We start from the raw sequence: 55437 nt of genomic DNA, 5'->3' as shown, positions 1-55437 counted from the left end.
TCATCGCGCTCGTCCTCGCGGCGGCGATCTCGCCGCTCGTGAGCCTGCTGCGGCGCAAGGGCGTGCCGTCGTTCCTCGCGACCGTCATCGCGCTGCTCACGCTCGTAGTCGTGCTCGGGGTGGTCGTGTGGCTCGTCGCGGCGGCCGTCGTCGACCAGTGGCCCGAGCTGCGCGACCAGGCCGTCGAGGGCTTCGACGAGCTCCAGGCGTACGTGCAGAACCTGCCGTTCCAGATCACCGAGGACCAGATCGCCTCCGTGCGCGACTCGCTCGTCGGGCTGCTGCAGTCCGACGCCGTCGGCGCCGGGGCGCTCGCGGGTGCCTCGCAGACGGTCGACTTCGTCGCTGGGTTCTTCGTGATGGTGGTCGTCCTGTTCTTCTTCCTCAAGGACGGGCCGGCGATCTGGGAGTTCCTGCTGCGCCCGTTCGAGGGCGCCCGGTACGCGCGGGGGCAGCGGATCGGCGAGACGACGGTCCGCACGCTCGGCGGCTACGTCCGCGGGACGGCGATCGTCGCGGCCGTCGACGCCGTCGCGATCGGCATCGGTCTCGCGATCGTCGGGGTGCCGCTCGTCATCCCGCTCTCGGTGCTCGTGTTCCTGCTCGCGTTCATCCCGCTCGTCGGGGCGACGCTCGCGGGCATCCTGTGCGCGCTCGTCGCGCTCGTGGCCGTCGGTCCCGTCGAGGCACTCATCGTGGTCGCGATCGTCATCGCCGTGAACCAGCTCGAGGGCGACCTGCTCCAGCCCGTCGTCATGGGTCGCACGCTGCGGCTGCACCCGCTCGTGATCCTCGTCGCGCTGACCGCGGGCACCGTGCTCGCGGGCCTCACCGGCGCCGTGCTCGCCGTCCCGATCGCGGCCTCGATCTGGCGCGCGATCCAGGTGTGGGACGGCCCCGACCTCCCCGCGCGGTTCGCCCGGCAGAAGCGGCACGAGACGGTCGACGGGGCGCCCGCGTCGTCGTAGCCGCGCTACGGCTGCCCCCCGGTCGCCTGCCGTCCCAGCCGTCCGGCGACAGTCGCGCACGCCGCGACGAGCTCGGCCGGACCCGCTGCGAGCACATCCGCGTCGAACGCGGCGACCCGCGCGGCGAGCGCGACCCAGGACCACGAGCCCAGCGCGACCCGGCAGCGGTCGGGGGCCAGCACCTCGACCGTGCCGTCCTCGACGAACGGGACGACCGCCGACGCCGGGGCGGCGAGCTCGACCCACCCGCGGCACGGCCACCCCGCCTCTCCTGCCGTCGGCGCAAACCCAGAGGACGGTGTCGCCCCGGCGAAGCGGGCCGCGACGAACGCGCCCACGTCGCCACCGGGGAGCTCACGGGGCGCGAACCCCGGCCCCGTCGGTACGCGGGGCGTGATGCGGTCGAGGCGGAACGTGCGCCAGTCGTCGCGGTCGAGGTCCCACGCGACGAGGTACCAGCGCCCGTCGCGCACGACGACGTGGTGCGGCTCCACGCGTCGCGGCGCCGTCGCGGCACGGCCCGGGCCGGGGCTCGCGCCGTCCGGGGTCTCGGCACCGGTGGGCGCGACGGGCGCCGCGTAGTCGAGGCGCAGCACCTCGCGCCGTTGCACCGCGGTGCTCACGGCGAGCAGGACGTCCAGGTCGACCGACGGCGCCGGTCGCCCGGGGTGCGCGGGGACCGGGGCCACGTCGACGGCGTCGACACGGTGGCGCAGCCGCGCGGGCAGCACCTGGCGCACGGTCGCGAGCGCCCGCACGGCCGCCTCCTCGATCGCGTCTCCCGGCCCGCTCGCGGCGACGGTGCGCAGCGCGACGGTCAGCGCGACGACCTGCTCGTCGTCGAACAGCAGGGGCGGGAGCTCGGCGCCCGCGTCGAGGCGGTAGCCGCCGTCTCGTCCGCGCGTCGCGACGACGCGGTAGCCGAGGTCGCGCAGGCGCTCGACGTCGCGGCGCACCGTGCGCGGGTCGACGCCGAGCCGCCGGGCGAGCTCGGGGCCGGTGCGGTCGGGGCGTGCCTGGAGGAGCGACAGCAGCAGGAGGGTCCGGCGCGACGTCTCGGTCATGCGCCCATGCTCGCGCACGATGCGGACACTCCTCGCCCTGATGGGCCGAGAAGGTGGTGGCACGAGCCCGGGCGACGTCCGGGAGCGACGGGCGCCGCGGCCGCGGGCCCGACGACCGACCCGGAGGAGACGCCATGCCCGTCCAGACCACCCCCCACCTGAACTTTCGCGGCGACGCCCGCGCCGCGCTCGAGCACTACCACGCGGTGTTCGGCGGCGACCTCGTCCTCACCACGTACGGCGACCTGGGCCAGGCGCCGGACCCGGCCGAGGCCGACCTCGTCGTCTGGGGCCAGGTCAGCGCGCCGAGCGGCTTCCGCGTCATGGCGTACGACGTCCCGGCGGGACGACCCTGGAGCCCCGGCGAGGCGCCGTTCTTCGTCTCGGTGCGCGGTGACGACGTCGAGGAGGTCCGCGGCTACTGGGACGCGCTCGTCGACGGCGCGACCGTCGTCGCGCCGCTCGCGTCGTCCGGCTGGGCTCCCCTGTACGGGATGCTCACCGACCGGTTCGGCGTGACCTGGGTGCTCGACGTCGCGGCGAGCCGCTGACCCGGGGCCGGGCCCACCCCCGTCGCGGGGCGGGCCCGGCCGCGCGCGCCGGCGTGTGGTGCGGTTCTGCGCGCCGTTCCCGTCCGGGTCCACGTTCGCCCCCCTCCCTCCAGGTGCAGGGGACCGAACCGAGGGGGGACCCCATGGCTGGAACCAGGAAGTCGGCACCCAAGAAGCCGAGCCGGCGCGAGGTGCCAGAGACGCCGGACACCGTCGACGCGCTCTACCCGCCGCTGCCCGAGCGGATACCGCTCACGCTCGAGTCCATCGCGGGCGACGAGCCCACCTACGCCGAGATGCTCGAGTCCATCTGCGGCGCCACCGACGACTCCCAGCCCGTCGAGCAGTACGACGGCACGCTGGGCGTCACCCAGGCGTACGTGAACGCCCACCAGAAGCAGGCCGTGCAGGTGCAGTGGAACACCGGGCTCGGCGGCGTCTTCACCAACCCGGGCAACGTCGACGGCGTCCGCTGGGGCAGCGGCACGCTCATCGCCCCGGACCTCGTGCTCACGTGCGGGCACCTGTTCGACCAGAGCGCGGACGGCTGGGTCCTGCCGCGCCAGAACGGCTCGATGCAGGTCGTCACGCCGCAGCAGATCGCGACGAGCATGCACGTCAACGTGCTCTACCAGGTGGACGCGAGCGGCGTGCTGCGGACCGAGGTGAGCTTCCCGATCGTCGCTCTCGTCGAGTACCGCCTCGGCGGGCTGGACATGGCGGTCGTGCGCGTGGGCGGGAACCCGGGGAACACCTACGGGTTCACGGCCGTCGCGACAGCGAACCCCGCCGTGGGGGACATGCTCGCGATCATCGGCCACCCCGCAGGGATGCCGAAGCGGATCGAGGCCGGTCCGGCGACGGTCGTCACGACCGACCAGGTCCGGTACGACGACATCGACACGCTCGGCGGCAACTCCGGGTCGGGGATCCTCGGGCCCGCGGGCGAGCTCGTCGGCGTGCACACCAACGGCGGCTGCAACGCGGCGGGCACCGGGTCCAACTTCGGCACCGCGATCGCGGGCATCCGGGCCGTGTCGCCCACGCTCCAGGCGCTGCCGCACGGCGCGCGCACCGCGACCGCCGACGACGGGTTCACGTCCCTCGCGCAGGACGTCATCGCGACCGTCAAGGCGGCCGACCAGGTCGGCACGCTCCGCGCCGCCGACACCGCACGGGCCGTGGACGTGCTCACGATCCGGCAGGCCGACTCCCACACGGTCGCCGACCAGATCGGGACGTCGTTCCTCCGGGACCAGGGCGGGACCCCGCGGGCGCTGGACTCGATCTTCCAGGCCGACACGCGGTTCGCCGCCGACAACCCGGTCGCGACCGGGTTCGCGGGCGACGTCGGCACCGGACCGGGCGACACGCTCCAGGAGGGGATCCTGGACATCGACGACCTGTTCGACCCGGTGGTGAACCCCGCGATCGGGCGGCTCGTCCAGGCGGGCGCGCTCGCGGGCGCACGGCCCTTCGTCCAGGGCGCCGAGTCCCTCGTGGACGACGAGGTCGAGGGCGAGGCCGTCGACGTCGTCGGCGCGCTGGTCGAGGCCGTCGCCGACGCGCGCGCCACCCTCGAGGCCGTCGAGGCGGCCCTCGTCCAGCTCCAGGCCGGGCAGTGACCCGATGATCGGCATCGTGTCGCACGCGGACGACCTCCACACCACGGAGGTCGTCCGCCACCTGGACGCGCTCGGCGCTCCCCACGTGCTCCTCGACACCGGCCACGCCCCGCGCTCGGTGTCGCTCACCTCGACGCAGGACGCGGCCGGGTGGCGGGCCGACTGGGTCGACACGAGCGCCGCGGGCGTGAGCGCCGTGGACGCCACGCAGCTGCGGGCCGTGTGGTGGCGGCGCCCGCAGCCGTTCTCCCTGCACGACGACGTCCGCTCGCCCCAGGACCGCGGCTTCGCCCACGGGGAGATCGCGGCCGCGGTGTCCGGGCTGTGGTCGTGCCTCGGCGCCACCTGGGTCAACGACCCGGACCGCGACGAGGCCGGCTCGCGCAAGATGTGGCAGCTCCAGGTGGCCGCGCGGCTCGGGCTGCGCGTGCCCCGCACGTGCATGACCAACGACCCCGCACGAGCCCGCGACTTCCTGCGTCGCGAGCCGGGCCCGGTCATCTTCAAGCCCTTCAGCGGCACGCCCGCGACGTGGCGCGAGACCCGCCCGGTGCGCGAGGCGGACCTCGACCTCCTCGAGAGCGTGCGGTACGCGCCGGTCATCTTCCAGGAGGCCGTCGCGGGGTCCGACGTGCGCGTGACGATCGTCGGCACGCAGCTCTTCGCGGCCGAGCTGCGGACCGAGGAGTCCGGGTACGCCTACGACTTCCGGGTCGACACCCACCACTGCCCGACGACGGTCCACGACCTCCCCGAGCACGTCGCCGCCGCGCTCCTGCGGCTCATGGAAGTGCTCGGGCTCTGGTACGGGGCGGTCGACCTGCGTCGCACCCCCGAGGGGGACTACGTGTTCCTCGAGATCAACCCGGCCGGTCAGTGGCTGTTCGTCGAGTACGCGACCGGGCAGCCGATCGCCGGGGCGCTCGCGGGCCTCCTCGCACGGCTCGACCGCGAGGACGGCGTGGGGGCTTCGCGCCGGCGCGCGTGGCGGAACAGCGCCGCGTGACCGGGCTCAGCGCCAGCGGTCGCGCCACCGTTCCCACGGGGGCGCGGCCGACCAGTTGACGCGCAGCGTGCGCCATGCACGGTCGAGACGGCGCCGCCGTTGGCGCCGTCCCCGGAGCGACCGCGCCGAGACGCCGACGCGCCACGACCGGACGAGGGCGGTGCGCCGCCGTGGCCCGAGGCGGAAGGAGAGGTCCAGGTCGTCGTGCACCTCCGGGTCGTCGCGGACGACGTTGTCGCGGACCGCGGTCCAGGCCGTGCGGCGCAGCGCCATGCACGAACCCCAGAGCGCGGTGTGGCCGAGCGCGAGGTGGCACAGGACGTAGTACGCCCCGAGATAGGCGACCGCGACGGCCGTGCGCGCGCCGCGCGGCAGGTCGTCGAATGTCCCGGTGCCGGTCATGGCGTCGAGGAGGGGGTCGTCGGCCATGCGGTCCACGACCCGCTGCACCCACGCTGCGTCCGGGCGGGAGTCGGCGTCGAGGCGGGCGATGACGTCGCCTCGGGCCGCGTCGTACCCGGTGGCGGCCGCCGCGGGGATGCCCACGCGCTCCTCGCGCACCACGACCGCGCCCCAGCGGCTCGCGACGAGCGCCGAGTCGTCGCTCGAGGCGTTGTCGACGACCACGACCTCGAGCGGCGCGATCGTCTGCCGGGCCAGCAGGGCGAGGCACTCGTCGAGGGCCTCGGCGTCGTCGCGGACCGGGACGACGACGGAGACCGTGGGGCGGGTCACGGCGTCGCTCCGCGCCGGAGGGTCCCGGGCAGGAGGAGTCCCACGACGACGGCGCCGAGCAGCCCGGCGGCGAGGTCGGTCACGGTGTCGCCGTAGCCGACGCCGATGCGGTCGTCGAGGTACGTGTACCCGGCCCACTCGCCGAGCTCCCACAGGACCGCGAGCACCGCGCCCAGGCCGGAGACGACGACGAGGGTGCCCGCGCGGGCGCGTCCGGGACGCAGCGTGCCCGGGTCGGCGAGCAGGCCCGTGCGCAGGAGCGCGACGTACGCGACGGCGGCGACGAGGCCCGTGCAGGCGGCGTGGACGGGCAGGTCGAGCCATGGCACGGCGCGGTACCACTCGAGCTGCGCGGCCCAGGCCGACGCGAGGAGCGTGCCCCCGTACGCGACGTCCAGGGGAGCGGCGACTCCGAGCGCACGCGGCACCATCGTGCCGCCCAGGACGAGCAGGAAGAGCGCCACCGCGACGCCGTCGAGCCCCACGGCGACCACGAGGCTCGCCGCGGCCGCGGCGCGCACCACGTCGCCGGGGACGAACGCGGCGTGCGCGGGGACCGCGCTCGTGGGGGCCGCCCCGGGGGCGGAGGTGCCGGGCATCGACGACTCCTCGGAGGGTGGTGCGGGCGGGGTCACAGCCTCTCCCCGGAGCGGGTCGCTCGCACGCCCGCCGACCACCTCAGGGGCGCACCGACACCCAGGTCGGCTCAGTCCCGGAAGCCGACGAGCGCGGCGTCCAGCGCCGCGAGCATCCCGTCGCGCAGGGCCGCGGGGTCGTCGGTCTCCTGGGCGAGGACCTGCCCCGCGGCCCCGACCGCGCCCACCGCGGCGCCGACTATCGGTGCGACGTCGCGCAGCGGGCTCCGCGTCCCGCGCGCGACGCGGTCGGCGAGCCCGGCGACGAGCGTCGCGAGCCGGAGAGAGAGCGAGGCCGGCACGCGACCGCTCCCGCCCAGGGCCGCGCGAGCACGCGCCTGGGCGACCAGGGCGTCGTCCGACGTCGCGGCGTCGACGAGCGCCCGCACCGCGGCGTCGACCCGGGCGCCGGCCGACGGCGCGCGCGACTCCTCCGCGACGCGCCACGCGAGCTCGGTGAACCCGTGCACGTGGTCGAAGAGGAGGTCCTCCTTGGTGGGGAAGTGCAGGTAGAACGTCCGCTCCGAGACGTTCGCGGCGCGTGCGACCTCGGCCACCGTCGTGCCGGCGAACGTCTGCGCCTCGAAGAGGCGTGCGGCGCTCGCCAGGATCGCCTCGTGGGTGCGCCGTCGCCGGGCGTCGTGTCCGTTCTCGCTCGTCACGCGACGAGCCTAGCTGCGTCCAGGCAATTATGCAGATCTGTAGTTTGTGGCAGAGTGGGCGCATGAAGTCCCCGAGCCGACCCCGTCGCTACGTCGTCACCGGAGCGGACTCCGGCCTCGGTCGGGAGGTTGCCCGGCTGCTCGCGCGGACGGCCGACGTCGTCGCGTGCGGGGTGGGCGAGGGCGTCGACGTCCGCGCCGACCTCACGACCCCGGAGGGCCGCGCCGCGCTGGTCGAGCAGGTCCGTGGGCGGACGGACGACCGGCTCGACGCCGTCGTCGCGGTTGCGGGGTCCGGCGCCCCGCGACCGGAGACCGTGGCCCTGAACTACTTCGGCACCGTCGAGGTGCTCGACGGGCTGCGACCCGCGCTCGCGGGCTCCTCCGCGCCGGCGGCCGTCGTCGTCTCGTCGTCCTCGACGCTCCACCGGGGCAGCGGCGCCCTGGTCCGCGCGTGCGCGCGCGGCGACGAGGGGCGGGCGCTCGCGACCGCCCGGCACCTGGTCCGCACCCGGCGCGGGAGCCAGCTCTACCGCTCGAGCAAGATCGCACTGAACCACTGGGTGCGGACGACGGCCGTGCGCGAGGAGTGGGCCGGTGCGGGGATCGTCCTCAACGCCGTCGCGCCCGGCATCGTCGCGACCGAGGCCGTCCTGGCCACGTGGGAGCGGGACCGGGCGCTCCTGGAGACCGCGCTCCCGCAGCCGCTCGGCGCCCCCGGCCCGCTCGCGCCCGTCGCGCACCTGCTCGCCCACCTGGCCTCCGCGGAGAACCGCTCGACCACCGGACAGGTCGTGTACTGCGACGGCGGCACGGACGCGCTGGTCCGCGGTACCCGGCCGCAGCGGACCTACCTGCGCTACCCCGTGCGGGACGTCGTGGCGATGTGGCGCGCCGCGCGGTCGAGCGCGACGTAGCGCGTTCCTGAGGCGGCGTGGGGTCAGGCTCCGGCGCGTCGCTCCTCGGCGAGCAGCGCGTACGTCACGCCGTCGACCCAGCCGAGGTCGCGGTGCAGCGAGTCGCGCACGCCGACGCCCTCGCGCCGCATGCCGACGCGCTCCATGAGCCGCCACGACGGCTCGTTCGCCAGGAACGCGTTCGCGACGACCCGTCGCAGTCCGAGGTCGTCGAAGCACACCGTCAGCAGTGCCCGGACGGCCTCCGTCGCGTATCCCCGCCCCTGGTGCGACGGCGAGAACGCCCAGCCGATCTCCGCCTCGTCCGGGCGGGGGCGGTCGACGACGTCGCGCTGGCCCCAGCCGTCGCGCACCGCGAGGTAGAGGTCTCCGACGACCTCGCCGTCGTGCTCGACCACGAGCGTCGTCGCGAGCCGGTCGGGCTCGCCGTGGTGCTCGCGCCACTCCTCGACGCTCGAGAACCGCTGGGAGAGCCAGTGGTCCACCGCGGGCAGGCTGCGGTAGGAGAAGAGCGCGTCGGCGTCCTCGGGGCGGGCGCGACGCAGCGTGAGGCGCGGGGTCGCGACGGGCCACGCGACGCGGTCGAGGGCGTCCGGTCGGACGTCGGTGGTGTCGGCCATGGGCACCACCCTGGCACGCGTCCCGGACGGGATCGAGCGGATTGCCGATGGGCACGGTCCCGGGAGGTGTCACACGCCGGGCGGTCGCCCGGTCGACAGGGTGACAGGGCGGCACGCGCCGCACGCAGCGACAGGAGGACACCATGAAGATCGTCGTGATCGGCGGAACGGGTCTCATCGGCTCGAAGCTCGTCACCGTGCTCCGGGACCGCGGCCACGAGGCCGTCCCCGCCTCGCCCAACTCGGGCGTCAACACCCTGACCGGGGAGGGCGTCGCGGAGGTGCTGGAGGGCGCGGACGTCGTGGTCGACGTCTCGAACTCGCCCTCGTTCGAGGACCAGGCGGTCCTCGACTTCTTCCGCACCTCGACGGGCACCCTCCTGGCGGCCGAGCAGAAGGCGGGCGTCCGCCACCACGTCGCGCTCTCCGTCGTCGGCACCCAGGGCCTGACCGAGAGCGGGTACTTCCGCGCGAAGATCGCGCAGGAGGAGCTCATCACGGGCTCGCCGGTACCGTACTCGATCGTCCACGCGACGCAGTTCTTCGAGTTCCTCGCGTCGATCACGGACGGCGCCACGCAGGACGGGGTCGTGCACCTCGCCCCGGTCCTGTTCCAGCCGATCGCCGCCTCCGACGTGGCGGTCGCCGTCGCGGACGTGGTCACCGGGGCGCCGGTGCGCGGGATCGTCGAGGTCGCGGGGCCCGAGGTCTTCCGCCTCGACGAGCTCGTGCGGACCACGCTCGCGTCGCTCGACGACCCGCGCGAGGTCGTCGCCGACCCGGAGGCGCGGTACTTCGGCGCACCGCTGTCCGAGGACTCGCTCGTCCCGGGCGAGGGTGCCGTGATCGCGAGCACCCGCCTCGCGGACTGGCGCCAGCAGCAGGCGGTCGCCGCGCGCTAGCACGACCGGACGCGCGCCCGGCGGTCGAACGCCGCGGGGCGCGCATCCCCGCTCCACCCGAGGACTCACCCCGAGACGACGGCGAGGCGCGCATGGACACGGAAGCGCTCGGCCCGACGGTGCGCCGGTTCCGGCTCGCCGCCGACCTCACGCTCGAACGGCTCTCGGAGCTGTCGGGCGTGAGCGACCGCACCCTCAGCGACATCGAGCGGGGCGCCGCCCTCGGCCCCCAGCACCGGACGATGCTCGCGGTCGTCGACGCGCTCGGCCTCGACGAGGAGGACCGGGCGCTCGTCCTGCGCGCGGCGCGCGAGGGACGTCGCCGGTCCCGCCCCGGGCCCGGGTGGCGGCTGCCGCTGCCGCGCGGCGCCGCCGACTTCACCGGGCGCGAGCACGAGCTCGACCGGGTGACGCGCGCGCTGCGGGCGGCCCCGGGGTCGCCCGCGCCCGTCGTGGTGGTCACGGGACCACCGGGATACGGCAAGACGAGCCTCGCGGTCCGCGCCGCGCAGCGACTCCAGGGCGAGTTCGACGACCAGCTCTTCCTCGAGCTCGCGGGCACGTCTCCCGACGCGGTCAGCCCCGGAAGCGTCGTCGCGCGGCTCGTCCAGGCGCTCGTCGGGACGGGCACGCGGGGCAGCTCCGACCCGGCCCGGCTGCGCGCGCTCCTCGACGGCCGGCGTGTCCTCGTCGTGCTCGACGACGCGCACGACGAGGCGCAGGTGCGCGCCGCGCTGCCGTCGGCGGCGCCGGCGGCGGTGCTCGTCACGAGCCGCCGGCACCTCGAAGGGCTCGAGGACGTCGTGCGCGTCGACCTCGAGCGGCTGCGCCCCGACGACTCGCGCGCCCTCCTCGCGCGCCTCGTGCCGCAGCAGCAGGCGTCCGCGGACGACCTCGCGCGCCTCGCCGCCCTGTGCGACGACGTCCCGCTCGCCCTGCGCATCGCGGCGAACCGGCTCGCGAGCCGCGCGACGTGGACGGTCGACGCGCTCGCCGCGCGCCTCGCGGTCGCCGACCGGCGCCTCGACGCGCTGTCCGCCGGCGACCTCTCGGTGCGGGCCGCGATCGACCTCTCGTTCGACCAGCTCGGGCCGGCGGCGCAGCGGCTGTTCCGGCGCCTCGCGCTCGCCGACGGGCGCGACGTCGGCACCGGCCTCGCCGCGACGCTCGCGCAGCAGCCGGTCTGGACGACCGAGGAGCTGCTCGACGAGCTCGTGTCCCTGAGCCTCGTGCGCCCGGCCGAGCACGACCGGTACGCGCTCCACGACCTGCTGCGCCTCTACGCGCACCGGGCGCTCGAGGACGCCGAGCCGGCCGAGGCGCGCGCCGCCGTGCGGCGGCGCGCGGACGCCTGGCTCCTGCGCACCACGGTGCGGGCCGGGCGCTGGTTCGAGCCGGACGTCCTGGGCGAGGGCTCCGCGGACCCCGCGGACGTCGTCGGCCTGGCGTCGAGCGACGACGCCCGGGCCTGGCTCGTCGACGAGGCGACAGCCTGGTTCGCCGCGTTCCAGAGGGCCGCCCGCGGCGGGGACCACGCCGCCGTGGTCGAGGTCGCGGAGGCCTTGCACTGGTTCTCCGACCTGTGGCCCTACTGGGGCCACTGGCACGAGGTCTACGGGGCGTCGGCCGCGGCGGCGGGGGCGCTCGGTGACGACGCGCTGCTCGCGACCCACCAGGGCTATCTCGCCTGGGCGGTGGTGCACTGCCAGGGCGACGTGGTCGCGGGCATGGCGGCTGCCCGGAGTGCGCGGGAGGCGGCCGAGCGCGACGGCGACCCGGGTCTGCGCGCCTGGGCGGCCTACTACGTGGGATGGTGCGCGAGCGCGGCCGGCGACCGTGAGCTGTGCGTGGCGGCGTCGGAGGAGGCCGCCGACCTCTTCCGGCGCGCCGGCGACCGCGAGGGTCTGCCGCAGGCGCTCTTCCAGCGCTCCCAGGGGCTCGCCGGGCTGGGTCGGGAGGAGGAGGCGATCGCCAACCTGCGCGACGTCGTCGCGCTCGTGCGCGACCCCCGCACCGCCCCGCGCGGGCAGGTCGCCGAGTTCACCGCGCTGCACGCGCTCGGCGCGATCGCGCGCATCAGCCTCGACCGGCAGGACTGGGCGACCACGCGCCGCGTCGCCGCCGAGGCGATCACGGGCTTCCTGGCGCAGGGTGCCCGGCCGTCGGCGGCGCACATGCACGTGTACCGCGCCCGCGCCCGACGCGCCGAGGCCGACCACGCGGGCGCGCGTGCCGACCTGGCGCGGGCCGTCGAGCTCTTCGAGGGATCGGGCGACGCCGAGGGCCTCGCCGCGGCGCGCGCGGCAGGAGCCCTCGTCCGGACCGGGGACGACGGCGGCCCCCGTCGCCGGGACGACGGGGGCCGCGCCGGTCGGCGCGTCAGGAGACGGCGGCGACCGCGTCCATGATCGTGGCCGCGACCTCCGCGGGGCGCGACACCGACAGGGCGTGCGACCCGCCGGCGACCGCGGTGGTCCCGCGCGACCCGGCGCGCTCGGCCATGAAGCGCTGGAGCTCGGCCGGGATGTTCCGGTCCTCCTCGCCGTAGACGAACCACGACGGGACGTGCCGCCAGGCCGCGTCCGCACCGGGCAGGCCCTCGCTCAGCGCGAGCTCGGTGACGGGACGCTGCTCGGCGCCCATGACGACCGCGCGCTCGACCGGGACGTCGGCCGCGAACTGCGACGGGAACGCGTCACCGCGGATCCGCAGCTCGTTGCCCCCGCTCGTGAGCGGGTAGCCGATCAGGGTCTCGCCCAGCGTGCTGCCCGGAAACTTGCCCGAGAGCTGGAGGGCGGACTCCCCGGCGTCGGGCGCGAACGCCCCGACGTAGACGAGGGCCTTGACGGCCTCGTTGTCCGCGGCGGCGCCGGTCACGACGATGCCGCCGTAGGAGTGCCCGACGAGGACGACCGGACGGTCGACCGCCGTGACCACGTCGCGGACGTACGCGGCGTCGCCCGTGACGGAGCGCAGCGGGTTGGCCAGGGCGACGACGTCGACCGACTGCGCGAGGAGGCGCTCGACGACGCCGTCCCAGCTGTCGGAGCCGGCGAACGCGCCGTGGACCAGGAGGACGAGGGGCTGGGTGGTGGACATGGTTCTTCCTTCTCTCGGTGCGGGAGGGGCCGCCCGGCGACCGGACGTCGCGGGCGAGGACCGGGTCATGACCGGTCAGAGGGTGCCGAGCGCGGTGCGCAGCACGTGGACCGCCTGCTCGACCGCGGCCGTGGTGGCACGCGTCGGGCGCAACGGGTTGAGCATCATGAAGTCGTGGATCGTGCCGTTGTAGCGCAGGCTCGTCGTCGGGACGCCGGCCTGGAGCAGCCGGCGCGCGTACGCCTCGCCCTCGTCGCGCAGCACGTCGTTCTCGTCGACGATCACGAACGCGGGCGGGAGCCCGGCCAGGTCGTCGAGCGAGGCGCGCAGCGGTGACGCCGTGATCTCGGACCGCCGGTCGACGTCGGGCAGGTAGCTGTCCCAGAACCACGCCATGGCCCGGGCCGTGAGGTGCGGGCCGTCCTTGAACTCGCGGTAGCTGGCCGTGTCCTGCGCCGCGTCGGTCACGGGGTAGTACAGCGACTGGTGGACGAACGTCACGTCACCTCGCTGCTTGGCGAGCAGCGTGAGCGCGGCGGTCAGGTTCCCGCCCACCGAGTCGCCCGCGACGGCGAGGCGGGACGCGTCGAGACCGAGGGCGGCGCCCTCGGTCGTGATCCAGCGCGCCGCCGCGTACCCCTGCTCGAGAGCGACGGGGTAGCGGGCCTCGGGGGAGCGGTCGTACTCGACGAACGCCACGGCGGCCCGGGCGCCCACCGCGAGCTCGCGCACCAGGCGGTCGTGCGTGCCGGCGTCGCCGAGCACCCAACCGCCGCCGTGCATGTACAGCACGACGGGCAGCGTGCCGGTCGTGCCACGGGGCTTGACGACGCGGACCCGGACCGAGCCATCGCCCGCGGGGACCGTGACCCAGACCTCCTCCACCTGTGCCATCTCGATGAGCTGCGCCTGCAGGTCGTCGAGGACCTTGCGGGCGCGCTCGGGGCCGAGCTCGTCGACGAACGGGGGTGTCGCGACGGCGTCGGCGAACGCCTGCGCCTCCGGTTCCAGGACGGGTTCGCTCATGGTCATCTCTCCTTCGGTGCGATCGGTCGTCCCCTGCCCCTCCAGCCTCCGGACTGCCGGGGCCGAGCACCACGAAGAACGCACGCAGGACTCGTGCGCGGCGGGCCGCGTGTCACACGCCGGACGCCCGCTCGGTCGGAGGGGGCAGCAGGGACGACGCGCGTCGGACGGGTCCGGTCGAGTCGTGAGGTAAGAGCGGGAGCACCGGGTTTCAGGCGGCCCTTCGCGGGTACGCGCCAAGCAGATCGCGGCTGGTCCCACCCGCCGCCGGACCCACGCACGGTCCGTTCGTCGTGCCCTTGTCACAGATCCGGACCCTGTCCGGTCGGGTGCACGAGAGCGCCCTGCCGACCGGCAGGGCTTCACGGCGAGGCGAGGGCGGGCGAGGATGTCGGACGTGGACGGACGAGGGACGGACCTGGAGTCGGCGGAGCGGCAGTTCAGCGCGGCGCGGCGCCGGCTGTTCGGGATCGCGTACCGGATCCTCGGCAGCGCGGCCGAGGCCGACGACGTGCTCCAGGACGCCTGGGTGCGCTGGCAGACGTACGACCGGTCCACCGTGCGCAACCCGGACGCGTTCCTCACCACGACGGTGACCCGCCTCGCGATCAACGTCGCCCAGTCCGCGCGCGTGCGCCGCGAGACGTACATCGGCCCGTGGCTGCCCGAACCCGTCGACACGAGCGCCGACCCGACGCTCGGCGCCGAGCGCGGCGAGGCGCTCGAGGTCGCGCTGCTCATGCTCCTGGAGAAGCTCACCCCGACCGAGCGCGCGGCGTACGTGCTGCGCGAGGCGTTCGACTACCCGTACGAGCAGATCGCGGAGATCATCGGGCACTCGCAGGCCAGCGTGCGCCAGCTCGTGAGCCGGGCGCGCCGCCACCTCGGCGAGGAGCGCCGCACGCGCGTCACCCCGGAGGCCCAGCGCCGTCTGCTCACCGCCTTCGTCGCCGCGGCCAAGGCGGGCGACGTCGCGCTCCTGGAGCAGCTCTTCGCCGAGGACGTCATCTCCTACTCCGACGGCGGGGGAGTGGTCCGCGCGTCGAAGTTCCCGGTCGTCGGGCGTCCGCGCGTCGCGAAGTACCACCACGCGTTCGCCGAGCGCTTCTGGGCGGGCGTCGAGGTCGAGCCCGCCGACGTCAACGGGTACCCGGCCGTCAAGCTCTCGCGCGACGGGGAGCTCTTCGCCGTGCTCACGGTCCGCGCCACGACCGACGGCATCGACCGCGTGCTGTGGATGATGAATCCGCAGAAGCTCGCGGCCGTCCCCGCGTAGGCGCGGCATGCCCCAGCGAGACAGCGCGGCGGCACGGCTCGAGGCAGACCGCGCCGCGCACGACCGCGTCGTGGAGGCGCTCCTGCGTGCGACCGCTGACGGCGACCGGGACGCGGTGCGCGGACTGCTGGACCCGACGGCGACGCTGTGGGTCGACGCGGCGGGCAGCGCCGCCGCGACGCCGGGAGTGGTCGAGGGCGTCGACGAGACGGCGCGGGCGCTGTGCCGCGTCCTGCGCCCCGGTCCGGACGTCGAGGTGGCGGCGCGCTCGGTGAACGGCGTCGCCGGCCTCGTGGTGCGCCAGGTCGGCGTCGTGACGGGCGTCGTGAGCGTCGCGGTGCGGTCCGGCCGGGTCGCCGAGGCGTGGGTCGTCCTCAGCCCGTCCAAGCTCGAACGCTGGAACCGGGACTGACGTCCGGACGGCGCGACGACGGGTCCGGCACGGGTCTAGGGTCGCCACCATGACGCTCTACCTCGACGACCGCGACGAGGGCCTGTCTCCCACGACGAGCCACCCCGTGTTCGTGTCCCTCGCCCCCGAGCCGTTCTACGACGAGGGCGAGGACTTCTCGCCGTTCGGCAACGACTCCGGGCACGACGCCCTGCGGGACCTCGAGGAGTGGTACGCGGCCGACGGCCGCGACGACGCGCTGCCCGCGTTCGTCGACGGGCTCCTCGCGGCGTGGGACCTCGGGGTGCCGGAGGACGTCTGGTCGGCCGGGCGCCAGGCCGCGTCCGACGGGCTCCGCTCCGGCGAGCTCGACGAGGCGGCGCTCGGGGCCGAGGCGCGGGCGCAGGTCGCGATCGTGCTCGGTCAGCTCAAGATCCGGGGCGGCCTCACGCCGCAGGCCCGCGCGGTGGGTGCGCGGGCGCTCGACGTGCTGCGTGCGCTCAACGACCACGCGCGGGCTGTGAGCCCGGGCTGGCCGCACGCCGACGCGGACGCCGCCGCCACCGCGGCGATGGGCGCCGTCGTGCGGGACGCGCCCGACCTGATCTGAGCCCGCGCTACGCCGCCGGACGCGGCGGGTCGCCGTCGGCGCGGCCGCCCACGAGGGTGCGCACCCGCTCCCGCCGGGCCTGGTAGCGGGCACCGAACCGCGCCTGCGCGCGGGCGAGGCGGTGCGGCCGGCGCGCGTACCGCCGTCGGGCCCAGAACGACGACGGCTTGGCGAGGCGGACCGCCCCGACGAACGCCACGACCGGGACGACGACCCCCAGGAGGCCCGTCACGAGCTTGCCCTTGAGCACGCAGACGAACGCGAGGGCCAGGTGGACGACCACCGTCACCGTGTACGCGACCCACCCGCCCTGCGCGCCGTCGGACGTGACGCCGATCGGCGAGGCGGACAGGAGCAGCGCGCCCCCGAGCGCGCCGCCCACGAGGATCGCGTCGATCGAGCGCTGGCCCTCCTCGGTCCAGTAGACGTCGTCCACGTACAGCCACAGCGCGAACTCGTCCAGCGCGAGCGCGGCCCCCGCCCCGAACAGCAGCGCCAGCACCTCCGACCAGGGGTGGCCGGGGGAGTACCGGAACTCGAGCATGCCGGTGAGCAGCACGAGCAGGATGCCCCACACCTGGTGGTGCACGTGGATGCCCCCGACGGACACGTCCCCCAGGAGCGCACGCCGCGGCCGCGTGGCCGTGGCGGGAGCCGGAGCAGTGCCGGGCGCGGGAGGCGCCTCCGACTCCCGGCGCGACCGGATCCTACGCGTGATCGACCGCACGACGACGAACGTCACGACGAACCCGACGAGCGCGAACAGGGCCGGCGCGCGCCCGGTGTCGACGACGTGCTCGGTGTACCAGCCCACGGGTGCACCTCCCGTCGCGCGACCCGGCATCGCGGCGTCGGCCCGTGCCGCGCCCTCGGTCCATCGTCGGCGTCCCGGGGCGCGCCGTCGAGCGGGGGCGCACGGACGGCGGCCTCAGCGCGCCGGTACACGCACCTCGTGGAGGGCGCCGTCCGCGTCGAGCTCGAGCACGACGTCCACACCGAGGCGGGCGAGGAAGCCGTCGTCGTGGCTGACGACGAGCAGCGCGCCCGCGTACCCGGACAGGGCCTCGACGAGCCGGTCGACGCTGCGCACGTCGAGGTTGTTCGTCGGCTCGTCGAGCACCAGGAGCTGGACGGGCGGGTCCGCCAGCAGGAGGCGCGCGAGCGAGACGCGGAACCGTTCGCCGCCGGACAGCGTCGCAACCGGTCGGTCCACGCTCGACCCGCGCAGCAGCAGCCGCGCGAGCTGGTTGCGGATGGTGCCCGGGGCCGCGCCCGGTGCGCCGTCGCGCACGTTGTCGAGGGCGCTCCGGGCGTCGTCGAGCCCGTCGAGCCGCTGAGGCAGGTAGCCGACGCGGTCGGTGAGGAGCGCGCCGCCGGCCCGACCGGGCTCCGGTGCGCGACCGGCGAGCAGGTTCTCCAGGAGCGTCGTCTTGCCGGTCCCGTTCGCGCCGACGAGCGCCACGCGCTCGGGCCCCTGGACCACGACCGTCCGGTTCGTCCCGTGCAGCTCGGCGAGGCGACGGCCGCGGGGCACGTCGGGGTCGGGGAGCACGAGGTGCACGTGCTCGTCGTCGCGGACGCGGGCCGCCGCGGCGTCGAGCGCGTCCTGCGCGGCCTGGACCTTGGCATCCAGGCCCTGGCGCATCGAGCCGGCCGACACCTGCGCCGCGGACGCGCGCAGGCCCATGGAGATGCGCGACCCCGTGCGGTTCGCCTGTGCGGTGCGCGCCGTCCGCTCGCGGCGCGCCAGCTTGGTCTCGGCCTCGACGCGCTGGCGCTTCTCGGCCCGCAGCGTCTGCTCGGCCGTCCGCGCGGCCTGCGCCGCGGCGGCCTGGTCCGCCTCGAGCTGGGTGCGCCAGGCGCTGTACGGACCGCCGAACGTGGTCAGGCGGCCGGAGTGCAGCTCCGCGGTCTCGTCCATGTGCTCGAGCAGGTCGAGGTCGTGGCTCACGACGACGAGCGTCCCGGGCCAGTCGTCCACGAGCGCCGCGAGCCGGGCGCGCGTGCCCCGGTCGAGGTTGTTCGTCGGCTCGTCGAGCAGCGTGATCGGGCTGCGCCGCACGCGCAGCCCGCTGATCGCGACGAGCATCGCCTCGCCGCCGGACAGCTCGCCGACCCGCCGGTCGAGCCCGACGCCGTCGAGACCGATCTCGGCGAGCGCCTGCGCGGCGCGCCCCTCGACGTCCCAGTCGTCGCCGACGGCGTCGAAGTGGCGCTCGTCCACGTCCCCGGACTCGATGGCACGCAGTGCCGCGAGCGTGCCGTCGATGCCGAGGAGGCGCGCGACGCTCGCGTCCTGGCCGAGGGTCAGGGTCTGGGGCAGGTAGGCGACGTCGCCGCTGGTCGTGACGCGGCCCGACGTCGGGGTGAGCAGGCCGGCGACGAGACGCAGCAGGGTCGACTTGCCGGCGCCGTTGTCGCCGACGAGGCCCGTGCGGCCGGTACCGAACGTGCCGGTGAGGTGCGCGAGCGCGACGGTGCTGTCGGGCCACTCGAAGGTGAGGTCGGTCAGGGTCACCGCGGAGCGGTGCAGGGTGGACATGAAGGTGCTCCTCGTGCCCGCGGTGGTGCGGGCAGGGTCGTGCCGGAAGGACAGGGCGGCGCGGAGCGGTGCGGGGGGTCCAGGCGCGACGAGGCCACGGCGGGTGGCCGGGGGAGAGTCGCTCGCGAGGGCTCCGGGACGGAGCCTGCGGCGAGAGGGTGCGCTGGGACGGGCCGCCGACGGCTCGGCGGCTAGAGTCTGTCGACCTCGATGAGCACGTGCCGATGCTACCAGCGTCGGTTCAGCGCGGGACGGGCTCGCCTCCGAGCGCATCGAGGAGCCCGGCCACCAGGGCCGCGGCCGCGGCGCTCGGGTGCGACCGGGTCACGAGCCCGAGGGACCACGCCTCGGGCGCGTCGAGCGGGACCGCGACCGCGCCGTCGGCGGGCTCGTACATGTCCGCCGGCACGACCGCGACCCCGAACCCCGCGGCCACGAACGCGGGCAGGTCCCCGACGTCCGCGACCTCCGTGTCGGCGCGGGGGGCGACGCCCGCGTGCGCGAACGCGCGCTCGGCGACCACGCGGTTGCCGAACCCGCGCGGGGTCGTCACGACGCGCTCGTCGGCCAGGTCGCCTGGCGCGACCGACGCCGCACCCGCGAGCGGGTGCCCGGCGGGCAGGACGGCGACGAACGTCGCGGACGTGAGGCGCGTGTACCGCAGGCCCGGGTGGTCCTGCGGGTCCAGCCCCGTGAACGCCACGTCGACGACCCCGCGGCGCACGTCCTCCCCGAGGCCCGTCGAGCCGGCGGGGCTCGGCGTCAGGCGCAGCTCGACGCCCGGGTGGCGCTCGCGGAACGCCGCGAGCACGCGCGGCAGGCCGAGGTATCCAAGGTTGGTGAAGACACCGAGGCGGACGGTGCCGCGCACGAGGTGCGGGCCGGGCGCGACGGCGGCGCGCGCCTCGTCGACGGCGTCGAGGACCGCGCGGGCCCGGGGGAGCAGCGCCTCGCCCTGCGAGGTGAGCGCGACGCTGCGCTTGGTGCGCTCGAACAGCCGGGCGCCCAGCTCGACCTCGAGCGCCCGCACCCCCGCGGACACGCTCGACTGCACGGCGAACACGCGGGCGGCGGCGCGCGTGAAGCTCAGCTCCTCGGCGACGGCGACGAAGTACTCGAGCTGGCGCGTCTCCATGGAGCGAGGCTACCCAATGATCGGTGATCGCGATCAGAGGTATCGGGACAAGTCGTTGGACACGATCAGCCGACCAGGCGCACGGTGGTGCGCATGACCTCGACCTCGACGCACACCCCGCGTCTCGCACGAACCTCCCCGCGGGCGACCCGGCGGCGTCCGCTCCTCTCGCACGGCTCCGGCTTCCTCGTCGTGGCGCTCGCGTTCGCCACCGCGATGGCGTTCTCGACCGTCCCGACCCCGCTCTATCCCCTGTACCAGGCGCGCGACGGGCTGCCCACGGTCGCCGTGACCGTCGTCTTCGCCGCCTACGCGGTCGGCGTCGCGGCGAGCCTCTACCTCGTCGGTCACCTCAGCGACCGGTTCGGGCGCCGGCGCGTGCTGCTCCTCGGCCTCGCGGCCGAGCTCGTCGCGGCGCTGCTGTTCCTCGCGCTCGACGGGCTGGGCGGGCTCGTGGTCGCGCGGCTGGTCTCCGGTGCAGGGATCGGTGCCGTGACCGCGACGGCGACGGCGCACCTCGCCGAGCTGCGCGCGGTCGCGCGTCCGGACGGCTCGCGCGACGCGAGCGTGGTCGCCGGTCTGGCGAACATCGGCGGCCTCGCGCTCGGGCCCCTCGTCGGCGGGCTGCTGGCCCAGGCCGCGCCCGCCCCGCTCACGACGCCGTACGTCGCGTTCGCCGTCCTGCTCGCCGCCGCGGTGCTCGCCGCCGTGCTCGTGCCCGAGACGGTGGGGCCGCCGGTCGGCCCGTACGCCTACCGCCCGCAGCGCGTCGCGGTGCCGCGGTCGGGGCGCGGCACGTTCCTCGCCGCGGCGGCGGCGGCGTTCGCCGGCTTCGCCGTGTTCGGGCTCTTCACGTCCCTCACGCCGAGCGTGCTCGCGACGGTCATGCACGAGGGCTCGCGACTCGTCGCGGGACTCGTGTCCGCCGCGGTGTTCGCGTCCGCCGCCCTCGCCCAGATCGCCTCCGGGCGGCTCACCCCGGCGCGGCAGGTGGCGCTCGCGGTCGCGCTGACCCTGAGCGGGCTCGTCGTCCTCGCCGTCTCGGTCGGGCTCGCGTCCCTGCCGGGCTTCGTCGCCAGCGCGATCGTCGCCGGGGCGGGCGTCGGCATCCTCTTCCGCGGCGCGCTCGCGACGGCGGGGTCGCTCGCCGAACCGCAGCGGCGCGGCGAGGTGCTCGCGGGGATCTTCCTCGTCGCCTATGTCGGGCTCGCCGTCCCGGTGCTGCTCCTCGGGCTCGCGCTGACCGTCGAACCGCTGCGCCTCATGGTCGTCGCCTTCGCCGCCGCGACCGCGGGGCTCGTCGCCCTCGCCGCCCCGGGCCTCGCTCGCCGGTCCGCGCGCGGGTGACCTTCGGGCGTGTGACGTCACGGAGACGACCCGTCGGGGTGAGCGGTTCGCATCGCGACATCCTCTCGGCGGCCGCCCGCGGCGAGGGCCCGACGGGGTAGCGCTTTCCGTCCTCGGTGTGCCAGACTCGGCGACGCCGGTGAGAAACCGGTTTCTTGCACCGACGAAGGAGTTGGGTGATGGCAGGACGGTGGGTGAGGGTCCCGTTGGCCGCGGCGACCGCGGTCGTGATGGCGGTGACGGGGACCGCGCTGACGAGCAGCGCAGCGCCGGACGCCGCGGGAGGGGATGGCGGCACTCCGGGCGTCCCCGGCGCGGCGGACCTCGGCCGGCAGGTGCTCGGCGCGAACGACGGCTGGGGCGCCGCGAACGGCGGCACCACGGGCGGGAGCGCGGCGAGCGCCGAGCACGTGTACGTCGTCGACACCTGGGACGAGCTGCGCGCCGCGCTGGGCGGTGCCGGGGCGCGGACCGACACGACGCCGCGCATCGTGTACGTCGACGGACGCATCGACGCGTTCGCCGGGACGAGCTGCGAGGCGATCGCCTCGACCGTCCCGGTCTCGGGCAGCACCGCCCCGTTCTCGATGGACGACTACGTCGCGGCCTACGACCCCGCGACGTACGGATGGGTGGATCCGGCCGGCCCGCTCGAGGACGCGCGCGTGGTCGCCGCCGCGGAGCAGGCGAAGCTCACGCTCCAGCACGTGGGGTCGAACGTGACGATCGTCGGCCTGGGCGCGGACGCGCAGGTCGTGGGCGCGAGCCTGCGGATCCGTGACGCGCGCAACGTCATCGTCCGCAACGTCACGTTCTCCGACGCGCGCGACTGCTTCCCCGCGTGGGACCCGGGCGACGGCGACGCCGGCAACTGGAACTCGGCGTACGACAACGTGTCGGTGTGGACGTCGGAGAACGTGTGGGTGGACCACAGCACGTTCGACGACGGCGAGCACCCGCCGTCGTCGTTGCCGACGGTGTTCGGTCGCCCGTACGAGATCCACGACGGCCTGCTCGACATCACGCACGGGTCGGACCACGTGACCGTCTCGTACAACCACTTCTCCGACCACGACAAGACGGCGATCCTCGGGTCGTCGGACAGCCGCACCCAGGACGCGGGGAAGCACAAGGTGACGTACCACCACAACCGGTGGACCGACGTCGGGCAGCGCGCCCCGCGCGTGCGGTTCGGCGACGTGCACGTCTACAACGAGCTCTACGAGCAGACGCGCGAGGGCATCTTCCAGTACTACTGGGGCGCGGGCGTCGACTCGAGCATCTACGCGGAGAACAACGCGTTCGAGCTCGCCGCGGGCGTCGACCCGGCGCGGATCATCGGCCGGTACAAGGGCGAGCGGCTGTTCGAGACGGGCTCGACGGTGAACGGCGAACCCGTCGACGTCCTCGCGGCCTACAACGCCTCGGTGGGGGAGGCGGACCGGCTCGCCGACGAGGCGCGCTGGACGCCGACGCTGCACGGGAGCATCGACCCGACGTGGGCCGTGCCCTCGATCGTGCGGTCGTCGGCGGGTGCGGGTCGTCTCGGCCCGGTCGACGCCCCGGCCTACGACCCGCGCGCGACGTACGGCGCGGGCGACGTCGTCGTCCACGACGGCGCGGTGTTCCGCGCCCAGTGGTACGCGCGGGGGACGACGCCGGGCTCGGCGTGGGGTCCGTGGGAGGAGCTGTCCGTCGACGAGCGCGGTGTGCCGGTCTGGACCTCGACGCGCGTGTTCCGGTCGGGTGACGCGGTCGTGCACGACGGCGCGGTGTGGGTCGCGCAGTGGTGGTCGCGCGGCCAGGAGCCGGGCGCCGGCCCGTGGGGTCCGTTCCGCGCGGTCGGCTGAGACGCCCGGTCGCCACCACGACCACCTCACGGGGAGGACGTGGGGACGGGTCGGCACGACGCGCTGGGGGCGTCGTGCCGACCGGGCGCCTGGCGCGGTCGGCGTGTCCCTCGACGTCGCGGCGTGCTCGCGGCAGACTCTCGCCGTCAGTCGTCCCCTCAGGAATCGACGTCGGGAGCGTGCGCGGGTGCGAGCGAAGCGGTGGGCAGTCGTGACGGCGGCGGTGCTGGGCGCCGGGGTCCTGGGCGGCTGCGACGGTGACGGTGAGGCCGAGGCCGCGCCGCAGGGCCCTCCGGCCGTCGCGGAGGCCGACGCCGCCGCCGCGGACGGCACCGCGGAGGATGCTGCCGCCTGCACCGCCTACGGCGACGTGCTGACCATCCTCGAGAACGCCGACCTCAGCCTCGCCGACGGCCGCATGGACGCGCAGGAGCACGACGGCTGGTACCGGCTGGCGACCCGCGTGCTCGATCGCCTGCCGTCCGACGGCGACAGCGCCGTGCAGGCGGCGATCGGTGCGCTGCAGGCGGCCGCGCCGGTCACGCCCGGGGCGCCGGGCGAGTCGATCGGTGTGCACTCCCCGGAGTGGGACGCCGGCGAGAGCGACCTCGGCGACGCGTGCGACGACGTGGGCGCACCGCTGACCATCACCGTGTTCACCGGCGGGTGACGCCGGACCGGGTTCAGGCGGGCTCGGTCGCCGGTGCGAGCGTGGCGGCCAGGACCCGCCAGCCGTCGTCCGCGCGCACCCAGAGGCGCGTGTAGGTCAGCCGCGCGGCGACGGTGGCACCACCCTGGACCGCCTCGACGGCCGCGACGAGCCGGGTCACCCCGCTCGCGGCGTCCTCCTGGACGTCCAGCGACTCCTCCTCCAGGCGGGTGATCCGCAGCAGGCCCGAGCGGTGGCTCTCCAGGTCGTCCTCCTTGGAGAAGGCGGACCCGTCCGGCCCGACGCCCACGCAGCGGGGGTGCAGCAACGCGTCCAGCGCGTCGACGTCACCGGCACGCTGGGCGGCCTGGAGCGCGTGCTCCGCAGCGAGAAGGCTCATCGCCCGAGTCTACGGACCGGACCACCGCCCGGGCGGAGGGGCGAGCGCGGCTATACGTCCTCGGCCGTGAGCTCGACGCGCTCGACGCCCCAGCCGAGCGGCTCGTGCCGTGCGACGTGCCAGCCCGCGCGCTCCGCGAGCCGGGCGACGTCGTCGGGCGTGCGCGGCGCGGTGCCGGTCGTCGCCAGCGAGAGCAGCGCGTGCTCGTGCGCGTGCGGGCTGAGCCCGTCGGGCGTGAAGTCCTCGACGAGGACCGCGTGCGGCGCGGCCGCGCGCATCGCGACGAGGAGGTCGACGACCTCGTCGTCGGTGCGGTGGCCGGTCCCGAGCGCGCTCACGGCGACGTCGGTCGCGGGCCACGTCTCGGCCGTGGAGTGCGTCGTGCCCGCTCCGGCCTGCTCGCGCAGAACCCCGAGCGGGACCGCGTCCTCGACGAGCGTCGTCGAGCGCTCGCCCGGGACCTCGGCGAGCAGGTCCGCGACGACGAGCGCGCCGGGACCGCCGAGCGCGACGGACCGTGCGTCCGCCCATACCGGCCACGTGCCCAGGCCGGTGAGCACGTACGGCAGCACGTCGGCGCCTTCGACGACCTCCGCGGCGCGCACGGCGTCCGCCGCTACCTCGGCGCGCAGCGTCCGCCCGCGCGAGCGCGACCACGCCGGGACCCGGTCGCGCAGCGCGGGGGCGAGCGCGGCGAGCGCCAGGACGGCGTCCGCCTCGAGCCCTTCGTACTCCTCGCGCTCGTGCTCGTCGTCGAGGAGGTCCTCGCCCGCGTCGCCCAGGGCGACCTTGTCGCCGTCGAGCGTGACGACGCCCGACGCCGCGAGCACGCCCACCAGGGCCCGCACCGCGCCCGGCGTGACGCGCGCGGCCTCGGCGAGGGTCGCGACGTCGCGGGGCCCCACGCTGAGCTCGTCGAGCAGGCCGAGCTGCAGAGCGGCGCGCGTCGCGAACCAGGGCACGGGCGACGGGACCCCCGTGGGCTGCGGCTCCGCCTCGGCCGCGGGCTCCTCGGCCGGCGCCGAGGCGGGCGCCGGCTCGACGTGCCAGTAACCCGTGACGTCGACGTGCGTGCGCGGGACGGTGCGCTCGCGCGTCAGGTAGCGCCGCACGGGCAGGAGCGCACGGCTCTCGCTCGCCGCCCACGCGTAGACCTGGCCCGGCCACCACTCCAGAGCGCGCACGGCCTCGTCGAGCGCGACGCGGTCACCCTCCGGCGCGACGACCCACCGCACGGTGTCGCCCTCGCGCAGCGCGAGGTCCTGCCGGGCCGACTCGGCGCCGATCGTCACGACGACCTGCACGGGCACGTCGACCGGTCGCTCGTCGAGGAAGCGCCCGATCGCGGGCAGCGCCGTCTCGTCGCCCGCGAGCAGGGCCCAGTCGACGCCGTCGGGCCAGACGGTCGAGGCCTTGGGCCCGACGAACCACAGCTCGCTGCCCGGGCGCGCCGCCTGGGCCCACGCCGCGGCGGGACCGTCGCCGTGCAGCACGAGGTCGAGGTCGAGCTCGCCCGCCGCCGCGTCCCAGCGACGCGGCGTGTAGTCGCGACCCTGCCGGTTCGGCGCGGGCGGCCAGTCGATGCCGTGCGCGCGCTGCACCGGCAGCGCGGACGCGACGTCGCCGTCGGACGCGAGCACGATCTTCACGTGGTCGTCGAACCACGGCGCGTCGAACGCGGGCATCGGCAGGCCGTCGCGCTCGAAGGCCCCGAGCTCGGGCCCGACGAGCGTCACCCGGCGCATGCGGGGCGTCACGTCGACGACGCGCGCGACCTCGACGCGCCGCAGCACCAGCGGGTGCGTGCGCAGGCGGTGCTGGGCCATCAGGAGAACTGCTCCTCGACGACGTCGAGCAGGGCCATGGCCTCGTGGTAGTCCCCCCGGATCGTCCACGTGGGCAGCTCGTGGGCCGTGCCGGCGGCGAACGACGGCAGGCCCGCGTACACCGGGTCGGCGGCGAGGGCGTCGAAGTCGATCTCCGCGCCGTTGAACCCGATGACGAACACGTTCGGCGCCGTGACCACGGACGTCACCTGCTCCGCCGAGACCTCGAACATGTCGCCCCCGGGCGTGTACGGCTCGGCGCCGGTCTGCTCCTGGATCGGCTGGATCGCGAAGCCGAGCTCGGCGAACGTGTTCGGCAGCGCCTCGCCCTCGATGAGCGCGAACGTCTTGCCCTCCGACGTCAGCGCGAGGAACGCCGTCTCGCCCTCGGGGACGGTGATCGCGTCCGCGACCTCGGCGACGCGGGCGTCGTACCCGGCGGCGAGCTCGTCGTACGTCGCGGCGTCGTCGAACACGTCCTGGGCGAGGAACGCGAACTGTTCCTGCCAGGTCGTGTAGGTGCCGCTCACGAGGACGGTCGGGGCGATCTGGCTCAGGCCGTCGTAGACGTCGGTGGCCTGCTTGAGCGGGAAGCCCCAGCCGCCGCCCACGATGAGGTCGGGCTCGAGCGCGAGGATCGCCTCGAGGTTGTAGCCGTCGGCGCTCCACTCGATGAGCTCGGTGCCGTCGGCCTCGGCCTCCTCGGCCCAGAACGTGGAGAACGCCGGGTCCGGGTCGTCGGTCACCTCGGGGACCGTGGCGAGCACCGGCACGTCGAGCGCGTAGAGGTACCCGGCGAGGGCGTGGTTGAGCACGACGACGCGCTGCGGGTCGGTGGGGACGGTGACGTCGCCCTGGTCGGTCGTCACGACCCGCTCGGCGGCGGTCTCGGCGGCGGTCGTGCCGGGTTCCGCGGACGGCTCGGCGCCCGCGTCCGACGGCGTCGTGTCGGCGGAGCAGCCCGCCAGCACGAGCGTCGCGGCGGCGACGAGCGCGCTCAGCGCGGCGAGGGGACGGCGGGCGGGGCGACGTGACGACAGCATGGAACCTCACACTCGGCAGCAGGGACGCGGGGGCCGCACGGCGTACCGGGGCGCTCCTCGCGAGGTTAGGCTAACCACACCTGGCGGACGAACCGCGTCCGAACATGACACGACCCGTCCCGAACACGACACGGCGACCTGGACCCGCGAGCCCGGGGGAGAGGAGGGCGCATGACGCCGACCGCGCTGGGCGCCGTCGTCCCCGAGCACTCCGTCCGCTTCCTCGGGCACGACTCCCACGCCCACGACGAGCCGCACCTGGTCCACGTCGTCGCCGGCACCGCGGAGCTCGTCGTCGAGGGTGCGCGGCTGACCCTGCGGACGCACGAGAACCTCTGGCTCGCCCCGCGCGTCCCGCACGCGATGCGCCTCCCGGGCGACTCGATGGCGCTCGGCCCCGTGCTCTCGCCCGGGGTCGAGCCGCCGACGCGCGTCCACCGCCTCGGCGTCGTGCCCGCGCTCACCACCGTGCTCACGGCGGTCCTGTGCGCGGCCCCGGCGACGCCCGAGCAGGTCGCACCCTTCCGCGCCGCGCTCGAGGACGTCCTGCGAGGGCTCGCGGGCGACTACTTCGTCCTGCGGCTGCCCGTGCACCCCGTCGCGCGGGCCGTGGCGGAGGAGGCACGCAGGGGCGTCGCGACGCTCGACGAGCTCGCCGACCGGCGCCGCGCCAGCGCACGGCACGTCCAGCGCCTCTTCGTCGAGGAGACCGGGCTCGCGTTCGGACGCTGGCGCACGCGCGCCCACCTCAACGTCGCCGTCGCCCGGCTGCGCGGCGGGTCGCACCTCGACGCCGCGGCCCACGCCGCAGGCTACGCCTCGCGCGCCGGCCTGCTGCGCGCGCTGAGCCGGGAGACCGGGCTGCCGGTCGCCGACCTCGCGCGGGACCCGGTCGCGGCGCTCGCGGCCCGCCCGTCCGAGGGAGCGCGGGACGGGCTCGTGCCGGCGAGCGCGTGAGCTACGCCTGCCCGGCCGTCGGACCCGCCGTCCGGACGACCCGGTAGCGCAGCGCGGTCCGCGCGCCGAGCTCGTCGACCCTCATCTTCTCCAGCGCCGCGGGCGCCTCGCCGTCGAACAGTCGGACCCCGCCGCCGAGGAGGACCGGCATGACCTCCACCGCGAGCTCGTCGACGAGCCCGGCAGCCCAGAGCTGGCGGAAGACGTCGGCCCCACCGATGAAGGTCACGTCGCGCTCGCCCGCGGCGTCGCGGGCCTGCCGGACCGCCGACTCGACGCCGTCGGTGACGAACGTGACCCACAGCCGCTCGTTGCGCTTCGGCACGACCGGAGGCGCCGTGTGAGTGACGACGAAGATCGGCACCTGGAACTCGTAGCCGTCCGCGTAGCCGTCGGGGTCCGGTGCCATGTCGTACGTGCGCCGGCCCATGAGGACGGCGCCGGTCCGCTCCTGGAGCTCCCGCAGGTACGCGCTGCTCGTCAGCTCCTCGAAGTCCGCGTACAGCGCCTCGATGCTCCCCTCGGCGTCCTGGACGTAGCCGTCCAGCGACACCGCTGCTCCTGCGACCACCGTGGCCATGCCGTCCTCCTGGGTTCGTGGTCCTGCGTCCGAGATCCTGGGTCGTGGGGTGAGACCCGACCCACGCCGTCGACTCATCGGTCGCGGCGCCGACCCGCGAGCCGTGGGCACGAGACACTGGGTGCATGACCGTCGAGAGGGGTGCCGTGGATCTCTTGCCCGGAACCGCGCAGCCGTCCGCCGAGGTCGCGGACCCGGGCGCGCTCCTCGCGCGCGTCCGCGCGCTCCGCGAGCGGTCGGGCGGCGGGCGCGTCGTCGTCGGGATCGCGGGCAGCCCCGGCGCGGGCAAGACGACGCTCGCGACCCGGCTCGTGGAGGCGATCGGACCCGAGGCGGTGCACCTGCCGATGGACGGGTTCCACCTCGCGAACGCGACGCTCGACCGGCTCGACCGTCACGACCGCAAGGGCGCGCTCGACACGTTCGACGGTGACGGCTTCGTCGCCCTGCTGCGCCGCGTGCGCGAGGAGCAGGACCGGACCGTGTACGCGCCGTCGTTCCACCGCGAGGTGGACGAGCCCGTGGCCGGGGAGATCGCCGTCGAGCCGTCGCACGCGGTCGTCGTGGTCGAGGGGAACTATCTCTTGGTGGCGGAGGCACCGTGGGACGGGGTGCGCGACCTGCTCGACGAGGCGTGGTTCTGCAGCGGCGACGGCGCGGAGCGCGAGCGCCGGCTCGTCGACCGGCACACGCGCCACGGGCGCTCGGTCGAGGCCGCGACCGCCTGGGCGCACGAGGTCGACGGGCGCAACGCGCTCCTCGTGGAGTCGACCCGCTCGCGCGCCGACGTCGTCGTGTCCGGCGCGATCCCGTTCGACGCCGTGCCTCAGGCGAGGTCCACGTCGGCGTAGAGGGCGGCGTGGTCGGAGGCGGCGTGCGTCGCCGACGTCATCGTGTCGTAGTGGGGGAACAACGTCCCCTTCGAGCCGCCCCAGACGCCCATGCGGAACACCGACCCGCCGACGGTGCGGTCGAACAGCGCGGGGGACAGCAGCACGTAGTCGATCTTCTGGCTCGCGGTCCCGTTGCCGTACGTGCCGGGCCTCCCGTCGCCGCGGAACGCGGGGTGCTCGCTCACGTCGCGCAGGTCGGTCCGCTCGAGCAGCGGTCGCAGCGGGGTCGACCCGGGCGTGTCGTTGAGGTCGCCCACGACCACGACGTGCTCCTCGCCGCGGGCGCGCAGCGCGGCGTAGATCGCGGCGGTGCGGGTCGCCTGGCGGCGCCGGGTCGCGTCGGACTCGGCCTGCGTGCCGTAGCCCTTGGACTTGAAGTGGTTGACCAGCACGGTGAGCGTGCCGCCGCCGGGCAGCTCGACGACGTACTCCGGGCAGTCGCGCCCGAACACCAGGCGCCCGCGCGAGTCGCGGTCGTCGACGTGCGAGCGCACGGCCCCGATCCGGTACGGGCGGGTCGTGAGCAGCCCGACGTCGATCCCGCGGTCGTCGTTGCCGTCGATGACCATGACGTGGGGGTAGACCGGGCGACCGGCGCGCGTGACGACGCCCGCGTCCGTGAAGTGCTTGAGCGCGACCCGGCTCTCCGCCTCGACGACGGCCAGCACGTCGGCGTCGACGTCGGCGACGACACGGGCGGTGTGCGCCATGGCGAGCTCGTCGACCCGGTCCTTGACCAGGTCGACCCAGCCGACCCAGTCGCCGCGCCCGGTGGCGACGACCTCCGTGCGCGCGGTGCCCGCCGCCTGGGAACCGGTGCGCCGCACGAGCCGGCCGCGTACCTGGCGCAGCACCGCGAGCGCCGCCGAGTCGGAGCGCAGCAGGCCCAGGGTCTCCAGGTGCTGCAGGATCTCCGCCCGCACGTCCGGGCCGTACTGCTCCTCGGCGATGAGCGCGTTGACCTGGGCGTGCGCGGCCAGCACCGCGTTGCCGCCGGTGAGGGGGCCCGCCATCGCGCGCGGGCGCTCGAACAGGTTCTCGACGTTGAACGTCCCGATCCGGAACCTCGCCATCGTGGTCTCCCTCGCGCGGTCCGGGACCCGAGGTGGGTGCGAGACGCGGACCGGCTCTACCGGGAGGGAGGGCGCACCACCCGGTCCCGGACGGGCGACGGCGTCGCGCCCCCAGGACGCGGGGCGCGGGCGTGGGAAGCCCGGCCGGTGTCACCGCCACCGGCCGGGCGGCCTGGGACCGACCGGGAGACCGGTCGGGGGACCCGTCAGCGTCTGCGCGGGGCGGGCGCCGACGGGTAGATGTCGCGGAACGCGGGCTCGAACGGGCGTCTGAGCAGCCGCAGACCCGCCTGCTCGGGGGTGCGGCCGCCCTTGGCGGCGTTGCACGGCTCGCACGCGGCGACGGCGTTGAGCCACGTCGTCGTCCCGCCCTGGCAGCGCGGGACCACGTGGTCCATGGTCGTCGCGGTCCCGCCGCAGTACGCGCAGCGGTACCGGTCGCGGCGCAGCAGCGCCGCGCGCGAGTACGGCACGCGCCCCTGGCGCTCGTACACCCACCGCGCGTGCACGTACCGCACGAGCGCGACCGAGCGCGGCCGCTGGTAGGGGCCGAACGTCTCGCCCTCGACGGCCTCGAGCACCTCGGCGACGCGCCGGTGCAGCATGCGGATCGCGTGGCGCAACGACACGCGGCCGAGCTCCTGGCTGCCGCCGAGGTTGTAGATGACCACCTCGCTCATCGTCGCGCCTCCTGTCGTGTCGGTGGCCGTGGCGGCCGTGGCGACCCGTGACCTGGGGTGTGACGACGAGAGCCGCCCCAGGACGGTGCCCCAGGACGGCTCGACAGGTGGACGACGTGCGTCGTCTACCTGAGGAGCGCCCTTCGGGACGGGTCGGTGGGCCACTGGTGCAGCACGCGGGTCCACCTCTCCTTCACCGGTCGTCGTGGTCGAGCGTCCGGGCGGGTTCGACCGGACGCCACGAGGCTATGCCCGCGATCGTCCGACGTCCACGATTTTGCCCGGGCAGGTCGCCGGCGTCAGGTGCCCGCCCCGGCCGGCGTGCGCGCCGCGCGGGCCCGGCCCGCGAGGGCGAGCTGCACGAGCAGCGCACCCGACAGCACCCAGACCAGGCCTGCGGCCGAGATCGTCCCGCCCGCGAGCCACGCGACCGCACCGGCGACCACGACCGGGACGGCGAGCAGGACGGCGGTGCGCGCGTCGCGCAGCGCGGCGTGCACCCCGGCGGACACGAGCCCGTGCACGGCGAACGCCCCGACGAGCAGCGCGAGCTCGCCGGGGTCGAGGGCACGCGCCGGGTGGCCCAGGACGCCGCCGAGCGCGCCCGCGAGCGTCGCGAGCGCCCCCGTGGTCACCAGGTGCAGGAACCATGCCGACCGCGGCGGCACGCCGGCCGGGCGCAGGAGCGCGACGCCCGCGTAGCCCGACCGCACGGTCAGCGCCCACAGGGCCACGAGCAGCGTGAACGCCCCGGCACCCGCCACGAGGAGCGTCCGGTCCCACTCGGCCTCGCTCGCGGCGTCGATCGCCTGGATGAGGCCCTCGCCGAGCACGATGATGACGAACAGGCCGAGCCGTTCGCCGAGGTGCGGGACGTCGCTCACGGCCGCGTCGACCGTCGTCGGCACGTCGGGACCCCGTACGCCCGCCACGTCCTCGCCACCGCGCCGTCCGCCGCGGCCGCGCTCCTCGTGCGGACGCCCCTCGGGCCCGTGCCCCGCGCGTCCCCGGGCGGCGCTCCCCGGCCGGTCGCGTCGGCCACCGCGTCCGCGACCCCGGCGCTCGCGGACCTCGTCGAGACGCTCCTGGGCTCGCTCCACGAGGCGCTCGCCCGAGAGCGTGAGGAGCAGGAGGAGGTCGATCGCGAGGCCGACGGCCCACAGCGTGTACCGGGTCTGCCCGTCGAACCACCACGACACGATCCACGGCACGACGCCGGTCAGCGCCTGCACCACGGGCAGGTCGACGACGACGGTCGTGCGGCGCCAGGGTCGCGCGGCGACGAGGCGGCCCACCACGTACGCGACGGCGAACGCCTGCGCGTGCTCGTCGTGGATGCCGGGCACGGCGGCGATCATCACGGCGAGCGCGGCCATCCCGGTGAGGATCGGCAGCGCCCGGGCGTCCTCGCCCGCGACGTTACCGTACGTGGTGAAGCACGCCCACACGAGCCAGAACGCCGTGTACGCGACGACGTACAGGGCGAGCCCGCCGCCGTCGTGGTCCTCCTGGAGCAGGTGCGCGAGCATCCCGATGCCCGCGACGACGACGAGGTCGAAGAAGAGCTCGAGCCACGACGCGTGGCGCTCCTCGCCGACGGGCGACGTCCCCGCGGCGGGGGCGGGCGTGGTCATCGTGCGGCGTCGCCGTCCGCCCCCGGGGTGGCCGCGGGTTGCGACGGCGCGGGCTCCAGCGGGAGGTGCACGACGAACCGTGTGTCCCCGGGCACGGACGTCACCGTGAGGTCGCCGTGGTGCTTGTTGACGACGATCCGCCACGAGATGTCGAGGCCCAGCCCGGTGCCCTGCCCGACCGGCTTGGTCGTGAAGAAGGGTTCGAAGATCCGGGGGCGTACGTCGTCGGGGATGCCGGGGCCGGTGTCGGCGATCTCGACCTCGGCGCGGTCGTCGGCGCGGCGGGTCGTGACGGTGAGCGTGCCGGACCCGCCCATCGCCTGCGTGGCGTTCTCGACGAGGTTCGTCCAGACCTGGTTGAGCTCGGCCGCGTAGACGGGCACGGGCGGCAGGGTCGTGTCGTAGCGGCGCACGACCTCGACGCCCGCGAGCGCGTGGTCGAGCATCGTCAGCGTGGAGTCGAGCAGCTCGTGCAGGTCCACGGGACGGTAGGGCGCCCGGTCGAGCTGGGAGTACTGGCGCGCGGCCCCGACGAGCGTGGAGATCCGCACGGTGGCGTCCTCGATCTCGGCCATGAGCTGCTCGGTCTCGATCGTGTAGGCGAGCCAGCTCACCGCGCCGGTGAGCGCCCCGGCGTCGACGCGCTCGGCGACGCGGTCGAGCCACGGCTCGTCGATGCCGGCCTGGACGAGCGCGGGCGACACGCGCCAGCCCTCGGGCAGGCCGTGGTCGTCGAGCCAGTCGGTGAGGCGGTCCTCCAGGTCGGACGTCTCCAGGGCGCCGACGGCGTCCGCGGTGCGCGTGTCCGCATAGCGCTCGAGCGCGTCCTCCTGGAGCCGGATGAGCTCCGCGAGCGTGGCGCGGTCGTAGGGCCCGTCGGCGATGAGCGCGAGCTTGTGCCGCATCGCGGCGACGCGCTCGCGCAGGGTCCCGGTCGCGCGCACCGCGGCGGCCGCGGGGTTGTTGAGCTCGTGCGTCAGGCCGGCGGACAGCGACCCGAGGGCGAGGAGGCGCTCGCGCTGCCCGACGAGCTGCTGCGCGTCGCGCGTGCCCCAGAACATGCCCTCGAGCAGGTGCACGGCCATGGGGAACCACTCGGTCATGAGCTTGGCGAAGTCGTGCGCCTCGAGCACGAAGAAGCGCGACGGTTCCAGCGCGCGCGCCGAGTGCAGGTACGTCTGGGGCAGGCGGTCGCCGAGGTAGGCGTTCCACGCGCCCAGGTAGACGCCGACCTGGCGCGTGCGCGAGACCTCGACCTCGTCCTCGCCGACGCGCCGGTAGAGCGCGACGCCGCCGTCGAGCATGACGTAGAACGCCTCGGCGGGCGTGCCCTCGTGGAACATCCAGCCTGCGTCGTGGCGCTCGACGTGGCCGGTCGCGCACAGCCACGCGAGCTGGTCGTCGGTGAGGTGCTCGAACAGGAACGTCGCGCGCAGCTCGTCGACGTCGCACGGCAGCCACCCGCGGGCGGCGGGGGTGGAGCCGGGGGGAGTGCTCGCGGCGGGCGGGGTCGTGGTGGGGTCCTCGGTGCTGGTCACGGTGTCGCCTCCGGGGTTCGGGTCGGGGCTGTGTCGCGCGGGACGGGACGGTCAGAGCTGTTCGAGGTAGCGGTGCACGAGCATGACGGCCATGGCGCCCTCGCCCACGGCGGACGCGACGCGCTTGGCGGACTCCGAGCGCACGTCGCCGGCGGCGAACACGCCGGGCACGGACGTCTCGAGGTGGTAGGGCGGGCGGTCGAGCGTCCACCCGGCGGGCAGGGCGCCGTCGCGCAGGAGGTCGGGCCCGGCGAGGACGTACCCGCGCGGGTCGCGCGCGACGACGCCGTCGAGCCAGTCGGTGCGGGGCGCGGCGCCGATGAACACGAACGCCCACCCGCACTCGACGCGCGCGGTCTCGCCGGTGTCCACGTCGTGCAGCTCGAGGTGCTCCAGGTGGTCGTCGCCCGACGCCGAGACGACCTCGGTGCGGGTCAGGACGCGCACGCGCGGGTGCGCCTCGACCTGCTCGACGAGGTAGGACGACATGGACCGGGCGAGGGAGTCGCCGCGCACGACGAGCGTGACCCGCCTCGCCTCGCGCGCCAGGTACAGGGCCGCCTGACCGGCGGAGTTGGCGCCGCCGACGACGTACACCTCCTGGTCGTGGCACGCCGTGGCCTCGGTGAGCGCCGACCCGTAGAACACGCCGCGCCCGACGAGGTCGCCGAGCCCGGGGCCGTCGAGCAGCCGGTAGGACACGCCCGAGGCGAGGATGACGGTGTGGGCGTCGATCGACGTGCCGTCCGGGAACCGCACGCTGCGCGCCGGGCCGTCGACGTCGAGCTCGACCGCGTCGCGCGTCGTGACGATCTCCGCCCCGAACCGCACCGCCTGGCGTCGGGCGCGCTCGGCGAGCTGCGCGCCCGAGATCCCGTCGGGGAAGCCGAGGTAGTTGTCGATGCGCGAGCTCTGCCCGGCCTGCCCGCCCGTGGCCGTGCGCTCGACGAGCACCGTCCGCAGTCCCTCGGACGCCCCGTAGAGCGCGGCGCTCAGGCCGGCGGGGCCTCCGCCCACGACGACGAGGTCGTAGAAGTCGGCCGTCGGCCGCGTGGCGAGCCCGACGCGCTCGGCGAGCGTCGCGTCGTCGGGCGCGACGAGCGCCTCGCCCTCCGGCGTCACCACGAGGGGGAGGGCCTCGCCGTCGGTCTGGGCCGCGGTGAGCAGACGCGCACCCTCCGCGGACTCCGAGGGGTACCAGCGGTAGGGGACGCGGTTGCGCGCGAGGAACTCGCGCACCTGTGACGAGCGCGCCGACCACCGGTGCCCGACGACGACCGTCTCGGCCGGGCGGCGCCGGTCCGTGGCGGACCACGCCTCGAGCTGGGCGTCCACGACGGGGTAGAGCTTCTCCTCGGGCGGGTCCCACGGCTTGAGCAGGTAGTAGTCGAGGTCGACGACGTTGATCGCCTCGATCGCGGCCTCGGTGTCCGCGTAGGCGGTGAGCAGGACGCGCCGGGCGGCGGGGAAGAGGTCCATCGCCTGCTCGAGGAGCTCGACGCCGGTCATGCCGGGCATGCGGTGGTCGGCGAGCACGACGGCGACGTCCTCGCCCCGCAGCGCGAGCTCGCGCAGCGCGTCGAGCGTCTCGGCACCCGACTCCGCGCGCACGATGCGGTACCGGTCGCCGTAGCGGCGCCGCAGGTCGCGCGCGACCGCGCGCGAGACCCCGGGGTCGTCGTCCACGGTGACGATGGCGGGGCGGGTCGTCGCGACGGTCGGTTCCACACGGCCTCCTCGGGCGTCACGGACGGGCGAGTGCCATCCTCCCGCCGCGGTGCCCTCGCGTCCACGGCGGCGTGGCGCAGGTCACTCTTGACGACCGCCGTCGCTGCGCTAGGTTAGGCAAGGCAAACCTCAGGTTGCCCCGCTGCGATCCGTGGCGGTCCTCTCCCCGTACTTGGAGCCTCGCATGCTCTCAGCACGATCCGTCGCGCCCGCGCACGGTACCTCGACGGTCGCGGCCCTGCTCACGGGCGCGACCGCGGGCGACTACGCGAGCACCCTGCACGCCGTCGTCGACGACGTGGCGGCGCGCGCGGCCGCGGTTACTCAGCCCTGGTCGGGCGCGAGCCGCGCCCACCTCGCCGCGCTCGTCGACGCGGTCGACCTCGACGCCCCGGGCCTCGGCACCGACGCCGCGCTCCGCGAGGCCGCCGACCTCTACGCGACCCACGCCGTGTGGTTCCACGACCCCGCGTACGCCGCCCACCTCAACTGCCCGGTCGCGCTGCCCGCCGTCGGCGCCGAGGCCATGCTCGCGGCGATCAACACGTCCGTCGACACGTTCGACCAGTCGACGGTGGCGACCCTCATGGAGCGCCGCGTCGTCGCGTGGACCGCGCGCCGGATCGGGTACGCCGCGGGCGACGGGGTGCTCACCTCCGGGGGCACGCAGTCCAACCTGCACGCGCTCTTCCTCGCCCGGGAACGCGCCGTCGAGCGCGCGGCCCGCGCGGGCGGACCCGGGCGGTCGGCCGTGCTGCCCCGCCTGCGCGTCCTCGCGGCCGCGTCGAGCCACTTCAGCGTGGCCCGCTCGGCCCTGCTGCTCGGCCTGGCCGACGACGCCGTGGTCCACGTCGCGGCCGACGCCGACGGCCGCCTCGACCCCGCGGCGCTCGCGGCGGCGGTCGGCGCGGTGCGCGCGGCGGGCGACCTCGTCATGGCGGTCGTCGCGACCGCGGGCACGACCGACCGCGGCTGCGTGGACCCCCTCGCGGCGGTCGCGGACGTGTGCGACGCGACGGACGTGTGGCTGCACGTCGACGCCGCGTACGGCTGCGGGCTGCTCGTGTCCCCGACGCGCCGGAACCTGCTCGACGGGATCGAGCGGTCGCGGTCGGTGACCGTCGACTACCACAAGGCGTTCTTCCAGCCCGTGTCCGCGAGCGCGCTCGTCGTGCGCGACCGCGCCGACCTGGAGCGCGTCGCGCACCACGCGGACTACCTCAACCCGCGCGAGAACGCCGAGCCCAACCAGGTCGACGTGTCGCTCCAGACGACCCGGCGCTTCGACGCGCTCAAGCTCTGGGCGACGCTGCGCGCGCTCGGCCCGGACGGGGTCGGCGCGATGGTCGACGCGGTGTGCGACCTCGCCGCGGCGGTGCACGCCGATCTCGCGGGCGACCCCGACCTGCGCGTGCTCGGGCGCACCGACCTCTCCACGGTCCTGTTCCGCTACGAGCCGCCGGGCCTGGCCGCGGAGCACGCCGACCGGCTCGTGCCGCTCGTGCGGCGCGTGCTCTTCGAGTCCGGGCGCGCGGTCGTCGCCAAGACCGTGCTCGACGGCGTCCCGTGCCTCAAGCTCACGCTCCTCAACCCGACGGTCACCCTCGCCGACGTGCGCCACGTGCTCGACCTCGTGCGCACGACCGCGCAGGCGCTCGTCGAGCGCGACGCGCTGCTGGGAGACGAGGACGACTCGCACGCCGCGGACCTCGTGGCCTCGCTCGCGACCGCCGGGGCGGTGGCCCGATGAGCGCCACGACCGTGGGCCACGATGCGGCGAACCACGACCCGGCCTGCGTGCGCGACGTCGTCGGCGTAGGCATCGGGCCGTTCAACCTCGGCCTCGCCGCGCTGTCCGCGCCGCTCGACGACGTCGACGCCGTCTTCCTCGACGCCGCGCCGGAGTTCCGCTGGCACCCCGGCATGATGATCGAGGGCGCGACGATCCAGGTCCCGTTCCTCGCCGACCTCGTCACCATGGCGGACCCCACGTCGCCGTACTCGTTCCTCGCGTTCCTCAAGGCCACGGGCCGGCTGTACCCGTTCTACATCCGCGAGTCGTTCTACCCGCTGCGCGCCGAGTACGACGCCTACTGCCGCTGGGTCGCCGGACGCCTGGACTCGCTGCGCTGGTCGCGGCGCGTCGTCGCCGTCGAGCACGACCCGGCCGCCGACGCGTTCGTCGTGCGGGCCGAGGTCCTCGACGCGGACGGCGCCGTCACCGGCGCCGAGGAGCACCGCGGCCGGCACCTCGTGCTCGGCGTCGGCACCGCGCCGGTGCTGCCGCCCGCGCTGCGGGCGCTCGCGGACGAGGTCGCGCGCGGCGAGCACCCGGGCGCCGGGCCCCTCGTGCACAGCGCGCAGTACCTGCCGCACCGCGACGCGCTCGCCGCCTCCGGGTCGGTCACCGTCGTCGGCAGCGGCCAGTCGGCCGCCGAGGTGTACCGCGACCTGCTCGACGGCGTGCACGGCGACGCGCGCGGCGCCGGGTACCGGCTGGACTGGGTGACGCGCTCGCCGCGCTTCTTCCCCATGGAGTACGCCAAGCTCACGCTCGAGATGACGTCGCCGGAGTACACCGACCACTTCCACGCGCTGCCGCTCGAGCTGCGCCAGCTCCTCGGGCGCGAGCAGCGCGGCCTGTACAAGGGGATCAGCGGCGACCTCGTGGACGAGATCTACGACGCCCTGTACCGGCTGAGCCTCGACCGGGCCGTGCCGACGACGCTGCTCACGGACACCGAGGTCGTGGCCGCGCGCTACGAGCCGGCGGCCGGTGAGGCGGGGGAGTACGTGCTGCGCCTGCGCCACGCCCAGCTCGGGCGCGAGGTCGAGCGCCGCACGCGCGCGCTCGTCGCCGCGACGGGGTACGCCGCGGCGGTCCCCGCGTTCCTCGACCCCGTGCGCCACCTGCTCCGGTTCGACGAGCTCGGGCGCTTCGACGTCGCGCGCGACTACACGGTCGACGACGCGCGCCGTGTGCACGTGCTCAACGGCGAGGAGCACACGCACGGCATCACCGCCCCGGACCTGGGCTTCGCGGCGTGGCGCAACGCCGTCGTGCTGCGGACCGTCACGGGACGCGAGGTCTACCCGGTCGAGGAACGCATCGCGTTCCAGACGTTCGGCCTGCCCGACGACGCGCCGACCTCTCCCGCCCCGCCCGGCGCCGCGGCTCCCGTCGCCGTGGGCGAGCGCGCCGGAGGGGAGACCCGATGAGCACGGTCACGACCACGTCGTCGTCCGCAGGCCCGACGGTCCGCCTCACTCGTGTCCCCGTCCCGGGCCCCGCGTTCGCCGTGCGGGTCCGGCTCGGCGCCGGACGTGCGGACGTCTCGTTCGCGCCCGTCGACCCCGGGCGCGACGCCGTGCTCGCGCAGGGCTGGCTCGCCGACCCCCGGTCGGCGTTCTGGGGGATGGGTCACCTCGACGTGGCCGGGGTGCGCGCCTACCTCGAGGAGATGGCCGCCGACCCGCACCAGGACGCGTGGCTCGGCCGCGTCGACGGCGAGCCCGCGTTCCTCGTCGAGACGTACGACCCGGCGCGCGTCACGCTCGCCGGCGTCCCCGCCGCCGTCGCCCTGCTGGAGCCGGGCGACATCGGGATGCACCTGCTCGTCGCGCCGCCCGCGGGCGCCGCGCGCAGCGGGTTCACGTCCGCGGTGATGGGCGCCGTCGTGCGGTTCTGCCTCGACCCCGCCGGGCGCGGGGGGCGGCGCGTCGTCGTCGAGCCGGACGTGCGCAACGCCGCGATCGCGGCGAAGAACGCCGCCGCAGGGTTCCGCGTGCTGCGCGAGCTCGAGCTGCCGGGCAAGACGGCGCACCTCGCGGTCGCGACCCGCGCCGACCTCGACGCGAGCCCGCTGGGCGACGGCGTCGACCTCGCCCCGCACCTGCGGCCCGACCTGGCCGACCGCGCCCACCGCCACCTCGTCGCCAAGGCGATCGCCGAGCTCACGCACGAGCGCCTGCTCGCGCCGCGCGCCGAGGTCGCGCCGGTCGAGGCGAACGGCCCCGGCGAGTACGTGCTGCCCGTCGGGGGCGGCGCCGTCGAGTACCGCTTCGTCGCGCGCCGCTACGCGCTGGAGCACTGGGTGCTCGACGAGGCGTCGATCCGGCGCACCGCCGTGGCCCCGGGGCCGTCCGGGCAGGGGCGCGCGCCGCGCGACCTGCCCGTGGACGCGCTCGACCTCGTGGTCGAGCTGCAGCCCGACCTGAACATCCCCGACGACCTGCTCGCCACCTACCTCGAGGAGGTGTCCTCGACGCTCGCGAGCGCGACCGCCAAGACCGAGCGGTACGAGCGCACCGGCGGCCCGAGCGCCGTCGACCTGCTCGGCGCCTCCTTCCAGGAGGTCGAGGCAGCCATGACCGAGGGTCACCCGGGGTTCGTCGCGAACAACGGGCGCATCGGGTTCGGCCTCGCGGAGTACCGGGCGTACGCGCCCGAGAACGGCGGGCGCGTGCGCCTCGTGTGGCTCGCCGCACGACGCGAGCACACGCACCTCGCGCTCGGCGCCGGGCTCGACGAGGCGTCGCACTACGCGGGCGAGCTGTCCGACGACGAGCGCGCCGCGTTCGCGGACCGGCTCGTCGCGCGCGGCCTCGACCCGGCCGACTACCTCTACCTGCCGGTGCACCCGTGGCAGTGGGAGCACCGCGTGCCGATCACGTTCGCCGCCGACGTCGCGCGCGGCGACCTCGTGCCGGTCGGCCAGGGTGCCGACGAGTACCAGCCGCAGCAGTCGATCCGGACGCTGTTCAACCTCACCCGGCCCGGCCGCCACTACGTCAAGGTCGCGCTCGCGATCCAGAACATGGGGTTCCTGCGGGGACTGTCGCCCGCCTACATGCGCGACACCCCGGCGATCAACGACTGGGTGGCCGACCTCGTCGCCGCCGACCCGGAGCTCGGCGGCGGCGGCTTCACCGTGCTGCGCGAGCTCGCCTCGATCGGGTACACCGGCGACGTCTACCACCGCACCGCGACCCCGTCGGCGCACCGCAAGATGCTCGCGGCACTGTGGCGCGAGAGCCCCGTGCCGCGCACCGCGCCCGGGGAGCGCCTGGCCACCATGGCCTCGCTCCTGCACCGCGACCCCGACGGCGCCGCCCACGCGACCGCGCTCGTGCGCGCCTCCGGGCTCGACCCCGCCGACTGGGTGCGCGCGTACCTCGACGCCTACCTGCGGCCCGTGGCCCACGCCCTGCTCGCGCACGACCTCGCGTTCATGCCGCACGGGGAGAACCTCATCCTCGTCCTGCGCGACCACGTCGTCGTCCGCGCGGTCATGAAGGACGTCGGCGAGGAGATCGCCGTCCTCGGGGACGCCCCGCTCCCGCCCGGGGTCGAGCGCGTGCGCGCCGTCGTCGACGACGAGGAGAAGGCGCTCGCGGTCTTCACCGACGTGTACGACGGCGTCCTGCGCCACCTCGCGGCGATCCTCGCCGGGGACGGGGTGCTGCCCGAGGGCCGGTTCTGGGGTCTCGTCGCCGAGTGCCTCGACGCGCACCGTGCCGACCACCCCGACCTGCGCAGCGGCGTCGACCTGCGGGCCCCACGGTTCGCGCACTCGTGCCTCAACCGGCTCCAGCTGCGCAACACGCTCCAGATGGTCGACCTCGCCGACCAGTCCGCGTCCCTCCTGTACGCGGGGACGCTCGCCAACCCCGCCGCGCGGGACGCCTGACGTGGGCACCCCGAGGCTGCCGGGCGTCCCGCCCGACGGGTTCGCCGTGCACCGCGACGCCTGGGGCGTGCCGCACGTGCGCGCCGCGGACGAGCTCGCGCTCGCGCGCGGCCAGGGGTACGTCACGGCGCTCGACCGCGGCTGGCAGATCGAGGTCGACCGCTGGCGCGCCGAGGGGCGACTCGCCGAGCGCCTCGGCGAGCCCGGCCTGGTGTGGGACCGGTTCGCCCACCGCGTGCGCCTCGCCGACACCGCGCGCCGCGTCTATGCGGCGCTCGCGGACGACGACCGCGCCTGGGTCGACGCCTACACCGCCGGCGTGAACGAGGGCCTGGAGCGCGGGCGCGACGTCCCCGAGCTGCACGCCCTCGCCGACCCCGCGTGGCCCGGCGGCGGCGACCTGCCGCCGCACGAGCCGTGGCCCGCGTGGGCGCCGCTGGGCGTGTTCCTCGTCGCGCACGTGCTCTTCTCCGGCTTCCCGCACGTGCTCTGGCGCGACCACGTCGCCCGCACGCTCGGGTCCGCCGTCGCGCGGTCGCGGCCCGACGTGCCGCTCGCCGAGGTCCTCGACCTGCTCGCCGTCGACGGCGGCCCCGGCTCGGGGTCGAACGCGTGGGCGCTCGCGGGCGCGCGCACCCGTAGCGGGGCGCCGCTGCTCGCAGGCGACCCGCACCGGCTGCTGGAGCTTCCTGGGGTCTACCAGCAGGTGCGGCTCGCGTGCGACGACTACGACGTCGTCGGCCTCGCGTTCCCGGGCGTCCCCGGGCTGCCGCACTTCGGTCACGCCGGTGCCGCGGCGTGGGGCGTGACGAACGCGATGGCGCACCACGTCGACGTGATCGCCGAGAGCCTGCGCCGGACGGACGACGGCGGGGTGGAGGCGCTGGGCCCGGACGGGCCGGAGCCCGCGGACGTCGTCGTCGCGACGGTGCGCGTGCGCGCCGCGGGCGGGCCCGTGGAGCACCGCGTGGAGACGGTCGAGACGGCGCGCGGCGTCGTCGTGACCGGCGGACCGGACGAGCCCGACCGCACGTTCGCGGTCCGGTTGCCCGCACGGGTCGACGCCGACCTCGGCGTCGCGGCGTGGCGGCGGCTGCTGCGCGCCCGCTCGGCGCGCGACGTCACGGACGCGTTCGCGACGTGGGTCGACCCGGTGGACCGCGTCCTCGCGGCGGACCGGGACACGGTGCTGTCGGTCACCGCCGGCCGCGTGCCGCACCGGGACGTGGCCGAGCGCGCCCTGCCGCTGCCCGCGTGGTCTGACACCGCGCACGCCCGTCCGTGGGTCGTGCCGCCCGGTCCCGTGGCGGTGGAGGACGTCGCGGTCGACGCGAACGAGCGCCCCGCGCGCCCGGAGACCGACCTCGGCCACACCTACGCACCGCCGCACCGCGCGCGGCGCATCCGCGCGCTGCTCGATGCGGCCGGGGACGACGGGACGGCCGCGGACCAGTCGTGCGTGCACGCGGACATGCTGCTCGGCGGCGCGGACGACCTGCTGCGCTGGCTCGACGAGACCGAGGTCGACGGGGGCGGCGCGCGCGGCACCGGGACCGGCGGGGCCGCGCACCGACGTGACCCTGCGTCGGTGCGCGCTGCCCGTCGCCTGCTGGCGTGGGACCGCCGCATGGACGCGGACGGCGCGGACGCCGCCCTGTTCGCCGCGTGGCGCTCCGCGCTCGCGCGCCGGGTCGCCGCGCACCCGGCGCTCGCACCCCTGCACGCGCCGCACGAGCTCGATCCGGTGCTCGCCCCCTGGCTGTCGGTCACCGCGCGCGTCGCGGACGCGCTGCCGGCGCTGCTCGACGCCGCGTGGCTGGGCATCGACGGGGCGCACGAGGCGTGGTCGGCGCTGGGCGAGGTCGTCGACGGCCGCGGGGGCGCGGCCGACCACGATCGGGCTGACCCGGACCGGGCGGGCGCCGCGCCCGTGTGGGGCGACACCCACCGTGTGCTCGGCCTGCACGTGCTGCTCGACGTGCCGGGTGCGGCGGCGCCGCGCGTGCCGGCGTCGCCGCTCGGCGGCGACACGGACACCGTGCGCTGCACCGCGAGCGTGCCGGGGATCTCCGACGTGTGCGTGCGCGGGTCGGTCGCGCGCTGGGTGTGGGACCTCGGCGACCGGGACGCGAGCCGGTGGGGCGTGCCGTTCGGCGCGAGCGGGGACCCGCGCTCGCCGCACTTCGCGGACCAGCTCGCCGCGTGGGCCGACGCCGAGACCGTGCCCGTCGTGACCGACTGGACCCTGCTGCGCCACGAGGAGACCCGATGACCGCTCCCGCTCCGACGACCGAGCGCGCCCCGGACCCTGGACCCGCCGGGGTGACGGCCGACTCGTCGCCCGTGGACGGCGCCGCCCGGGTCGAGGGGCGGCTGCGGACCGGGGCTCCGGGCGAGCTCCTGCTCGCGCACGAGGCGCCGGGCGGCGGGCGGCTGACGCTGCGCGTGCTCGACCCCGACGCCGACGTGGACGTGCTGCACGACTGGGTGACCCGGCCGTGGGCGCGCTTCTGGGGGCTCGGGGAGCTGTCGCGGACGGAGCTGCGCCACCTTTACGCGTACGTCGGCTCCCTGCCGACGCACCACGCGTTCCTCGTGCGGTGGGACGACACGCCCGTGGCGCTGCTCCAGACGTACGAGCCGGAGCACGACCCGGTCGGCGAGGCGTACGCCGTGCGGCCGGGCGACGTCGGCGCGCACTTCCTGCTCGGGGCGCGCGGCCCCCGGGGCACGGACCTGTGGGGCGCGGTCGGCCCGCTGCTCGTCGCGTTCTGCTTCGCGGACGCGCGCGTGGACCGCGTCGTCGTGGAGCCGGACGCCGCGAACGCGCGCGCCCACGCCCGCATGCGCACGCTCGGCTTCGAGGTTGCAGACTGCGTGCGCGTGGGGGAGAAGGACGCGGTGCTGGCGTTCCTCACCCGCGAGAGGGCGCGCGACCTCCTCGCCGCTGCCGCGGCGGTGACGCGCCACTGACGCACGCCCCGGCGCAGGCCTCAGCGAGGGCCGGCGACGGCGTGCCCGGCGTCGCGCAGCGCGCGCGTGGCCGGGTCGAGGCGCGCCTCGGGCACGAGCACGAGGTCCGCGTGGAAGGTGGACGCGACGAAGACGGGGATGCCCGCCTCGGCGAGCGGGCCGACGACGGACGCGAGCACGCCCGTCGCCTCCAGCCCGTGGGCCGAGCCGTAGAACCCGGCCCACCGCTCGGCCTCGTCGAACGGCGACGCGTGCCGCACGACCGTCAGGCCCTCGGGCGCGCGCACGAGCGCGACCCACTCGTCGTCCTCGGGGAACGTGGCACCGGGGACGTGCCCGAGGAGGAAGCGGTCGGGGACGACGTGCAGGTCGAGCGAGGTCATGGGCGGCACCGTAGCCGCCCGCGCCCACACGGCCGGCGTCGCTCCGTGGCGGACGAGCTGCGGTCAGCGGGCGAGGCGTTCGACGACGGCCCCGTACAGCCACGGGGCGGCGCTCGCGGCGGGCACGATCGCGCCGCGCGCGGGGCTGCCCGCCCAGGCGAGCAGCCCCGTGGTCAGGACGCGGTAGTCGCGCGTCGCGCGGACCCAGGCCCGCTCGTACGCCGCCGCGTCCTCGAGGTGGCGCACGACGGCGTCGGCCTGGGCGAGCCCGACGCGCACGCCCTCGCCGGTGAGCGCGTCGACGTACCCGGACGCGTCGCCGACGAGGCGCACGCGCCCGGCCGTGCGCCGTCGGGCCCGCTGACGCAGCGGCCCGGCCCCGCGGACGCGGCCCAGCACCGGTGCGCCGCGCAGGTGCTGCGCGAGCTCGGGAAAGGCGCCCAGCCCCGTGGCGGTGCCGCTCCCCGGCCCGGAGGCCGCCGCCCGGCTCGCGGGGGTGCGGTGGGTGAGCACGGCGACGCCGACGACGTCGGGACCCACCGGGGTCACGTACGCCTCGGCGTGCGGGGCCCAGTGCACCTCGACGAGGTCGCTCCAGGGCGCGACGGAGTAGTGGGTGCGCAGCCCGAACCGGGCGCGCCCGCGCGGCGTCGCATCGAGGCCGGTGAGGCGCCGGACGGTGGAGTGGAGACCGTCGCAGCCGAGTACCCAGCCGGCGCGCACGACCGAGCGCGCCCTGCCGTCGTCGCGCGCGGCGTCGAGCGCGACCTCCACCCCGCGCTCGTCCTGGCGCAGCGCGCGCAGGGTCGCGTGCTCGATCGTCACGCCCTCGGCGCGGGCTCGTTCGCGCAGCGCGGCGTGCAGCGCGGTGCGCCGCACGCCCCGTCCCGGCCCGGCGGAGAACGGGTGGTCGGCGTGGCGGGTCGCGTCCCGGTAGCTGATGCCCGCGAGCCGGTGCCCGGGCGGGTCGACGCCGAGGTCGAGCACCGCGGCGAGCGCGCCGGGCAGGAGGCCCTCGCCGCACGCCTTGTCGATGACACCCGCGCGACGGTCGACCACGACGACGTCGTGCCCGGCGCGGCGGGCGTGCAGCGCGGCGGCGAGCCCGACGGGCCCGCCGCCGACGACGAGCACGTCGGTGCCCGCGACGGTCACGACGACGCCGGGCGGGGCCTGCCCGCGGTGGCGTGCGCGAGCGCGCGCTCCTCGGCGGGGATGCGGAACCGCGCCAGGAGCACGGCGTTGAGGACGGTGAACGCGAGCGCCGTGACCCAGCACGAGTGCACGAGCGGGAGGGCGAAGCCCTCGACGACGACCGCGACGTAGTTGGGGTGGCGCAGCCACCGGTACGGCCCCCGTGCCACGAGCGGGAGCCCGGGCACGACGATGACGCGCGTGTTCCACCGCGGACCGAGCGTGGCGATGCACCACCAGCGCAGGCCCTGGCTCGCGAGCACGAGGACGAGCATGGGCCAGCCGAGCCAGGGCAGGAACGGCCGGTCGGCGAGCCACGCCTCGGCGACGCACGCGAGCAGGAGCCCGGTGTGCAGGGCGACCATGGCGGGGAAGTGCCCCCGGCCCGACTCCACGCCGCCGCGCGCGAACGACCAACGGGCGTTGCGCGCGGACACGACCAGCTCCGCGAGCCGTTCGACGGCGGTGGCGCCGACGAGCGCGACGTACCAGGCGAGGCTCATCCGCGCGCCCCCGAGCGCGGTGCCCCGCGTCCGTCGAGGCGCAGGAGCACCAGCTCGGTGCTGACCCCGGGGCCGAAGGCCATGAGGACGGCGGGCGTGCCGGACGGCGTGCGGTGGCGCCCGAGCGTCGCGGCGAGCACGTGCAGCACGGACGCGGACGAGAGGTTCCCGACGTCGCGCAGCGAGGCCCGGCTCAGCGCGAGGTCCTCCTCCGCGAGCCCCAGCGCGTCGCGCACGGCGTCCAGGACGCGCGGGCCGCCCGCGTGCACGACCCACGCGCCGACGTCGGCCGGCTCGAGGTCGTGCTCGGCGAGGAGCGCCTTGACGTCCCCGAGCAGGTGCGCGCCGATGAGCTCCGGCAGGCGCGCGGACAGCACGATCTCGAACCCCGTGTCGCCGACGCGCCACCCCAGGTCGCCCGTCGTGCCCGGGTGCAGGTGCGAGCGGGAGTCGACGACGCGCGCGCCCCGCGCCCGCCCGCCGTCGCGCGCGGCCCGCCCGTACGGGCCGGGGCGCCGCGCGAGCGGGTGCTCGTCGCCCACGAGGACGGCCGCCGCCGCACCGTCGCCGAACAGGCCCGACGCGACGAGGTTCGCCGTCGACGGGTCGCCCCGCTGCAGCGTCAGGGAGCACAGCTCGACCGCCACGAGGAGCGCGACGTCGCGCGGCCGTCCGCGCAGCAGGTCGTCCGCCCGGGCGAGGCCCGCCGCGCCCCCGGCGCACCCCCACCCGAACGACGGCGTGCGCCGCACGTCGGTGCGCAGGCCGAGCCGGGCCGCCACGAGGACGTCGAGCGTGGGCGCGCCGACGCCCGTGACGGTCGTCAGGACGACGTGGTCCACCTCGTCGGCCCGCAGCCCCGCGTCGTCGAGGGCGGCCCGGCAGGCGCGCTCCGCGAGGTCGGTGCCGAGCGCGAGGAACGTGTCGTTGGCCGACCCGAACGACAGCCCGCCGTAGTCCTCGACCGGCAGCGCGAGGTGACGGGTCTCGACGCCCGCGTGGGCGTGCAGGCGGCGCGTGAGCGCACGACGCACCGGGTCGTCGGTGAGCAGCTCGCTCGTGACCCGGGAGATCTCGTCCTGGCGGTACGCATGGTCGGGCAGAGAGGTCCCGACGGCGACGACGCGCGACATGCCCGCATCGTCCCACCGGCCCGGTCAGCCCGCGCGGGGGGAGGTGCACCGGCTCCGGCGCCGGGCGCGGGGCCGAACGGCGGGCTAGGTTGCCGCCATGGTGACCGGTCGCCCGCAAGGGCTCGTGCGGGGGCTCGTCGTCGCGAGCCACTTCCCGCCGACCGTGATGGTCACCGCGTTCGCGCTCGCGCTCTCGGCCGGGATCGGCGCGGGCGCCCGGACGACGACGCTCGTCGCGCTCGCCGTCCTCGTGGGGCAGCTCTCGGTCGGGTGGAGCAACGACTGGCTCGACGCGCGGCGCGACCTCGCGGTCGGGCGCGCGGACAAGCCCGTCGTGACTGGTCTCGTCACGCAGGCGGCGCTGCGTGCGGCGGCGCTCGCGGCCCTCGCCGCGTGCGTGGTGCTGTCGCTCGCGACGGGCGTGGTGCCGGGGCTGGTGCACGTCGTCGCGGTCGCGAGCGCGTGGTCGTACAACGCGCTGCTCAAGGCGACGTGGTGGTCGTGGGCCCCGTACGCGCTCTCCTTCGGCCTGCTCGCGGTGTTCGTCGTGCTCGCCGCGCCGGGGGACGGTCGGCCCGCCCCGTGGGCGGTGGGGGCCGCGGCGCTGCTGGGCGTGGGCGCGCACGTCGCGAACACCCTGCCCGACCTCGAGGACGACGCCGCGACCGGGGTGCGCGGCCTGCCGCACCGGCTCGGGCGGCGCGCGAGCAGCGTGCTCGCGCCCGTGCTGCTCGGTGTCGCCTCGGTGCTCGTCGTGCTCGCTCCGCCCGGTGCGCCCGACGCCGCGCGGGGCGCACTGGGCGGGGCCGCCGTCGGGCTCGCGGTCGCCGCCGGGGTCGTGGGCGTGGTGCGACCGCGCAGCCGCGCCCCGTTCGCGCTGTCGATGGCGGTGGCGGGCGTGTGCGTCGTGCTGCTCGTGCTCGCGGCGCCCGCCGTCGTCCTCCCGGGCTGAGCGGGCGGCGGAGCAGTCGGCTGACGCGAGCCCGGGCCGTGGCTCAGCGCGTGAGGTGGACGGACGCCTCGGCCGTGTAGGTCTGGAACGTCAACGACGCGAACAGGTAGAGGCGCACCTCGTCGGCCGTGTGGTCGAGGTAGCCGATGGACACGTCCTGCCCGATCGTCAGCTCGTGGTCCCCGCCGCGCGTGGTGAGCAGGTAGCCGCCGCGCAGCGCGGGCGCCCACACGATGTCGCGCTGCACCATCCGCTCGAGCTGCTCGCGGATCGGGTACCCGTGGTCGCGCGTCTCGGACACCGCGGTGTACAGGTCGGCGTCGAGCACGAGCGCGTACGGGCCCTCCACGCCCGCGAGGCGCAGCTCGGTCTGCGCGGCGGCGACGGCGTCCGGCAGGTCGCGCGGGTCGGTGGGGACCGCGATCGGGGGGTTGTCCGACCCCGGGCCGATGCCGCGGATCCCGGCGGCGGCGTACCCCTCGAACACGGCGCGGTCCTCGGCGCGTGCGAGCGCGGTGGCCGCGTCCTTGACCGGCTGCCAGTCCGAGTCCTTGGAGCCCCGCGCGACGTCGTCGACCGCCTGCCGGGACACCGTGAACGGGACCTGGAGCTCGACGAGCGGCACGACGTCGCGCAGGCGCGCCCGGATGCCGTCGTGCGGCGCCTCGACGTCCGTCACGTGGCCCGTGCGGGCGGACGCCGTGCCGAAGCCGAGCGGGCCCGTCACGTCGACCACGCGCCGCCCGGCGATGTTGCGCACGAACGTGCGCCGCGCCTCGTCGGCGATCTCCTGCCACGCCGCGTCCGTGACGGGCGCGAGCCAGCGGTGCAGGTTCGAGTCCCCGGGCGCGCCGGCGCCGCTCGTGGGGACGACCGAGCCCAGGTCCGGTTCCGAGGTGCTCACGACGGCTCTCCCTTCAGCGACCCGATCGCGAGGGACCCGACGGGCGCGGTGGTGGCGGGTGCGGAGGGTCCCGCGATCGCGGGACCCGGGTCGACGGGCGTGTCCTGCCCGACGCCGTCCGGGGCGTCGTCGGCCAGCGCCTCCAGCAGGTCGAGCGAGGGGACGAAGAACGACGTCCCCGTCAGCGCGGTCGACACGTCGAGGATGTGGTCGTACCGGCCCGGCGGGTTCCCCACGAACATGTTGTCCAGCATGCGCTCCACGACGCCCACGTCCGCGGCGTACGCGATGTAGTAGGTGCCGAGCTCTCCCGTCGACGGGTCGCCGAACGCCATGTTGTCGCGCAGGACGTCGCGCTCGGTGCCGTCGTCGTCGACGATCGTGTTGAGCGAGACGTGGGAGTCCGGGGGCTGCGCCTCGTCCGCGAGCTCGACGTCGTCGAGCTTGGTCCGCCCGATGATGCGCTCCTGCGCCTCGACGGGCAGCGCGCCCCAGGCCGCGAGGTCGTGCACGTACTTCTGCACCACGACGTGACTCCCGCCCGCGAAGGGCCCGTCCGCGATGATCGCGGCGCTCGCGGCCGAGCGTCCCGTCGGGTTCTCGGTGCCGTCGACGAACCCGAGCAGGTCGCGCGAGTCGAAGTAGCGGAAGCCGGTCACGTGGTCGTCCACGCGCACCGCGTCGCCGAGCGCGGCCATGACCTGCCGGGTCAGCTCGAACGTGAGGTCGGCGCGGTCGGCGCGGATGTGGAACAGCACGTCGCCGGGGGTCGAGGGCGCGTCGTGCACGGCGCCCTGCACGGCCCGGAACGGGTGCAGCCCCTCGGGCCGCGGCGCCCCGGGCGGGCGCACCGCGTCCCAGAAGGTCGCGCCCAGCCCGACGACGCACGTGAGCCCGGCCGCCGACTGGCGGAACCCGACCGCGCGCACGAGGTCGTTCACCGACGACGCGACGTCGAGCAGGCGCGCACGCGACCCGGGCGATCCCGTGGCGCTGACGACGAGAAAGACCGCGGACTCGGTGAGCCCGCCCAGCACGGGCTGCGGCTCGGGCACGTCGGCCGGCACGGCGATGCTCGCGCCGGTCCCCTCGGTCGTGTTCTGCGGCACGAGGTGAGCGTGCCACGCGCGCCCGGGGAGCGCACCCGCGCCGCGGCCTCACCCCGCGGCGCGCACCAGACCGTCGACGACGGCCGCCGCACCGGGGGAGGGCCGCTCCCCGTACGTGACCGCCAGCACCCGGCGCGCTGCCCCGGGCAGGGCGTGCGTCCGCACCCGCGGGTCGCGGTGGGCGCGCAGCGCCAGGGCCGGCAGGAGCGAGACCCCGACCCCGGCCGCCACGAGGGACTGCACCGCGACGTAGTCGTCCGTCTCGAACGCGACCCGGGGGGTGAAGCCCGCCCGCTCGCACCGGCCCACCAGGTCGGCGCGGCACCGCTCGCAGCCCGCGATCCACGCCGCGTCCGCGAGCGGCGCGAGGTCGACGAGCACGGGGTCCGCCCCCGGCGCGCTCCCGCCCCCGCCGGGGGGTGCCGCGTCGTCCGCGGCCCGCACGAGGAACAGCTCCTCGGCGAGCACCGGCACCGCGCGCAGGCCCTCCACGTCGACCGGGGAGCGGTCGTGCTCGAACACCAGCGCCACGTCCGCCGCGCCACGCCGCAACGCGTCCAGCGCCTCCGGCGGCTCCGCCTCCACCAGCCCCACGCCCAGGCCCGGATGGTCCTGCGCGAGCCGCGCCACGACGTCGGGCACCAGCGTCGCCAGCGCCGACGGGAACGCCGCCAGCCGCACCCGGCCCGCCGAGAGCGACACCAGCGCGTCCAGCTCGTCCCGCGCCGCGCCCACGCGCCCCAGGATCTCGTCCGCCCGCGCGGCCAGGAGCCGCCCCGCCGCCGTCAGCCGCACCCCGCGCCCGTGCCGCTCCAGCAGCGGCACGCCCACCTCCGCCTCCAGGCGCGCCAGGTGGTGGCTCACCGACGGCTGCGCGTAGTGCAGGGACCGCGCCGCCGCCGTCACCGACCCCTCGCGCGCCACCGCCGCCAGCACGCGCAGCCGCGTCAGGTCCATCTCGACTCCCTCACCGACGAAGCATAGATCCGATCGATCGGTCCACTCAGAACAGGCATTGGACCTATGGGACGCCGCGCGGCACCGTGGACGCATGGCTTCCGCAGACCTCGCCCCGCCCACGATGCGCGACGTCCTCGACGCCCGCCGCCTCCTCGCCGCGCACCTCGACCCCACCCCGGCGCGCACCTACGCGGCCCTCGACCGCGCCACCCGCGCCCACGTCGTCGTCAAGCACGAGAACCTCCAGCCCACCGGCGCGTTCAAGGTCCGCGGCGCGCTCAACCTCCTCCAGCGCCTCGCGCCCCACGAGCGCCCCCGCGGCGTCACCGCGTTCTCCACCGGCAACCACGCCCAGGCCGTCGCCTACGCCGCCCGCACGGCGGGCACCCCCTGCACCATCGTCATGCCCACCGACCCCAACCCCACCAAGGCCGACGCCGTGCGCGACCTCGGCGCTCGCCTCGTCCTCGCCGGCACCACGTTCGACGACGCCCGCGAGCACGCCACGGCGCTCGCGGCCGACGACGGGTCCCGGCTCGTCAGCGCCGCCAACGAGCCGCTGCTCGTCGCCGGCGTCGCGACCGCGTACCTCGAGCTGCTGGAGCGCGCGCCGGACCTCGACGTGCTCGTCGTGCCCGTCGGCGGGGGCAGCGGCGCCGCGGCCGCATGCCTCGTCGCCCGCGCGCTCGCGCCCGACCTCGACGTGGTCGCCGTCCAGTCCGCCGCCTCGCCGGCCGCGCACGACTCCTGGCGCGCCCGGGACATCCTCGCGCGGCCCAACACCTCGCGGGCCGAAGGCCTGGCGACCGGCACGGGGTTCGCGCTCACCCAGGCGATGCTGCGCGACCACCTGGCCGACTTCGTCCTCGTCGACGACGACGCGATCGACCGCGCGGCGGCGCTCTACCTCACCGCCGCGCACACCGTCGCCGAGGGCGCGGGCGCGGCGGCGCTCGCGGCGGTGCTCGCGGACCCGGAGCGGTTCGCCGGCCGTCGGGTCGGCGTCGTGTGCTCGGGCGGCAACGCGAGCCCGGCGGAGCTGCGCCGCGTGGCCGCGCACCTGCCGGGGTAGCTCGCGTAACTGTCGCGGTCGCGGCACGCCGGGCACGAGCGCCGGGCCCGCGCGGGGGACGGGCCTAGGCTCGGAACATGGCCCGCTACCTCGACGTGCACCCCGACAACCCGCAGCCGCGCGCGATCGCGCAGGTCGTCGCCCTCCTCGAGGACGGTGGGCTCGTCGCCTACCCGACCGACTCCGGCTACGCGCTCGGGTGCCGCATGGACGACCGGGAGGGCGCCGACCGCATCCGCCGGATCCGCCACCTCGACGACCGGCACCACTTCACGCTCGTGTGCGCCGACTTCGCGCAGCTCGGCCACTTCGTCATGGTCGACAACTCCGCGTTCCGCTCCATCAAGGCCGCCACGCCCGGCCCGTACACCTTCATCCTGCGCGCGACGTCCGAGGTCCCGCGGCGCCTCGCCCACCCCAAGAAGAAGACCGTCGGCGTGCGCATCCCCGACGACACGGTCGCGCAGGCCATCGTCGCCGCGCTCGGCGAGCCCATCCTGTCGAGCTCGCTCATCCTCCCCGGGTCCGCGGAGGCGCTCACCGACGGGTGGGCGATCAAGGAGGAGCTCGACCACGTCGTCGACGCCGTCGTCGACGGCGGCGAGCGGGGGAGCGAGCCGACGACGGTCGTGGACTTCTCCGACGGCGCCCCCGAGGTCGTCCGCGCGGGTGCGGGCGACCCCTCCCGCTTCGAGTAGGGGGCCGCGCGCGGCCGAGCCGCCCGCGTCAGGCCTCCGGGCCGAGGAGGCGGCGCAGGCGTGCGCGGTCGATCGGGTCGACGAGCGTGCCGCGCTCCTCACGCACCCACCAGTCGCCCGAGCGCCGCCGCTCGTCGCGCGTCGAGTACCGGTAGCGGAACACGCGGGCCCGCACCCACCGCGGGGCCGGGCCGGCGGGGTCCTCCGCGAACGGGTCCGCCGCGAGCAGGCGCAGGGTCGGGCGGTCGGCCTCCAGGAGACGCAGGAGCAGCACCTCGAACCACCGCGTGCCCGGCGACCCGAGCGCGAGGAACCACATCTGCCAGTCCAGCCGCAGGTGGTACGGCGCGACCTGCGGCGGTCGGCGGTGCACGTCGCCCGGCTTGCCGCGGAACGCGTACTCGACCCAGTCGTCCGGGCCCGGGGAGCGGGCCGTCGACCCCTCCAGCACGACCTCGTCCCGCCGCCGCGACACCGACCCGAACGCCCCGTACGCGTTCACGAGCCGGAACGGCTCGAAGCTCGCGTTCATGAGCTGACGGCGCGCGACCAGGTTCCGCGCCGGGCGCACGCTCAGCACCAGCAGCAGCGCCGACACCCCCAGCACCACCACGACCAGGGCGGCCGGGCCCCCCAGGCCCGCCCCGCCGTCGGGCACCCGCTCCCCGCTCCCGAGCGCCGGCACCAGCCACGACCCCACCGCCGCCCACGCGCCGTCGCTCACCACGCCCAGCCCGAGCACGACCGTCAGCCAGTTCAACCACGCGAAGTTCCCCGTCACCAGCAGCCACGCCTGCGTGAGCACCACGACCCCGCCCGCCACGCTCGCCACCGGCTGCGGCGCGAACAGCGCGAACGGCACCACGAGCTGCGTCACGTGGTTCCCCGCCACCTCCACCCGGTGCCACCACCGCGGCAGGTGGTGCGCGTGCCACGAGAACGGTCCGGGCAGCGGCTGCGTCTCGTGGTGGTAGTACAGCGCCGTCAGGTCCCGCCAGACCCGGTCGCCGCGGATCTTGATGAGCCCCGCACCCAGCTCGACCCGGAACAAGCACCACCGCGCGAGCAGCAGCACCAGCGCCGGGGGAGCCGTGCCACCGCCGGACGACCCCAGCCACCCCACGAGGAACGTCACCTCGCACAGCAGCGACTCCCAGCCGAACCCGAAGAACCGCTGCCCGACGTTCACCACCGACAGGTACCCCACCCACAGCAGCAGGAACGCGAGCGTCGTCACCCACCACGGTCCCCGCTGCGGCACCCCCACCACGAGCAGCCCCGCGAGCACGACGCCGCACCACGCCATCCCCACCACGAACCGGTCCGAGCGCCACCGCCGCAGCACGCTCGGCCCGTCCCGCCACGACGTCGGCGCTACGAACGGTCCCACCGGCAGCAGCCCGTGCTCACCCAGCAGCGGCCGCCACTGCCGCACGACCACGACGAACGCCACCACCAGCACCGCCGCCGTGCCCCGCTGGAGCACCTCGCGCGCCACGTCGTAGTCCGGTGCCCAGAACCACGACCCCAACCACGTCGCCACGCGGCCGGGCCACCCGTCCGCCATCCCTCCACGGTAGGCGTGTGACCCGCGTCTCACCCGAGCGCGGCGGGCTCCCGCCGCCCTGCCCCGAGCAGGCCCCCACCCCTACGATCGGGGAATGAGCAGCCAGGGCCTCACCCAGTCCACCGACCGCATGCGCGACGCCGGAGTCGCCCCCGCCGCCATCGACGTCTTCGCCCGCTTCTACCGGCTCCTCGAGTCCGGCGCGACCGGCATGATCCCCGAGGCGGACGTCGAGCCCCTCACCGACGTCACCCGCCGCGACGCGCTCGACGTCCCCGACGACGCAGCCCGCGAGGCCCTCCGGCGCACCGCCATCGTCAAGCTCAACGGCGGCCTC

At 75.9% G+C, this 55437-nt stretch carries 50 protein-coding genes and 1 pseudogene (2 of these 51 cut by a window edge); 24 read left to right on the top strand and 27 right to left on the bottom strand.

Annotated elements, in window-relative coordinates; genetic code table 11:
• On the top strand, positions 1–968 hold the 3' portion of the coding sequence (locus tag CCE02nite_RS03900; protein WP_141388347.1) for an AI-2E family transporter. 295 nt of this gene lie to the left of the window's left edge; 968 of the gene's 1263 nt are visible here — the last part of the coding sequence; the start codon falls outside the window, past its left edge; its stop codon occupies positions 966–968.
• 5 nt (positions 969–973) lie between these two features.
• Here CCE02nite_RS03900 and CCE02nite_RS03895 read toward each other — a convergent pair whose 3' ends face one another.
• Positions 974–2032, bottom strand: a complete 1059-nt coding sequence (locus CCE02nite_RS03895) for a helix-turn-helix transcriptional regulator (RefSeq protein ID WP_141388345.1) — start codon at positions 2030–2032, stop codon at positions 974–976.
• Positions 2033–2166: 134 nt separating this feature from the next.
• On the opposite strand from CCE02nite_RS03895, the gene CCE02nite_RS03890 reads away from it, so the two are divergent.
• The 3 genes from CCE02nite_RS03890 to CCE02nite_RS03880 all read left to right on the top strand — a co-directional run bounded on the left by CCE02nite_RS03890 (position 2167) and on the right by CCE02nite_RS03880 (position 5214).
• A complete protein-coding gene (locus tag CCE02nite_RS03890; RefSeq protein WP_141388343.1) occupies positions 2167–2583 on the top strand; it encodes a VOC family protein in 417 nt (138 codons plus the stop codon).
• A gap of 143 nt (positions 2584–2726) precedes the next feature.
• The gene (locus CCE02nite_RS03885) at positions 2727–4208 is read left to right on the top strand and encodes a trypsin-like serine peptidase (RefSeq protein WP_141388341.1); all 1482 of its coding nucleotides are present in this window, start codon (positions 2727–2729) and stop codon (positions 4206–4208) included.
• 4 nt (positions 4209–4212) lie between these two features.
• On the top strand, positions 4213–5214 hold the full coding sequence (locus CCE02nite_RS03880; RefSeq protein ID WP_141388339.1) for an MvdC/MvdD family ATP grasp protein: 1002 nt from the start codon (positions 4213–4215) through the stop codon (positions 5212–5214).
• A 6-nt stretch (positions 5215–5220) separates the two neighbouring features.
• Here CCE02nite_RS03880 and CCE02nite_RS03875 read toward each other — a convergent pair whose 3' ends face one another.
• The 3 genes from CCE02nite_RS03875 to CCE02nite_RS03865 all read right to left on the bottom strand — a co-directional run bounded on the left by CCE02nite_RS03875 (position 5221) and on the right by CCE02nite_RS03865 (position 7246).
• Positions 5221–5949, bottom strand: coding sequence for a glycosyltransferase family 2 protein (locus CCE02nite_RS03875; RefSeq protein ID WP_141388337.1), 729 nt, complete (start codon positions 5947–5949; stop codon positions 5221–5223).
• Positions 5946–6548, bottom strand: coding sequence for a DUF2238 domain-containing protein (locus CCE02nite_RS03870; protein ID WP_141388335.1), 603 nt, complete (start codon positions 6546–6548; stop codon positions 5946–5948). Before CCE02nite_RS03870 ends, CCE02nite_RS03875 begins: the two co-directional genes overlap by 4 nt.
• Before the next feature lie 107 nt (positions 6549–6655).
• The gene (locus tag CCE02nite_RS03865) at positions 6656–7246 is read right to left on the bottom strand and encodes a TetR/AcrR family transcriptional regulator (RefSeq protein WP_141388333.1); all 591 of its coding nucleotides are present in this window, start codon (positions 7244–7246) and stop codon (positions 6656–6658) included.
• A 62-nt stretch (positions 7247–7308) separates the two neighbouring features.
• On the opposite strand from CCE02nite_RS03865, the gene CCE02nite_RS03860 reads away from it, so the two are divergent.
• Positions 7309–8163 carry an SDR family oxidoreductase gene (locus tag CCE02nite_RS03860; RefSeq protein ID WP_141388331.1) on the top strand — a complete coding sequence of 285 codons (855 nt, stop codon included), beginning with the start codon at positions 7309–7311 and terminating at the stop codon, positions 8161–8163.
• A 23-nt stretch (positions 8164–8186) separates the two neighbouring features.
• Here CCE02nite_RS03860 and CCE02nite_RS03855 read toward each other — a convergent pair whose 3' ends face one another.
• On the bottom strand, positions 8187–8783 hold the full coding sequence (locus CCE02nite_RS03855; protein WP_141388329.1) for a GNAT family N-acetyltransferase: 597 nt from the start codon (positions 8781–8783) through the stop codon (positions 8187–8189).
• Between the two features lie 143 nt (positions 8784–8926).
• Between CCE02nite_RS03855 and CCE02nite_RS03850 the strand changes: the two genes are divergently transcribed.
• Together CCE02nite_RS03850 and CCE02nite_RS03845 are read left to right on the top strand one after the other, a co-directional pair.
• On the top strand, positions 8927–9685 hold the full coding sequence (locus CCE02nite_RS03850) for an SDR family oxidoreductase (RefSeq protein ID WP_141388327.1): 759 nt from the start codon (positions 8927–8929) through the stop codon (positions 9683–9685).
• 92 nt (positions 9686–9777) lie between these two features.
• Positions 9778–12093: an ATP-binding protein gene (locus CCE02nite_RS03845; RefSeq protein WP_141388325.1), complete on the top strand. Its 2316-nt coding sequence runs from the start codon at positions 9778–9780 to the stop codon at positions 12091–12093.
• Here CCE02nite_RS03845 and CCE02nite_RS03840 read toward each other — a convergent pair.
• Positions 12065–12784: an alpha/beta fold hydrolase gene (locus CCE02nite_RS03840; protein ID WP_141388323.1), complete on the bottom strand. Its 720-nt coding sequence runs from the start codon at positions 12782–12784 to the stop codon at positions 12065–12067. The genes CCE02nite_RS03845 and CCE02nite_RS03840 overlap by 29 nt on opposite strands.
• Before the next feature lie 75 nt (positions 12785–12859).
• Positions 12860–13810 carry an alpha/beta hydrolase gene (locus CCE02nite_RS03835; RefSeq protein WP_141388321.1) on the bottom strand — a complete coding sequence of 317 codons (951 nt, stop codon included), beginning with the start codon at positions 13808–13810 and terminating at the stop codon, positions 12860–12862.
• 397 nt (positions 13811–14207) lie between these two features.
• Here CCE02nite_RS03835 and CCE02nite_RS03830 point away from each other — a divergent pair, with 397 nt between their 5' ends.
• Genes CCE02nite_RS03830 through CCE02nite_RS03820 form a run of 3 tightly spaced genes read left to right on the top strand, consistent with a single transcriptional unit; the run spans position 14208 to position 16087 of the window.
• The gene (locus tag CCE02nite_RS03830) at positions 14208–15086 is read left to right on the top strand and encodes an RNA polymerase sigma-70 factor (RefSeq protein WP_255318617.1); all 879 of its coding nucleotides are present in this window, start codon (positions 14208–14210) and stop codon (positions 15084–15086) included.
• A 7-nt stretch (positions 15087–15093) separates the two neighbouring features.
• Positions 15094–15498: a sigma-70 family RNA polymerase sigma factor family protein gene (locus tag CCE02nite_RS03825; RefSeq protein ID WP_141388317.1), complete on the top strand. Its 405-nt coding sequence runs from the start codon at positions 15094–15096 to the stop codon at positions 15496–15498.
• A gap of 49 nt (positions 15499–15547) precedes the next feature.
• A complete protein-coding gene (locus CCE02nite_RS03820) occupies positions 15548–16087 on the top strand; it encodes a hypothetical protein (RefSeq protein WP_141388315.1) in 540 nt (179 codons plus the stop codon).
• Between the two features lie 7 nt (positions 16088–16094).
• Here CCE02nite_RS03820 and CCE02nite_RS03815 read toward each other — a convergent pair whose 3' ends face one another.
• From CCE02nite_RS03815 to CCE02nite_RS03805, 3 genes are all read right to left on the bottom strand, one after another.
• Positions 16095–16901 carry a hypothetical protein gene (locus CCE02nite_RS03815; protein ID WP_141388313.1) on the bottom strand — a complete coding sequence of 269 codons (807 nt, stop codon included), beginning with the start codon at positions 16899–16901 and terminating at the stop codon, positions 16095–16097.
• Between the two features lie 114 nt (positions 16902–17015).
• Complete coding sequence (locus tag CCE02nite_RS03810) at positions 17016–18629, bottom strand: ABC-F family ATP-binding cassette domain-containing protein (RefSeq protein ID WP_174774880.1); 1614 nt, start codon at positions 18627–18629, stop codon at positions 17016–17018.
• Positions 18630–18870: 241 nt separating this feature from the next.
• On the bottom strand, positions 18871–19764 hold the full coding sequence (locus CCE02nite_RS03805; RefSeq protein ID WP_141388311.1) for a LysR family transcriptional regulator: 894 nt from the start codon (positions 19762–19764) through the stop codon (positions 18871–18873).
• A 93-nt stretch (positions 19765–19857) separates the two neighbouring features.
• Between CCE02nite_RS03805 and CCE02nite_RS03800 the strand changes: the two genes are divergently transcribed.
• From CCE02nite_RS03800 to CCE02nite_RS03790, 3 genes are all read left to right on the top strand, one after another.
• Positions 19858–21111 (top strand): MFS transporter, encoded by a 1254-nt coding sequence (locus CCE02nite_RS03800; protein ID WP_141388309.1) that lies wholly within the window; start codon positions 19858–19860, stop codon positions 21109–21111.
• A 194-nt stretch (positions 21112–21305) separates the two neighbouring features.
• Complete coding sequence (locus tag CCE02nite_RS03795) at positions 21306–22961, top strand: pectate lyase family protein (RefSeq protein ID WP_141388307.1); 1656 nt, start codon at positions 21306–21308, stop codon at positions 22959–22961.
• A gap of 187 nt (positions 22962–23148) precedes the next feature.
• Entirely contained in the window at positions 23149–23631 is a 483-nt protein-coding gene (locus CCE02nite_RS03790) for a hypothetical protein (RefSeq protein WP_141388305.1), read from the top strand.
• Positions 23632–23644: 13 nt separating this feature from the next.
• Here CCE02nite_RS03790 and CCE02nite_RS03785 read toward each other — a convergent pair whose 3' ends face one another.
• Genes CCE02nite_RS03785 through CCE02nite_RS03775 form a run of 3 tightly spaced genes read right to left on the bottom strand, consistent with a single transcriptional unit; the run spans position 23645 to position 26879 of the window.
• Positions 23645–24010: a nuclear transport factor 2 family protein gene (locus CCE02nite_RS03785; protein ID WP_141388303.1), complete on the bottom strand. Its 366-nt coding sequence runs from the start codon at positions 24008–24010 to the stop codon at positions 23645–23647.
• 50 nt (positions 24011–24060) lie between these two features.
• Entirely contained in the window at positions 24061–25836 is a 1776-nt protein-coding gene (locus CCE02nite_RS03780; protein ID WP_141388301.1) for a siderophore-interacting protein, read from the bottom strand.
• Positions 25836–26879: an ABC transporter substrate-binding protein gene (locus CCE02nite_RS03775; RefSeq protein WP_141388299.1), complete on the bottom strand. Its 1044-nt coding sequence runs from the start codon at positions 26877–26879 to the stop codon at positions 25836–25838. The genes CCE02nite_RS03780 and CCE02nite_RS03775 overlap by 1 nt, the downstream gene beginning before the upstream one ends.
• 171 nt (positions 26880–27050) lie before the next feature.
• Here CCE02nite_RS03775 and CCE02nite_RS03770 point away from each other — a divergent pair, with 171 nt between their 5' ends.
• Positions 27051–27836, top strand: coding sequence for a helix-turn-helix domain-containing protein (locus CCE02nite_RS03770; protein ID WP_141388297.1), 786 nt, complete (start codon positions 27051–27053; stop codon positions 27834–27836).
• A 1-nt stretch (position 27837) separates the two neighbouring features.
• Here CCE02nite_RS03770 and CCE02nite_RS03765 read toward each other — a convergent pair whose 3' ends face one another.
• Complete coding sequence (locus CCE02nite_RS03765; RefSeq protein WP_141388295.1) at positions 27838–28416, bottom strand: dihydrofolate reductase family protein; 579 nt, start codon at positions 28414–28416, stop codon at positions 27838–27840.
• Positions 28417–28541: 125 nt separating this feature from the next.
• Here CCE02nite_RS03765 and CCE02nite_RS03760 point away from each other — a divergent pair, with 125 nt between their 5' ends.
• Positions 28542–29267 carry a nucleoside/nucleotide kinase family protein gene (locus CCE02nite_RS03760; protein WP_141388293.1) on the top strand — a complete coding sequence of 242 codons (726 nt, stop codon included), beginning with the start codon at positions 28542–28544 and terminating at the stop codon, positions 29265–29267.
• Here the strand turns inward: CCE02nite_RS03760 and CCE02nite_RS03755 are convergent.
• The 5 genes from CCE02nite_RS03755 to CCE02nite_RS03735 all read right to left on the bottom strand — a co-directional run bounded on the left by CCE02nite_RS03755 (position 29243) and on the right by CCE02nite_RS03735 (position 35962).
• A complete protein-coding gene (locus tag CCE02nite_RS03755; protein WP_141388291.1) occupies positions 29243–30382 on the bottom strand; it encodes an endonuclease/exonuclease/phosphatase family protein in 1140 nt (379 codons plus the stop codon). The genes CCE02nite_RS03760 and CCE02nite_RS03755 overlap by 25 nt on opposite strands.
• A gap of 206 nt (positions 30383–30588) precedes the next feature.
• The gene (locus CCE02nite_RS03750; protein ID WP_024839729.1) at positions 30589–31062 is read right to left on the bottom strand and encodes an HNH endonuclease; all 474 of its coding nucleotides are present in this window, start codon (positions 31060–31062) and stop codon (positions 30589–30591) included.
• A gap of 299 nt (positions 31063–31361) precedes the next feature.
• Positions 31362–32696: a low temperature requirement protein A gene (locus CCE02nite_RS03745; protein WP_141388289.1), complete on the bottom strand. Its 1335-nt coding sequence runs from the start codon at positions 32694–32696 to the stop codon at positions 31362–31364.
• Positions 32693–34234 (bottom strand): ATP-binding protein, encoded by a 1542-nt coding sequence (locus CCE02nite_RS21155; protein ID WP_304363322.1) that lies wholly within the window; start codon positions 34232–34234, stop codon positions 32693–32695. Before CCE02nite_RS21155 ends, CCE02nite_RS03745 begins: the two co-directional genes overlap by 4 nt.
• Before the next feature lie 51 nt (positions 34235–34285).
• Positions 34286–35962, bottom strand: a complete 1677-nt coding sequence (locus CCE02nite_RS03735; protein WP_141388287.1) for an NAD(P)/FAD-dependent oxidoreductase — start codon at positions 35960–35962, stop codon at positions 34286–34288.
• A 184-nt stretch (positions 35963–36146) separates the two neighbouring features.
• On the opposite strand from CCE02nite_RS03735, the gene CCE02nite_RS03730 reads away from it, so the two are divergent.
• Genes CCE02nite_RS03730 through CCE02nite_RS03710 form a run of 5 tightly spaced genes read left to right on the top strand, consistent with a single transcriptional unit; the run spans position 36147 to position 44625 of the window.
• Positions 36147–37712, top strand: a complete 1566-nt coding sequence (locus CCE02nite_RS03730; RefSeq protein ID WP_141388285.1) for a pyridoxal phosphate-dependent decarboxylase family protein — start codon at positions 36147–36149, stop codon at positions 37710–37712.
• Positions 37709–39181 carry a lysine N(6)-hydroxylase/L-ornithine N(5)-oxygenase family protein gene (locus CCE02nite_RS03725; protein WP_141388283.1) on the top strand — a complete coding sequence of 491 codons (1473 nt, stop codon included), beginning with the start codon at positions 37709–37711 and terminating at the stop codon, positions 39179–39181. Before CCE02nite_RS03730 ends, CCE02nite_RS03725 begins: the two co-directional genes overlap by 4 nt.
• Entirely contained in the window at positions 39178–41652 is a 2475-nt protein-coding gene (locus CCE02nite_RS03720; RefSeq protein WP_141388281.1) for a GNAT family N-acetyltransferase, read from the top strand. The genes CCE02nite_RS03725 and CCE02nite_RS03720 overlap by 4 nt, the downstream gene beginning before the upstream one ends.
• A gap of 1 nt (position 41653) precedes the next feature.
• Entirely contained in the window at positions 41654–43924 is a 2271-nt protein-coding gene (locus tag CCE02nite_RS03715; protein ID WP_255318616.1) for a penicillin acylase family protein, read from the top strand.
• Positions 43921–44625 carry a GNAT family N-acetyltransferase gene (locus tag CCE02nite_RS03710; RefSeq protein WP_141388279.1) on the top strand — a complete coding sequence of 235 codons (705 nt, stop codon included), beginning with the start codon at positions 43921–43923 and terminating at the stop codon, positions 44623–44625. The genes CCE02nite_RS03715 and CCE02nite_RS03710 overlap by 4 nt, the downstream gene beginning before the upstream one ends.
• Positions 44626–44645: 20 nt before the next feature.
• Here CCE02nite_RS03710 and CCE02nite_RS03705 read toward each other — a convergent pair whose 3' ends face one another.
• From CCE02nite_RS03705 to CCE02nite_RS03690, 4 genes and pseudogenes are all read right to left on the bottom strand, one after another.
• Positions 44646–45008: an ACT domain-containing protein gene (locus CCE02nite_RS03705; RefSeq protein WP_141388277.1), complete on the bottom strand. Its 363-nt coding sequence runs from the start codon at positions 45006–45008 to the stop codon at positions 44646–44648.
• 63 nt (positions 45009–45071) lie between these two features.
• Positions 45072–46238, bottom strand: a pseudogene (locus CCE02nite_RS03700) (NAD(P)/FAD-dependent oxidoreductase); the annotation flags it as partial.
• Positions 46160–46705, bottom strand: a complete 546-nt coding sequence (locus CCE02nite_RS03695; RefSeq protein WP_141388273.1) for an isoprenylcysteine carboxyl methyltransferase family protein — start codon at positions 46703–46705, stop codon at positions 46160–46162. The gene CCE02nite_RS03695 and the pseudogene CCE02nite_RS03700, both read right to left, overlap by 79 nt.
• Entirely contained in the window at positions 46702–47838 is a 1137-nt protein-coding gene (locus tag CCE02nite_RS03690; protein ID WP_141388271.1) for a type III polyketide synthase, read from the bottom strand. Before CCE02nite_RS03690 ends, CCE02nite_RS03695 begins: the two co-directional genes overlap by 4 nt.
• A gap of 97 nt (positions 47839–47935) precedes the next feature.
• Here CCE02nite_RS03690 and CCE02nite_RS03685 point away from each other — a divergent pair, with 97 nt between their 5' ends.
• Entirely contained in the window at positions 47936–48790 is an 855-nt protein-coding gene (locus CCE02nite_RS03685; RefSeq protein ID WP_141388269.1) for a UbiA family prenyltransferase, read from the top strand.
• Positions 48791–48833: 43 nt separating this feature from the next.
• Here CCE02nite_RS03685 and CCE02nite_RS03680 read toward each other — a convergent pair whose 3' ends face one another.
• The 3 genes from CCE02nite_RS03680 to CCE02nite_RS03670 are packed head-to-tail and all read right to left on the bottom strand — an operon-like array spanning position 48834 to position 51760.
• A complete protein-coding gene (locus tag CCE02nite_RS03680) occupies positions 48834–49694 on the bottom strand; it encodes a family 1 encapsulin nanocompartment shell protein (RefSeq protein ID WP_255318615.1) in 861 nt (286 codons plus the stop codon).
• On the bottom strand, positions 49691–50803 hold the full coding sequence (locus tag CCE02nite_RS03675) for a Dyp-type peroxidase (RefSeq protein WP_255318614.1): 1113 nt from the start codon (positions 50801–50803) through the stop codon (positions 49691–49693). Before CCE02nite_RS03675 ends, CCE02nite_RS03680 begins: the two co-directional genes overlap by 4 nt.
• Before the next feature lie 48 nt (positions 50804–50851).
• The gene (locus CCE02nite_RS03670) at positions 50852–51760 is read right to left on the bottom strand and encodes a LysR substrate-binding domain-containing protein (RefSeq protein ID WP_141388267.1); all 909 of its coding nucleotides are present in this window, start codon (positions 51758–51760) and stop codon (positions 50852–50854) included.
• 94 nt (positions 51761–51854) lie between these two features.
• Here CCE02nite_RS03670 and CCE02nite_RS03665 point away from each other — a divergent pair, with 94 nt between their 5' ends.
• Positions 51855–52835, top strand: coding sequence for a threonine ammonia-lyase (locus tag CCE02nite_RS03665; protein ID WP_141388265.1), 981 nt, complete (start codon positions 51855–51857; stop codon positions 52833–52835).
• A 77-nt stretch (positions 52836–52912) separates the two neighbouring features.
• A complete protein-coding gene (locus tag CCE02nite_RS03660) occupies positions 52913–53533 on the top strand; it encodes an L-threonylcarbamoyladenylate synthase (RefSeq protein WP_141388263.1) in 621 nt (206 codons plus the stop codon).
• Positions 53534–53561: 28 nt separating this feature from the next.
• Here the strand turns inward: CCE02nite_RS03660 and CCE02nite_RS03655 are convergent, their stop codons facing one another.
• Positions 53562–55100 (bottom strand): lipase maturation factor family protein, encoded by a 1539-nt coding sequence (locus CCE02nite_RS03655; protein ID WP_141388261.1) that lies wholly within the window; start codon positions 55098–55100, stop codon positions 53562–53564.
• Between the two features lie 94 nt (positions 55101–55194).
• Here CCE02nite_RS03655 and CCE02nite_RS03650 point away from each other — a divergent pair, with 94 nt between their 5' ends.
• On the top strand, positions 55195–55437 hold the 5' end (the start) of the coding sequence (locus tag CCE02nite_RS03650) for a UTP--glucose-1-phosphate uridylyltransferase (protein ID WP_141388259.1). 1179 nt of this gene lie beyond the right edge of the window; 243 of the gene's 1422 nt are visible here — the first part of the coding sequence; its start codon is at positions 55195–55197; its stop codon lies off the right edge, out of view.

Source organism: Cellulosimicrobium cellulans, from assembly GCF_006539945.1.
Classification (GTDB): Bacteria; Actinomycetota; Actinomycetes; order Actinomycetales; family Cellulomonadaceae; genus Cellulosimicrobium; species Cellulosimicrobium cellulans.
Note: the sequence above shows the minus strand (reverse complement) of the source record. Positions and strands in the feature narration are given on the sequence as shown.

Excerpts from the sequence above, each read along its gene's own strand:
- CCE02nite_RS03885 (WP_141388341.1), top strand. The coding sequence starts at position 2,727 with ATGGCTGGAACCAGGAAGTCGGCACCCAAGAAGCCGAGCCGGCGCGAG.
- CCE02nite_RS03780 (WP_141388301.1), bottom strand. The coding sequence starts at position 25,836 with ATGGCCCAGCACCGCCTGCGCACGCACCCGCTGGTGCTGCGGCGCGTC.
- CCE02nite_RS03720 (WP_141388281.1), top strand. The coding sequence starts at position 39,178 with ATGAGCACGGTCACGACCACGTCGTCGTCCGCAGGCCCGACGGTCCGC.
- CCE02nite_RS03860 (WP_141388331.1), top strand. The coding sequence starts at position 7,309 with ATGAAGTCCCCGAGCCGACCCCGTCGCTACGTCGTCACCGGAGCGGAC.
- CCE02nite_RS03800 (WP_141388309.1), top strand. The coding sequence starts at position 19,858 with ATGACCTCGACCTCGACGCACACCCCGCGTCTCGCACGAACCTCCCCG.
- CCE02nite_RS03745 (WP_141388289.1), bottom strand. The coding sequence starts at position 32,696 with ATGACCACGCCCGCCCCCGCCGCGGGGACGTCGCCCGTCGGCGAGGAG.
- CCE02nite_RS03880 (WP_141388339.1), top strand. The coding sequence starts at position 4,213 with ATGATCGGCATCGTGTCGCACGCGGACGACCTCCACACCACGGAGGTC.
- CCE02nite_RS03685 (WP_141388269.1), top strand. The coding sequence starts at position 47,936 with ATGGTGACCGGTCGCCCGCAAGGGCTCGTGCGGGGGCTCGTCGTCGCG.
- CCE02nite_RS03770 (WP_141388297.1), top strand. The coding sequence starts at position 27,051 with ATGACGCCGACCGCGCTGGGCGCCGTCGTCCCCGAGCACTCCGTCCGC.
- CCE02nite_RS03775 (WP_141388299.1), bottom strand. The coding sequence starts at position 26,879 with ATGCTGTCGTCACGTCGCCCCGCCCGCCGTCCCCTCGCCGCGCTGAGC.
- CCE02nite_RS03840 (WP_141388323.1), bottom strand. The coding sequence starts at position 12,784 with ATGTCCACCACCCAGCCCCTCGTCCTCCTGGTCCACGGCGCGTTCGCC.
- CCE02nite_RS03825 (WP_141388317.1), top strand. The coding sequence starts at position 15,094 with ATGCCCCAGCGAGACAGCGCGGCGGCACGGCTCGAGGCAGACCGCGCC.
- CCE02nite_RS03725 (WP_141388283.1), top strand. The coding sequence starts at position 37,709 with ATGAGCGCCACGACCGTGGGCCACGATGCGGCGAACCACGACCCGGCC.
- CCE02nite_RS03705 (WP_141388277.1), bottom strand. The coding sequence starts at position 45,008 with ATGACCTCGCTCGACCTGCACGTCGTCCCCGACCGCTTCCTCCTCGGG.
- CCE02nite_RS03835 (WP_141388321.1), bottom strand. The coding sequence starts at position 13,810 with ATGAGCGAACCCGTCCTGGAACCGGAGGCGCAGGCGTTCGCCGACGCC.
- CCE02nite_RS03690 (WP_141388271.1), bottom strand. The coding sequence starts at position 47,838 with ATGTCGCGCGTCGTCGCCGTCGGGACCTCTCTGCCCGACCATGCGTAC.
- CCE02nite_RS03730 (WP_141388285.1), top strand. The coding sequence starts at position 36,147 with ATGCTCTCAGCACGATCCGTCGCGCCCGCGCACGGTACCTCGACGGTC.
- CCE02nite_RS03660 (WP_141388263.1), top strand. The coding sequence starts at position 52,913 with ATGGCCCGCTACCTCGACGTGCACCCCGACAACCCGCAGCCGCGCGCG.
- CCE02nite_RS03670 (WP_141388267.1), bottom strand. The coding sequence starts at position 51,760 with ATGGACCTGACGCGGCTGCGCGTGCTGGCGGCGGTGGCGCGCGAGGGG.
- CCE02nite_RS03785 (WP_141388303.1), bottom strand. The coding sequence starts at position 24,010 with ATGAGCCTTCTCGCTGCGGAGCACGCGCTCCAGGCCGCCCAGCGTGCC.
- CCE02nite_RS03765 (WP_141388295.1), bottom strand. The coding sequence starts at position 28,416 with ATGGCCACGGTGGTCGCAGGAGCAGCGGTGTCGCTGGACGGCTACGTC.
- CCE02nite_RS03665 (WP_141388265.1), top strand. The coding sequence starts at position 51,855 with ATGGCTTCCGCAGACCTCGCCCCGCCCACGATGCGCGACGTCCTCGAC.
- CCE02nite_RS03805 (WP_141388311.1), bottom strand. The coding sequence starts at position 19,764 with ATGGAGACGCGCCAGCTCGAGTACTTCGTCGCCGTCGCCGAGGAGCTG.
- CCE02nite_RS03655 (WP_141388261.1), bottom strand. The coding sequence starts at position 55,100 with ATGGCGGACGGGTGGCCCGGCCGCGTGGCGACGTGGTTGGGGTCGTGG.
- CCE02nite_RS03810 (WP_174774880.1), bottom strand. The coding sequence starts at position 18,629 with ATGTCCACCCTGCACCGCTCCGCGGTGACCCTGACCGACCTCACCTTC.
- CCE02nite_RS03750 (WP_024839729.1), bottom strand. The coding sequence starts at position 31,062 with ATGAGCGAGGTGGTCATCTACAACCTCGGCGGCAGCCAGGAGCTCGGC.
- CCE02nite_RS03890 (WP_141388343.1), top strand. The coding sequence starts at position 2,167 with ATGCCCGTCCAGACCACCCCCCACCTGAACTTTCGCGGCGACGCCCGC.
- CCE02nite_RS03895 (WP_141388345.1), bottom strand. The coding sequence starts at position 2,032 with ATGACCGAGACGTCGCGCCGGACCCTCCTGCTGCTGTCGCTCCTCCAG.
- CCE02nite_RS03870 (WP_141388335.1), bottom strand. The coding sequence starts at position 6,548 with ATGCCCGGCACCTCCGCCCCCGGGGCGGCCCCCACGAGCGCGGTCCCC.
- CCE02nite_RS03710 (WP_141388279.1), top strand. The coding sequence starts at position 43,921 with ATGACCGCTCCCGCTCCGACGACCGAGCGCGCCCCGGACCCTGGACCC.
- CCE02nite_RS03845 (WP_141388325.1), top strand. The coding sequence starts at position 9,778 with ATGGACACGGAAGCGCTCGGCCCGACGGTGCGCCGGTTCCGGCTCGCC.
- CCE02nite_RS03820 (WP_141388315.1), top strand. The coding sequence starts at position 15,548 with ATGACGCTCTACCTCGACGACCGCGACGAGGGCCTGTCTCCCACGACG.
- CCE02nite_RS03850 (WP_141388327.1), top strand. The coding sequence starts at position 8,927 with ATGAAGATCGTCGTGATCGGCGGAACGGGTCTCATCGGCTCGAAGCTC.
- CCE02nite_RS03695 (WP_141388273.1), bottom strand. The coding sequence starts at position 46,705 with ATGAGCCTCGCCTGGTACGTCGCGCTCGTCGGCGCCACCGCCGTCGAA.
- CCE02nite_RS03855 (WP_141388329.1), bottom strand. The coding sequence starts at position 8,783 with ATGGCCGACACCACCGACGTCCGACCGGACGCCCTCGACCGCGTCGCG.
- CCE02nite_RS03760 (WP_141388293.1), top strand. The coding sequence starts at position 28,542 with ATGACCGTCGAGAGGGGTGCCGTGGATCTCTTGCCCGGAACCGCGCAG.
- CCE02nite_RS03755 (WP_141388291.1), bottom strand. The coding sequence starts at position 30,382 with ATGGCGAGGTTCCGGATCGGGACGTTCAACGTCGAGAACCTGTTCGAG.